This is a genomic window from Bradyrhizobium sp. MI1.11, assembly GCF_055811255.1.
Genome location: NZ_JBVVPM010000005.1, coordinates 1 through 53,917, shown reverse-complemented (window position 1 = coordinate 53,917; position 53,917 = coordinate 1). Strand labels below are relative to the sequence as shown.

Annotated in this window: 47 protein-coding genes; 28 read left to right on the top strand and 19 right to left on the bottom strand. The window is 64.0% G+C overall.

Annotated elements, in window-relative coordinates:
- Window positions 1-3,489: FecR domain-containing protein (locus AC0L30_RS06925; RefSeq protein WP_473404081.1), on the bottom strand; the 3,489-nt coding region annotated here is incomplete at its 3' end.
- Between the two features lie 619 nt (window positions 3,490-4,108).
- Here AC0L30_RS06925 and AC0L30_RS06920 point away from each other — a divergent pair.
- Window positions 4,109-4,840 (top strand): transglutaminase-like cysteine peptidase, encoded by a 732-nt coding sequence (locus tag AC0L30_RS06920; protein ID WP_473404080.1) that lies wholly within the window; start codon window positions 4,109-4,111, stop codon window positions 4,838-4,840.
- Window positions 4,841-5,052: 212 nt separating this feature from the next.
- Window positions 5,053-6,177, top strand: a complete 1,125-nt coding sequence (locus AC0L30_RS06915; RefSeq protein ID WP_473404079.1) for a lysozyme inhibitor LprI family protein — start codon at window positions 5,053-5,055, stop codon at window positions 6,175-6,177.
- Between the two features lie 158 nt (window positions 6,178-6,335).
- Here the strand turns inward: AC0L30_RS06915 and AC0L30_RS06910 are convergent, their stop codons facing one another.
- The 6 genes from AC0L30_RS06910 to AC0L30_RS06885 form a co-directional block, all read right to left on the bottom strand.
- Window positions 6,336-7,535, bottom strand: a complete 1,200-nt coding sequence (locus AC0L30_RS06910; protein ID WP_354200501.1) for an ABC transporter substrate-binding protein — start codon at window positions 7,533-7,535, stop codon at window positions 6,336-6,338.
- Between the two features lie 79 nt (window positions 7,536-7,614).
- On the bottom strand, window positions 7,615-9,453 hold the full coding sequence (locus tag AC0L30_RS06905; protein ID WP_473404078.1) for an AMP-dependent synthetase/ligase: 1,839 nt from the start codon (window positions 9,451-9,453) through the stop codon (window positions 7,615-7,617).
- 89 nt (window positions 9,454-9,542) lie between these two features.
- The gene (locus AC0L30_RS06900) at window positions 9,543-10,331 is read right to left on the bottom strand and encodes an ABC transporter ATP-binding protein (RefSeq protein WP_007599536.1); all 789 of its coding nucleotides are present in this window, start codon (window positions 10,329-10,331) and stop codon (window positions 9,543-9,545) included.
- Between the two features lie 4 nt (window positions 10,332-10,335).
- Window positions 10,336-11,094 carry an ABC transporter ATP-binding protein gene (locus tag AC0L30_RS06895; protein WP_007599535.1) on the bottom strand — a complete coding sequence of 253 codons (759 nt, stop codon included), beginning with the start codon at window positions 11,092-11,094 and terminating at the stop codon, window positions 10,336-10,338.
- Window positions 11,091-12,242, bottom strand: a complete 1,152-nt coding sequence (locus AC0L30_RS06890) for a branched-chain amino acid ABC transporter permease (RefSeq protein ID WP_473404077.1) — start codon at window positions 12,240-12,242, stop codon at window positions 11,091-11,093. The genes AC0L30_RS06895 and AC0L30_RS06890 overlap by 4 nt, the downstream gene beginning before the upstream one ends.
- A 4-nt stretch (window positions 12,243-12,246) precedes the next feature.
- Window positions 12,247-13,122, bottom strand: a complete 876-nt coding sequence (locus AC0L30_RS06885) for a branched-chain amino acid ABC transporter permease (RefSeq protein WP_007599531.1) — start codon at window positions 13,120-13,122, stop codon at window positions 12,247-12,249.
- Window positions 13,123-13,385: 263 nt separating this feature from the next.
- Between AC0L30_RS06885 and AC0L30_RS06880 the strand changes: the two genes are divergently transcribed.
- The 8 genes from AC0L30_RS06880 to AC0L30_RS06845 all read left to right on the top strand — a co-directional run bounded on the left by AC0L30_RS06880 (window position 13,386) and on the right by AC0L30_RS06845 (window position 20,022).
- On the top strand, window positions 13,386-14,135 hold the full coding sequence (locus AC0L30_RS06880; protein ID WP_219681133.1) for an ABC transporter ATP-binding protein: 750 nt from the start codon (window positions 13,386-13,388) through the stop codon (window positions 14,133-14,135).
- A complete protein-coding gene (locus AC0L30_RS06875) occupies window positions 14,132-15,658 on the top strand; it encodes a permease (protein ID WP_219681131.1) in 1,527 nt (508 codons plus the stop codon). The genes AC0L30_RS06880 and AC0L30_RS06875 overlap by 4 nt, the downstream gene beginning before the upstream one ends.
- Before the next feature lie 68 nt (window positions 15,659-15,726).
- On the top strand, window positions 15,727-15,981 hold the full coding sequence (locus tag AC0L30_RS06870) for an AbrB/MazE/SpoVT family DNA-binding domain-containing protein (protein WP_007599523.1): 255 nt from the start codon (window positions 15,727-15,729) through the stop codon (window positions 15,979-15,981).
- Window positions 15,978-16,382 (top strand): type II toxin-antitoxin system VapC family toxin, encoded by a 405-nt coding sequence (locus AC0L30_RS06865; RefSeq protein ID WP_354159646.1) that lies wholly within the window; start codon window positions 15,978-15,980, stop codon window positions 16,380-16,382. Before AC0L30_RS06870 ends, AC0L30_RS06865 begins: the two co-directional genes overlap by 4 nt.
- Window positions 16,383-16,441: 59 nt before the next feature.
- Window positions 16,442-17,257 carry an MBL fold metallo-hydrolase gene (locus AC0L30_RS06860; protein WP_007599521.1) on the top strand — a complete coding sequence of 272 codons (816 nt, stop codon included), beginning with the start codon at window positions 16,442-16,444 and terminating at the stop codon, window positions 17,255-17,257.
- A 70-nt stretch (window positions 17,258-17,327) separates the two neighbouring features.
- Window positions 17,328-18,272 (top strand): EamA family transporter, encoded by a 945-nt coding sequence (locus AC0L30_RS06855; RefSeq protein WP_473404076.1) that lies wholly within the window; start codon window positions 17,328-17,330, stop codon window positions 18,270-18,272.
- A 76-nt stretch (window positions 18,273-18,348) separates the two neighbouring features.
- A complete protein-coding gene (locus AC0L30_RS06850) occupies window positions 18,349-18,870 on the top strand; it encodes a hypothetical protein (protein ID WP_473404075.1) in 522 nt (173 codons plus the stop codon).
- A gap of 117 nt (window positions 18,871-18,987) precedes the next feature.
- The gene (locus AC0L30_RS06845; protein ID WP_473404074.1) at window positions 18,988-20,022 is read left to right on the top strand and encodes an amidohydrolase family protein; all 1,035 of its coding nucleotides are present in this window, start codon (window positions 18,988-18,990) and stop codon (window positions 20,020-20,022) included.
- Window positions 20,023-20,120: 98 nt separating this feature from the next.
- Here the strand turns inward: AC0L30_RS06845 and AC0L30_RS06840 are convergent, their stop codons facing one another.
- Window positions 20,121-20,576, bottom strand: coding sequence for a cupin domain-containing protein (locus AC0L30_RS06840; protein WP_007599517.1), 456 nt, complete (start codon window positions 20,574-20,576; stop codon window positions 20,121-20,123).
- 235 nt (window positions 20,577-20,811) lie between these two features.
- Here AC0L30_RS06840 and AC0L30_RS06835 point away from each other — a divergent pair, with 235 nt between their 5' ends.
- Window positions 20,812-21,366 carry a hypothetical protein gene (locus tag AC0L30_RS06835; protein WP_007599516.1) on the top strand — a complete coding sequence of 185 codons (555 nt, stop codon included), beginning with the start codon at window positions 20,812-20,814 and terminating at the stop codon, window positions 21,364-21,366.
- Here AC0L30_RS06835 and AC0L30_RS06830 read toward each other — a convergent pair whose 3' ends face one another.
- Window positions 21,367-22,623, bottom strand: coding sequence for an aminopeptidase (locus tag AC0L30_RS06830; protein WP_063994582.1), 1,257 nt, complete (start codon window positions 22,621-22,623; stop codon window positions 21,367-21,369).
- A gap of 113 nt (window positions 22,624-22,736) precedes the next feature.
- Window positions 22,737-24,098 carry a class-II fumarase/aspartase family protein gene (locus AC0L30_RS06825; RefSeq protein WP_473404073.1) on the bottom strand — a complete coding sequence of 454 codons (1,362 nt, stop codon included), beginning with the start codon at window positions 24,096-24,098 and terminating at the stop codon, window positions 22,737-22,739.
- A 431-nt stretch (window positions 24,099-24,529) separates the two neighbouring features.
- Here AC0L30_RS06825 and AC0L30_RS06820 point away from each other — a divergent pair, with 431 nt between their 5' ends.
- Window positions 24,530-26,089, top strand: a complete 1,560-nt coding sequence (locus tag AC0L30_RS06820; protein ID WP_473404072.1) for a winged helix-turn-helix domain-containing tetratricopeptide repeat protein — start codon at window positions 24,530-24,532, stop codon at window positions 26,087-26,089.
- Between the two features lie 48 nt (window positions 26,090-26,137).
- On the opposite strand, the gene AC0L30_RS06815 is transcribed toward AC0L30_RS06820, so the two are convergent.
- Both AC0L30_RS06815 and mddA read right to left on the bottom strand, forming a co-directional pair.
- A complete protein-coding gene (locus AC0L30_RS06815; RefSeq protein WP_473404071.1) occupies window positions 26,138-26,560 on the bottom strand; it encodes a GFA family protein in 423 nt (140 codons plus the stop codon).
- 229 nt (window positions 26,561-26,789) lie between these two features.
- On the bottom strand, window positions 26,790-27,575 hold the full coding sequence (gene mddA / locus AC0L30_RS06810; RefSeq protein ID WP_473404070.1) for a methanethiol S-methyltransferase: 786 nt from the start codon (window positions 27,573-27,575) through the stop codon (window positions 26,790-26,792).
- Window positions 27,576-27,709: 134 nt separating this feature from the next.
- On the opposite strand from mddA, the gene AC0L30_RS06805 reads away from it, so the two are divergent.
- A complete protein-coding gene (locus AC0L30_RS06805; protein WP_473404069.1) occupies window positions 27,710-29,260 on the top strand; it encodes a winged helix-turn-helix domain-containing protein in 1,551 nt (516 codons plus the stop codon).
- A gap of 7 nt (window positions 29,261-29,267) precedes the next feature.
- Here the strand turns inward: AC0L30_RS06805 and irr are convergent, their stop codons facing one another.
- A complete protein-coding gene (gene irr, locus AC0L30_RS06800) occupies window positions 29,268-29,663 on the bottom strand; it encodes a Fur family transcriptional regulator Irr (RefSeq protein WP_473404068.1) in 396 nt (131 codons plus the stop codon).
- Window positions 29,664-29,928: 265 nt separating this feature from the next.
- Here irr and AC0L30_RS06795 point away from each other — a divergent pair, with 265 nt between their 5' ends.
- The 5 genes from AC0L30_RS06795 (at window position 29,929) to AC0L30_RS06775 (ending at window position 35,642) form a co-directional block, all read left to right on the top strand.
- Window positions 29,929-30,240 carry a hypothetical protein gene (locus tag AC0L30_RS06795; RefSeq protein WP_007599501.1) on the top strand — a complete coding sequence of 104 codons (312 nt, stop codon included), beginning with the start codon at window positions 29,929-29,931 and terminating at the stop codon, window positions 30,238-30,240.
- 218 nt (window positions 30,241-30,458) lie between these two features.
- Window positions 30,459-32,009 carry an ABC transporter substrate-binding protein gene (locus AC0L30_RS06790; RefSeq protein ID WP_473404067.1) on the top strand — a complete coding sequence of 517 codons (1,551 nt, stop codon included), beginning with the start codon at window positions 30,459-30,461 and terminating at the stop codon, window positions 32,007-32,009.
- Between the two features lie 203 nt (window positions 32,010-32,212).
- Window positions 32,213-33,184, top strand: a complete 972-nt coding sequence (locus AC0L30_RS06785; RefSeq protein WP_473255477.1) for an ABC transporter permease — start codon at window positions 32,213-32,215, stop codon at window positions 33,182-33,184.
- Window positions 33,181-34,020 (top strand): ABC transporter permease, encoded by an 840-nt coding sequence (locus AC0L30_RS06780; protein ID WP_473404066.1) that lies wholly within the window; start codon window positions 33,181-33,183, stop codon window positions 34,018-34,020. The genes AC0L30_RS06785 and AC0L30_RS06780 overlap by 4 nt, the downstream gene beginning before the upstream one ends.
- Window positions 34,021-34,022: 2 nt before the next feature.
- Window positions 34,023-35,642 (top strand): ABC transporter ATP-binding protein, encoded by a 1,620-nt coding sequence (locus AC0L30_RS06775; RefSeq protein ID WP_473404065.1) that lies wholly within the window; start codon window positions 34,023-34,025, stop codon window positions 35,640-35,642.
- 18 nt (window positions 35,643-35,660) lie between these two features.
- On the opposite strand, the gene AC0L30_RS06770 is transcribed toward AC0L30_RS06775, so the two are convergent.
- Window positions 35,661-35,930, bottom strand: a complete 270-nt coding sequence (locus AC0L30_RS06770; protein ID WP_246648674.1) for a hypothetical protein — start codon at window positions 35,928-35,930, stop codon at window positions 35,661-35,663.
- Window positions 35,931-36,276: 346 nt separating this feature from the next.
- Here AC0L30_RS06770 and AC0L30_RS06765 point away from each other — a divergent pair, with 346 nt between their 5' ends.
- Together AC0L30_RS06765 and AC0L30_RS06760 are read left to right on the top strand one after the other, a co-directional pair.
- Window positions 36,277-36,441 (top strand): hypothetical protein, encoded by a 165-nt coding sequence (locus AC0L30_RS06765; protein ID WP_007599491.1) that lies wholly within the window; start codon window positions 36,277-36,279, stop codon window positions 36,439-36,441.
- Window positions 36,438-36,647 carry a hypothetical protein gene (locus AC0L30_RS06760; protein WP_007599488.1) on the top strand — a complete coding sequence of 70 codons (210 nt, stop codon included), beginning with the start codon at window positions 36,438-36,440 and terminating at the stop codon, window positions 36,645-36,647. Before AC0L30_RS06765 ends, AC0L30_RS06760 begins: the two co-directional genes overlap by 4 nt.
- A gap of 91 nt (window positions 36,648-36,738) precedes the next feature.
- Here AC0L30_RS06760 and AC0L30_RS06755 read toward each other — a convergent pair whose 3' ends face one another.
- Together AC0L30_RS06755 and AC0L30_RS06750 are read right to left on the bottom strand one after the other, a co-directional pair.
- Window positions 36,739-37,032, bottom strand: coding sequence for a hypothetical protein (locus AC0L30_RS06755; RefSeq protein WP_007599485.1), 294 nt, complete (start codon window positions 37,030-37,032; stop codon window positions 36,739-36,741).
- A gap of 124 nt (window positions 37,033-37,156) precedes the next feature.
- Complete coding sequence (locus AC0L30_RS06750; RefSeq protein WP_007599478.1) at window positions 37,157-37,504, bottom strand: hypothetical protein; 348 nt, start codon at window positions 37,502-37,504, stop codon at window positions 37,157-37,159.
- Between the two features lie 236 nt (window positions 37,505-37,740).
- On the opposite strand from AC0L30_RS06750, the gene AC0L30_RS06745 reads away from it, so the two are divergent.
- The 7 genes from AC0L30_RS06745 (at window position 37,741) to AC0L30_RS06715 (ending at window position 48,440) form a co-directional block, all read left to right on the top strand.
- Window positions 37,741-38,061 carry a hypothetical protein gene (locus AC0L30_RS06745; protein WP_007599476.1) on the top strand — a complete coding sequence of 107 codons (321 nt, stop codon included), beginning with the start codon at window positions 37,741-37,743 and terminating at the stop codon, window positions 38,059-38,061.
- Between the two features lie 223 nt (window positions 38,062-38,284).
- The gene (locus AC0L30_RS06740) at window positions 38,285-39,010 is read left to right on the top strand and encodes an outer membrane protein (RefSeq protein ID WP_007599475.1); all 726 of its coding nucleotides are present in this window, start codon (window positions 38,285-38,287) and stop codon (window positions 39,008-39,010) included.
- A 164-nt stretch (window positions 39,011-39,174) separates the two neighbouring features.
- Entirely contained in the window at window positions 39,175-41,328 is a 2,154-nt protein-coding gene (locus AC0L30_RS06735) for a methyl-accepting chemotaxis protein (RefSeq protein WP_473404064.1), read from the top strand.
- Window positions 41,329-41,422: 94 nt separating this feature from the next.
- Entirely contained in the window at window positions 41,423-42,484 is a 1,062-nt protein-coding gene (locus tag AC0L30_RS06730; protein ID WP_473404063.1) for an MBL fold metallo-hydrolase, read from the top strand.
- A gap of 15 nt (window positions 42,485-42,499) precedes the next feature.
- A complete protein-coding gene (locus AC0L30_RS06725; protein ID WP_473404062.1) occupies window positions 42,500-43,117 on the top strand; it encodes a HEAT repeat domain-containing protein in 618 nt (205 codons plus the stop codon).
- Window positions 43,118-43,307: 190 nt separating this feature from the next.
- Entirely contained in the window at window positions 43,308-44,537 is a 1,230-nt protein-coding gene (gene hemA / locus AC0L30_RS06720; protein ID WP_473404061.1) for a 5-aminolevulinate synthase, read from the top strand.
- A gap of 393 nt (window positions 44,538-44,930) precedes the next feature.
- Window positions 44,931-48,440 carry a PAS domain-containing hybrid sensor histidine kinase/response regulator gene (locus tag AC0L30_RS06715; protein WP_354200517.1) on the top strand — a complete coding sequence of 1,170 codons (3,510 nt, stop codon included), beginning with the start codon at window positions 44,931-44,933 and terminating at the stop codon, window positions 48,438-48,440.
- A 10-nt stretch (window positions 48,441-48,450) separates the two neighbouring features.
- Here AC0L30_RS06715 and AC0L30_RS06710 read toward each other — a convergent pair whose 3' ends face one another.
- From AC0L30_RS06710 to AC0L30_RS06700, 3 genes are all read right to left on the bottom strand, one after another.
- Window positions 48,451-48,954, bottom strand: coding sequence for a cytochrome P460 family protein (locus AC0L30_RS06710; RefSeq protein ID WP_219681159.1), 504 nt, complete (start codon window positions 48,952-48,954; stop codon window positions 48,451-48,453).
- A gap of 121 nt (window positions 48,955-49,075) precedes the next feature.
- Window positions 49,076-50,107, bottom strand: coding sequence for an alpha/beta fold hydrolase (locus AC0L30_RS06705; protein WP_473404060.1), 1,032 nt, complete (start codon window positions 50,105-50,107; stop codon window positions 49,076-49,078).
- Between the two features lie 37 nt (window positions 50,108-50,144).
- Window positions 50,145-50,564, bottom strand: a complete 420-nt coding sequence (locus AC0L30_RS06700) for an organic hydroperoxide resistance protein (protein WP_473366199.1) — start codon at window positions 50,562-50,564, stop codon at window positions 50,145-50,147.
- A 197-nt stretch (window positions 50,565-50,761) separates the two neighbouring features.
- On the opposite strand from AC0L30_RS06700, the gene AC0L30_RS06695 reads away from it, so the two are divergent.
- Window positions 50,762-53,602, top strand: coding sequence for an ATP-binding protein (locus tag AC0L30_RS06695; protein WP_473404059.1), 2,841 nt, complete (start codon window positions 50,762-50,764; stop codon window positions 53,600-53,602).
- The last annotated feature ends 315 nt before the right edge of the window (window positions 53,603-53,917 follow it).

The following is a 53,917-nucleotide window of genomic DNA, read 5'->3' as shown; positions in this document are numbered from 1 at the left end:
CGTCACCGTGCCGGTGTTGGTCACGACGTCATTGAGCAGCGTTGCAGCGCCGGCGATCTTCAGCGTGCCGATATTGGCGACCGCGCCACCCTGGATGCTGGCGCCGTCCTGAAGCTTGACGGTGTTGTCAAGCTCGATGCCTGCATTGTCCGTGATCGTCGAGCCCGAAACCGTGATGCCGTCCAGCGTCAGCTTGGCATCGGCGGTAACTGCAGCCGTGCTCAGTGTGGCGCCGCCATCGAACGTGCTGGCGCCAGTGACGTCGATGGTGCCGGGGCCGTCGATCGTGCCGCCTGTGATCTCGGCGCCGGACAGCGTCAGGGTCTTGCCGCCGTCGACATGGACGGTGTGCCCAGTGTTGGTGAGGACATCGTTGAGCAGCGTCGCCGCGCCGGCGATCTCCAGCGTGCCGATGTTGGTGATCGGGCCATTCTGGATCTTGGCGTTGCCTTCCAACAGCACGGTGCCCTTCAGCACCACGCTGCCGCCGCCGCTGATGGTCGAGCCCGACACCGTCATGCCATCGAGCGTCAGCGCGATGCCGTTCTCGACAGTGACCGTGCTCGTGCTCAGCGTCGCACCGCCGTCGATCGTACTGGCGCCGGCAACGTCGATCGTGCCGAGACCGTTGATCGTGCCGCCGCTGATGGTGGCGCCGTACACTGTCAGCTTGCCAGCGGCATCGATCGTGACGTTGCCAGTATTGGTAACGATCGAGCCCTGGTCGATCGTCAGCCAGCCATTCGCCAGCACCTTGATCGTGCCGCCGGAGGCGTTGGAGACGGTCTCGTGGGCGAAATCCGCCGTGCCCTTGACGTTGACCGCTCCTGAATTGTTCAGCGTGCCGTTCTTGAGGACGCTGCTGCCATCGAGTTCCAACGTGCCGGCGATGGTGACCGTGCCGCCGCTGATGGTGGCAGTGTCGACGATCAGCGTCGTGCCGGCATCGGCCTTGAGCGTGCCGCCGGCATTGTTAATTGCGGCGAGCGTCTTCAGCGTGCCGCCGGACAGCTCAATCGTGCCGGAATTGGCGATCGTGGTACCGCCAGCGAAATCGCCACCGGCCGCAAGCGTCAGATAGCCGGCATTGGTGAGCACGCTACTGTCCAGGAACTCGGCCTTGCCACCAACCGAGATCGTGCTTGCCGCGAAATTGGTGAGCTTCGAATCGGCCTTGAGGCTGATCTCGCCCGCAATCGTCAGCGCACTCTTGTTGATGACTTCCGGTGCCTTGTGGCCGACCGCGGTGTCGTAGTCGTTCATCGTGATCGACTTGGCGTAGGCTGCCGTGTCGATTGTCACCGGATAGGACGGCGTCAGCCCATGCAGCTGGTCGGTGATGACGATGACGTCGTCATTGATGGTCGGGACCGTGCCGGTTGCCCAATTGGCCGCATCCTTCCAGAAGCCGCCGGAGGGAGCACCGGGCTTGTCGGTCGCGATCCACACCACGGCGGGAGCGTCGGTGCCGGTGATCGTGACGGTGATGGTCTGCTGCGAGGTGGCGCCTTGCGCGTCCTTGAGCGTCACGGTGTAGGCCAGCGTCAGCACCTCACCCTTGGGGATGAAGTCGGCGAGGTAGACCGGCAGGTCGGCCAGCGACCAGCTGATGGTGCCGGTGCCGCTGCCCTTGCTGTCGGCGCCCGCCGCGATCGCGACCGACATCGCGCTCTGGAACGCCGCGAGTGGGCCGGGCGGAACGCTACCATCAGGCAGGGTCGCACTGGTCAGCTTGACCGCGACCGTGTGGGCGTCGGTGAGGTCGACATCCGTGAAGGTCAGCGTGCCCGAAGTCGGCACCTCGCTGGTGAGCGGGCCACCGGGTTTGCTGGTGCCGCCCTCGAAGATGATGACGGGAACGCTGGTGGTGATCACCGGCTTGTCGTTGGTGCCGGTGATCGTGATGGTGATGTCGATGGGCGACGTTTCGGGATTGACCGAGAAATTATTGTTGACGCGAACCTTGTAAGTCAGCGTCAACGTTTCACCGGCCGCTAGGAAGTCGAAGACGTGGTCGGGAATCGTGTAGGTCCAGACCGCCGAGCCGTTGTTGTTGTTACCGCCGGCTGCGGCGACGCTGATCTGGGTTTGCGTTGCCGCGATGTCCTGCTTCTGGAGTGCAGAGAGCGCGCTGGTGACATCCTGCTGGCCGGCATTTTTGTAGAGATAGTTCGGCGCGTCGCCGAGGTCTATGCTCACCGTCGGCCGGTCGCCCAGGTTCTGGTCGACGAAGGTGATCAGGCCGGAGATGGTGTCGGAATGCGTCGTGTCGCCGGTCGTATCCGCACGCTCAGTCAGCGCGAACGCCTTCTGCACATTCCCATTGAGATCAAGGCTGCGTGCATCGGGCGGGCCGGGAATGCGGGTGCTGCTCGACGGATCATGGCCGGAATCCTGCGCTCCCGGCTGAGTGAGATTCGTGAAGGTCGCGGTCGCGGTGGCACCGGTGTCCGTCTTGATCACGACAATGTTGCCGGTCTGCGTGATCGAGTCGGTGAAGTTCTGGGTCAGCTTGGTGTTGCTGTTGTTGTCCGTGAACTTCAGCGTGAACACGTCCGTGATCAGCTTCTGGATGTCCGGCGACATCAGCGCATTGGAGATCGAGACGTTGCCGCCGCTGATCTGGATCATCTGGCCGGCCTGGTTGACCGTCGCGATCGGCAGCAGCGTGACCTTGTCGAACAGGATGTAGGAGCCCGTCGTGCCGTTCGGCTCGACCAGCACCTGGAAGCTCGCCTGCGGCTGCGGATCGCCGCCGCCAGCGGGAACGACGAAGTTGATCTGGCTCAGCACCGCCGTGCCGCGGATACCCATGGTGGCGACTGGCGTGTCGACCTTCATGTCTCCGTGCTTGGCGGTCTCGCCGGCAACGAAGGTGATGGTGCCCGCGACCAGACTGAGCAGAGAGGAATTGTTCGACCCGTTGGGGTCGTAGACCATCTCGTTCAGCACCATCCGCGCATTGGAGGACAGGCCGAACACCGTGCCGTCGATGAACGTGATGCCGAGCGTCGAGTCGCCACCGGTCGAGACCACGTCGCCCTTCTCGACGTTGTCGCCGTTGTTCAGGATGACGGAGACGCCGTTACGAACCGCGGTCGCGCTGCCGGAGAGCTTGGTGACGTGGCCGATGACCTGGGCGGCGGCAATGCCGGAGGCGGCCTGCGCATATTGCACATGGCCGGTGAGTGCGTTGACGACGTCGCCGGTGAGGTGCGCGCCGTCGGGCGAGGCGATCGCCGCGCGCTTGTCGCCCCTGAAATAGTCGTGAACGACGAAGTCGTGGCCGTCATGGGACAGCACGAGGTCGAGACCGGCGCGCTTGAAATCGCCGTTGAAGATCAGGTTCGGGTCGGGAACGACGAATGCGCCGTCAGGCACATGACCATGTGCCTTTGCGGTAAAGGAATCGACGTGGCCATCGGCGGGCGATCGGGAACCCAAGCCGTCCAAGGAAATCGCGGCGTCAAATTTGCCAGCGTAATTCAATCCGGGCACCAAAAAAGGAGTTAAAATCTAAGTAAGTATCGCTCGCCTAAACTTGCATATCATTACCAAGTCCTTAGCGAAACCACCTATTGCTTGTGTGATTTCGCATCACCAAGCGGTCGATGCTCTCAGGCGGCTGGGCACCTGCAGAGAAGTCAAAGTAATCTTTCAAATACTCATACGTAAAGCAGCGCTTATTTTCGCTCATTCCAAGTAACCTCATGTATTCTATTGCAGAAATCCCACAATAGATACTTATGTCATCTTTTGTTCGTGGTGCCCCGCACCACCCTGCGGCAAATACGGGGCCAAATCTGTGATCCAACTAACAGAAGCCGTGAAATAGCGAGCCGTTAGCCATAAGGCGCAGAATCAGTTCCACCACAACTTGTGCCTGCAATTGGTCCTTCTTCGCGGCAACTGCCGCTCTCCTAGCCGCGAATCGTAAAATTTTACGCAATATGAGCAGGCCCGTTTCAGCCTGTTGCCCGGTTTTGGGACCCCAGCCGGGCGCGTTAAGCAGAACAAAACCGCCTGCCTCGCACTATCTCCGCGAAAGCAACAAAGCCCAGCACGTGCAGGTCGAGGGGGACCTGGCGAAGCCGGAAGGGGATGTCAGATGGAGACCGCTGCTCGTTCGCGCGCCTGGCGCGCAATCCTAGTGCTGTGCGGATTGATCCTGCTTGGATCGGCCGCCGAGCTTCGCGCTGGCACGCTGTTGTCGCCGGGAGCCGGCGTCCTCGTGCGCAAATCCGCCGAGCCGTTCGGCGTGTTCGCCTTCGCCATCTCCGCCGGCAGCCTGCAACAAAAATGGCTCGCGCTGAGGTCCAGGCTCGACGATGACATGGTGCAGCTCGCGCTGTGCGACGGCGACCGGGACAATTGCGCTTCGCCGGCTGCGCTGAAACTGCTCGCCATCGTCGACCAGGCCCGCAGCCGTGACGGCCGCGCTCTGCTGGGCGAGACCAATCGCGCCATCAACCTCGCCATCCGTGCCGCCGCTGACGGTTCTGAGGACGTCTGGAGCTCACCTCTCGCGACCTTCGCGCGCGGCGCCGGGGATTGCGAGGATTACGCCATTGCCAAGCTCGCCGCCCTGCGGCTCGCGGGCGTTGCCGCCGAAGATCTCCGTATCGTCGTGGTGCGCGACGTCAGGGCCGGCGAAGAGCATGCGGTTGTCGCTGCACGGCTCGACGGCCACTGGCTGATGCTCGACAACCGCCGCATGGCGATGGTCGAGGACGACGCCGCACGGAGCTACCAGCCGTTGTTCGTGCTCTACCAGTCGGCCGTGATGAAGTATGTCGACGAACCCGTGCGGTTCTCGATGATCGCCGCCGAGGCGCGTTGACTTTCTTGTAGCCCGGATGGAGCCACCGGGTCGGCGCACAGCGCCGCCCGATGACGGGCTCCGCGAAATCCGGGGCCGCCGCCTGTCGCACGAATCCCGGATTGCGCTGCGCTCCATCCGGGCTACCAGGATCAAGTAGCTTACCCCACAAAGCCATTTCGCCGCGCGATTCGGGACGCTAGCATGGCCGCGGCTATGTGGGGGCGACCGGAATGCGGTTCATCGTGCTGACTATGCTTGCACTGCTGGCCTTGCCGGCGGCGCCAGGCTTCGCGCAATCCAGCCCGTCCGACCGCTCGGTCGCCGAAAGGCTGCCGTTGTTCGCCAGGAACAACTGCCAGCAGATCCGCGATCCCGGCAATCAATTGTTCTGCGGTGATGCCGAGCTTGCCGCCGCCGCCGAGAAGCTGAGCACGGGGATCGAGGCACGGCTTGCCCGTCTGCCCGATCGCCTGCCTGGGATCGAGGAGAACGCGATCTGGATTCGCCAGCGCAACCTCGGTTGCGGCATCGTCGGCCAGACCGCGATCCGCACCGACGATTTCGACCGGGTGAAGGCATGTCTTCTCAAGGTGACCGATGAGCGCGCCGCGATCGTGCGCGATCCGGATTTCGACTGTCTCGCGGCCAACACCGCCGCGGGCGCGCTGATCTGTGCGGACCCGTCGATGGCGCTTGCCGAGACCGAGTTGAACAGTCAGGTTCTCGGCCTGATCGGCAAGCTCGATCCGACCGCGGCGCGCTTTGCCTTCGCCGAATACGGCCGGTGGACGCGGGAGCGCGATCGCAAATGCAATCTGGTCGGCAAGGAGAACGTGCCGCTCGGGGAGCTCGAGTCCGCGGAGGACTGTCTCGCCGGCTATCTGAAGCACAAGGCCGACGAGATTGGCGCGGCGAAAGGCGATCCGAAGAAGGTGTTCGGCCGGCAGGTCGCAGCCCGCGCGCCCGACACCGATGCCGTCGACTTCTGTGCCGCGCGAATCCACGCGGCCAATTCCTGCGGCAACTTCCTCCGCATCAACCGCGTCTATGCGCTCGACAGCCAGGTGGGCGAGCAGGAGGCGCAGGTCACGGGCGAAATCGAGATGGCCGTGCTGGCACCCTTCGCCACCTGCAGCAAGGTCGCCACGACGTGCACGGGCACCTGCTGGGACCCCAGGACGGGCCGTCCGCAGCCTGGCGTCGGCAACAAGGAGCGCTCCGCAGACGCCTTCAACGTCACGCGCCGCCTGCGGATCCAGCGCACGTTTGCGTTTGTCAAAGCCGCCGATGGCTGGCGCTGCCGGGAAGACGAGCTGGCCCCGGTGAATTCAGGCACCGCGGGTGGGGGATCGTAGGGCTGTCCTCTCCCTCGCCCCGTTCTTACGGGGAGAAGGTTGGGGTGAGGGGCTGCTTCAGCGAATCCGGTGACAGGTCGACTCGCGGAGAGCCCCCTCACCCGGAATTTGCTGCGCAAATCCCGGCCTCTCCCCGCATGCGGGGAGAGGCGAAGAAATCAAAACATCAGATTGTCCTTCACCAGAACCCAGCGGCCGCCCTTGACCTGCTGCACCTGGGTGATGGTGTTGGCGAGGTGGTCGGTCTTGGAGAATTTGGTCGGCGGCGAGTTGAAGATGTCGAGGAACTTGTCGCCCGATTCCAGCGCGTCCAGCATCTTCTGGCCGGTGAGATCCTTGCCCGCCTTATTGGCGTAGAACGCAAACGTCGTCACCGCATTGTAGCCGATGATCGCCTGCGTGTTGGCATCGGTGTTGAACATCTTCTTGTAGTTGATGAGCCAGTCGTGGACCTTGCCCTTGGCGGTGTCCTCATAGGGGATCTCGAAGCCGCTCGCCGCATAAAGGCCCTCGACGGCGTCCTTGCCGAGTGCCGGCACTTCCAGCACGTTGGTCGGCGTCGCCCCCAGGAAAGTAACGTCCCAACCAAGTTTCTTCGCCTCCGTCATCGCGCCGATGGTCTCGCGGATCACGGTGCCGAGCACGACGAGATCGCAGCCGTCGGACTTCATCTTGGCGATCTGCGCGCTGAAATCGGAGGCGCCGCGCTTGTAGCTCGTCACCGACGCCGGCTGCAGCTTCATGACCGTCAATTGCTGGGTGAAGCCGTCGAGCACGTTCTTTCCGTACTCGTCGTCCTGGTGCATGATGCAGGGCTTCTGGAAGTTCTTCCACTCCACCATGTATTTCAGCGCGGCGCGCGTGCTCTCAACATAGGGCAAGAGGTTGTTGAACTTCAGCCGCTCCTGCGGCTTGGCCGGGTCGAACTTGAAGGTGAACTCGGCGGCGGTCAGCGGGAAGAGCTGGAGCACGCCGGCATCGAACAGGATGTCCTGCGCGGCGAGCGTCGGCGCCGATCCCATCGAGCCGATCATTGCAAATATCTTGTCGCGCTCGACCATCTTCTGGGACGCCAGCACGCCCTTCTTCGGATCGTAGCCGTTGTCCTCGAGGATCATCCTGATCTTGCGGCCATTGATGCCACCGGCCGCATTGATTTCCTCGACCGCCATCTTCATGCCGTTGGAGACCGGCACGCCCCAGACCTTGATCGGCCCCGACAGATCCTGATGGGTGCCGATGACGATCTCGGACGCCGAGATGCCTTCATTGGTGACCTTGGTTTGCGCGACGGCGGGCAGACAGGTGAGCACCACCGCGCCTGCCGCAAGGCCGAACGTTCTCAACGATCTCGACATTGACGTCTCCTCTCCTTGGGGCCCTTATGGTGCGAAGGGTGGGGCCATCACTCCTTCGCTGTTATTTAAACAAGATTGTTCAAGCCACCGCCCGCGCCGGATACATCGCGTCGATTTCGGCGGCATAACGCTTGTTCACGAAGCCGCGCTTCAGCTTCATGGTCGGCGTCAGCTCCTCGTCCTCCGGAGTGAGCTGGCGTTCGATCAGATAGAATCTCTTGATGGTCTCGACGCGGGCGAAATTGGCATTGACCGCTTCGATCTCGCGCCAGATCAGATCCTGGATCTCCGCCGCGCGGCACAGGCTGGCATAATTGGTAAAGGGGATGTCGTGGTCCTGCGCGAACTTCTCGACATTCTCCTGGTCGATCATCACGAGGCAGGTGAGGTATGGCCGCTTGTCGCCGATCACCACGGAATCCGAGATGTAGGGCGAGAATTTCAGCTGATTCTCGATCTCGGACGGCGTGATGTTCTTGCCGCCCGAGGTGATGATGATGTCCTTCATCCGGTCGGTGATGCGGACGAAGCCCTCATTGTCGATGGTGCCGACGTCGCCGGTATGCAGCCAGCCGCGATGGTCGATCGCCTCAGCTGTCCTCTCCGGCTGATTCAGATAGCCCATGAACAGGAAGTCGCCCCTGATCAGGATCTCGCCGTCGGGCGACAGCGCCACTTCCCCCCACGACACCGCCTTGCCCACCGAGCCAAGCTTGATGCCTTCCGCCGGCATCATGGTGGCGACCCCGCAATTCTCGGTCTGGCCGTAGAGTTCGTGGATGTCGATGCCGAGCGCGAGATACCAGCGGATCAGCTCCGGCGCGATCGGCGCCGCGCCGGTGAAGGCGATGCGGCATCGGTCGAGCCCGATCATGCGTCGGATGTTGCGAAAAGCGAGCCGGTAAGCGATGCCGTTGGCGATGCGCAACGACAGCGGCGGCGGCTTCCCTTCGATCCTGCAATCGACCATGCGATAACCAATGTCGATGGCGCGGCGGTACACCCATTGCTGCAACGGCGTCGCATCCTTCAGCGCGATGGTGATCGCGGAATAGAACTTCTCCCAAATCCGCGGCACCGCGAGGAAGATGGTCGGCTGCACCTCGCGCAGATTGTCCGGCACAGTCTCGGGACTCTCGGCAAAATTCATCACCGAGCCGAGCGCGACCGAGATGTAATAGCCGCCGATCCGCTCGGCGACGTGGCAGAGCGGCAGGAAAATCAGCCGCTCCTCGTTCTCGCGCGCTGGAATGAAATCATCGGCGTGCCGCATCTGGTGCGTGACGCTGCGATTGGCGTGCATGGCGCCCTTGGGCGGGCCCGTGGTGCCGGATGTATAGACGAGGACCGCGAGATCGCTCGCGCTGCGACTGTCGACCATCTCCTGCCACAGCGCCTCGCGGCCGGCCATGTGGTTGCGCCCGAGCGCGCGGAACTCGTCGAGCGACATCACCATGTCGTCGGAGAAGCCGCTAAGGCCCTCCATGTCGAACACGATGATCTTTCGCAGGGACGGACAGCGTGCGCGGGAGGCCAGGATCTTGTCGAGCTGCTCCTCGTCCTCGGCGAAGATCACTTTCGTCCGGGAATCGTTGACGAGATATTCGACCTGGGATGAGGCATCGGTCGGATAGATCCCGGAAGAGACGCCGCCGGCGCACAGAATGCCCATGTCGACATGGACCCATTCCGGCACGGCGTTGGCGATGATGGAAGCAACGTCGTCGGGCCTGAAGCCGATGGCGTGCAGCGCGTAGGCGATCTCCTTCGAGATCTCCAGCCATTCGCGCCAGCTGGTCGGCTGCCAGATCCCGAATTTCTTCTCGCGTATAGCCGGCCTGTCGCCCCGCGTCTCCGCGGCGCGCAAAAAGCTTTTCGCGATCGTGTCAGCGACCGTCAGCACCGCCGGTCGGGCCATGCACGTCTCCTCCTTGTCGCGCTCCCCTCCACTGCCTGCCTTGCCGGCGGTCTATATTAGCGGATGGACTTTGGTATTTAAGGCTTCCTCTAACGCCAAGTCTTCTTCTTTTTCCAGCGCCGCTCGCCTCGTGCGCCGGCTTCCTTGGCGCCCAGGTAGAATTCCTGGATGTCCTTCGAATGCATCAAGCGGTCGCAGCTGTCGTTCATCACGATCCGGCCGATTTCCAGCACATAGCCATAGTGCGCCGTCTCCAGCGCCACCTTGGCGTTCTGCTCGACCAGCAGGATCGACATGCCCTGCTCCTCGTTGACCCGACGGATGATGGCGAAGATCTCCTTCACCAGCAGCGGCGACAGCCCAAGCGAGGGCTCGTCGAGCAGCAACAGCGTCGGCCGGTTCATCAGCGCGCGGCCGATTGCGAGCATCTGCTGCTCGCCGCCGGAGAGCTGTCCGGCCGGCTGGTTGATGCGCTCCTTCAGCCGCGGGAAATAGCCGTAGACGCGCTCCAGATCGTCCGCGACGCCGTCGCGATCCTTGCGCGGATAGGCCCCCATCATCAGGTTCTCGCGCACGGAGAGGAACGGGAACACCTCGCGGCCCTCCGGCACATGGCTGAGGCCCAGCCGCACGATCCTGTCCGCCTCCATGCGCTGGATCGACTTGCCCATGAACTCGATGGCGCCCTTCTGCGGGTCGAGAATGCCCGAGATCGTCTTCAGCACCGTGGTCTTGCCGGCGCCGTTGGCGCCCAGCAGCGTGACGATGCGGCCGCGCGGCACTTCGAGCGAGATGCCGCGGATCGCCATGATCGGCCCGTAATAGCTCTCGATGTTGGAGAGTTTCAGGATGATATCTGGTGTCGCCACGGCATCCATCGCGTCAGGCTCCCAGATAGGCGGCGACGACATCGGGGTGCTCTTGCACTTCGGCCGGCGAGCCCATCGCCAGCACCCTGCCGTAGTTCAGCGCGATGACGCGGTCGGAGACGCGGTTGACCAGCGACATGTCGTGCTCGACCATCAGCACGGTGACGCCGAGCTCGCTCTTCAGGTCGCGGATCCAGAACGACATGTCGTCAGTCTCCTCCACGTTGAGGCCCGAGGACGGCTCGTCGAGCAGGATCAGCTTCGGCTCCGAGCATAGCGCGCGCGCCAGCTCGATCACCTTGCGCACGCCGTAAGGCAGACCCGAGATCAGCTTGTCGCGGTAGGGCTCGAGATCGAGGAATTCGATGACCTGCTCGACCCTGCGGCGATGCACCTTCTCGTCGGCGCGTACGCCTGGCAGGAACAACAGCTCCTGCCAAAGCTGCGTGGTCGAATGCCGGTGGCGGCCGACCAGCAGGTTCGACAACACCGTCGCATTCTCGAACAGCTCGATGTTCTGGAACGTGCGGGCGATGCCAAGCCTTGCGATGTCATGGGGCGGCTGCTCCGTGATGTCCTGATCCTCGAAAAAGATGCGACCCGAGGTCGGCCGGTAGATCCGCGAAATCAGGTTGAAAATCGAGCTCTTGCCGGCGCCGTTCGGCCCGATGATCGAGAGGATCTCGCCCTTTTCGACCGCGAACGACACCGCATCGACGGCCTTCAGCCCGCCGAAATGCAGCGACAAACTCTCGGCGCGAAAATAGCTCATCGGTTACGCTCCGACTTCACGTAGATCTTCTGCCGCTTGAAGGTGGCGCGCTTGTAAAGCGGGAACAGCTGGAAGAAGAGCTTTATCTTGAGCCAGCGGCCGTAAAGCCCGAGCGGTTCGAACAGCACGAACAATACGATGATGATGCCGTAGATGGCGCCTTTCAAGCCGTTGAGCGAGGCAAAGGCCGCGACCTTGGACTGGACATTGGCCGCGGCTTGCGTGCCCGCTCCGAACGTCGCTGCAATGCCGGCGATGATGCCGGGCATGTCGTCCTTGAGGTAGGTCAGGAACGGATCGATCATCACGATGAAGATCGCTCCCAGCACTGCGCCGTGCAGGCTGAAGGTGCCGCCGATCAGGATCACGATGATGAACTCGATCGAGAGCTGGAGCGTGAACATCTCCGGCGAGATGAAGGAGAGCTTGTGCGCGAACAACACGCCGGCGAAGCCGGTGATTGCCGCGGAGATCGCAAAGGACTTCACCTTGTACAGCGCGACATTGACGCCCATGCAGCGCGCCGCCGTCTCGCTGTCGCGGATCGCGACGAAGGCGCGCCCCGTGGGCGAGCGCAGCAAATTGAGCGTGCCGACGATGGTCAGCACCAGCACGGCGAGGCAGAGAAAATAGAAGGTGGGGCTGTCGCGCGAGACTGCGACCCCAAACAGCGACACCGCCTTGATCCGCATGCCCTCGTTGCCGTTGGTGACGCTCTCCCATCGCGCCAGAATCTCCTCGACGATGAAGGCGAAGGAGATGGTGGCGATGACGAGATAAATGCCTTGCAGCCGCAGCGCGGGGAATCCGACCAGCGCACCGATCAGCCCGGTCAGGAGCCCGGCTGCGAGAAAGTAGACCGGGAACGGCACACCATACTTCTGCAAATAGGCCGCCGTATACGCACCGATCGCGAGAAACGCCGCGTGCCCGAGCGAGGCCTGCCCGGTGAAACCCGTCAGAATCAGCAGCGCCACGCCGACGGTCGCATAGATGCAGACGAAGACGAGCTGACTCATCAGATAACTGGAGAGCACATAGGGCGCGATCAGCAGCACGGCCAGCAGGAGACCGTAGGAGACGTAATAGCCAGAATGCGGAAACAGCCTGATGTCGTCCTCGTAGTCGGTCTTGAACAGGAAGCGCATGCGTTCAGACTTTCTTGCGGACATGAAGGCCGAACAGGCCTTCGGGCTTGAGCAAGAGCACGGCGAGCAGCACGACGTAGGGCGCGACGTCCTTCCAGCCCTCGGCCAGATAGAAGCCGGCCATGCTCTCGATGACGCCGATCAGGACGCCGCCGACGACGGCGCCGGGGATCGAGCCGAAGCCGCCGAGCACGGCGGCCGGAAACGCTTTCAGGCCCAGCACTAGACCGACATTGGAATGGATGAAGGTGATCGGCGCCAGCAGCACGCCGGCACAGGTCGCAACCGCCGCGCTGATCGCCCAGACGATCGACACCACGCGCTTGACCGGGATGCCCATGTAATAGGCCGCCAGCATGTTCTCGGAACTGGCGCGCATCGCGGTGCCGAGCATGGTCTTGTTGAAGAACAGCCAGAGCAGCGCGCAGAGGATGACCGTCGCCGCGATCACCGAGAGCTTGTCATGGGCGAGCACCAGCGAACCGATCCGCAGCACGCCCTGACTGAACGGCGTGTCGATCTTGAAATCGTCGGTGCCCCAGATCATGCCGGAGACCGAGCGCAGGAAATAGCCGAGCCCGATGGTGGCCATGATGATGGAGAATTGCGGATAGCCGAGGATCGGCCGCACCACCACGCGCTCGGCGAGCATGCCGAACAGCGCCATTGCCGCCACCGCGCCGGCAAAGCCGACCCAGTAGTTCAGCCCCATCATGCCAATGAAGGTGAAGGCAAAGAATCCGCCCAGCATCATCAAATCGCCCTGCGCGAAATTGACGACCTCGGTGGCCTTGTAGACAAGCACGAAGCCGAGCGCGATCAGGCCGTAGACGCAGCCGAGCGCAACACCGCTGACCAGCTGCTGAACGAAATCCAGCATCGTCGCGCATCCTCCCGATACAACCGGCGGTTCTTCCTGACCGCCTTGCCGCATCTTGTGTTCAGTCGCTACGCAGTCGTTTCGCTGCGTTAGCGCCATTCGTCCCTTTGCCAATTCAGCCTGAACCGCCAAGCGCTGTCAACAAACGGTGACTTGCCATTAGTCCAATCCGGATGACGGAATTTGCGGCAGCGCGATTCACGGTGCCGAAACATCTTCGGGGCATGGTCGCGAGCGATGCAAAACCGCAAGGTGTGGCCGCCATGAAGACGGACGACTCGGCGCTCGAAGTCATGGGGTTAACGAAGTGTTTTGACCGTCTGGCGGTCGATAACCTCGATCTCACCATCCATGCCGGCGAATTCTATGCGCTGGTCGGCCCCAACGGCGCCGGCAAGACCACCACTTTGCGCATGGTTGCAGGCCTTTTGCGGCCCGATGCCGGCGCGGTCTCCATCTTCGGCATCGATGCGCTCCAGAACCCCGTCGCCGCCAAGCAGGTGATGGCGTGGGTCTCCGACGAGCCCATGATCTACGACAAGCTCACGCCGCTCGAATATCTCGAATTCGTGGCCGGTCTGTGGGGCATCGCACCATCGGCCTCGGAACCGGTCGCTGCGGGTCTCCTGAACTCGCTCGGGCTCGAGCCGCACCGGCACGAACGCTGCGAGGGTTTTTCCAAGGGCATGCGCCAGAAGGTCGCCCTCGCCGGCGCCCTGGTGCACGATCCCCGCCTCATCATCCTCGACGAGCCGCTGACGGGACTGGATGCCGTCTCCGCCCGCCATGTCAAGGGACTCCTGAGCGAGCGCGTCCGCGCCGGTTGCACCGTCATCATGACCACGCATATCCTCGAGGTCGCCGAACGCATGGCTGACCGTATCGGTGTGATCGCAGCCGGCCGCCTGGTTGCCGAGGGCACGCTGACCGAGCTCCGGCAGCAAAACGGGCACGCCGACACCAGCCTGGAAGATCTCTTCATCGCGCTGGTGACGCTTCCGGAAGCCGCATGAGCTCGGCCACCGCGCTGTCCTGGTTCGCCCGCCACGAGCTCCGGCTCGCCTGGCGCGAATGGCTCGCCATGATGACCGGCGGGCGGCGCAAACGAACACGTGCCGCGGTAATCGGCCTGCTGTTCTTCGCGGCGCTGCTGCACGTACCGGCCTGGGCGGTGATCGGCCGCTTCGCCGACCTGCAATTGCCACTCGACAAATCCTCGCTGATCGTGATCTCGGCGACGATTTTTCTCGCCTGGACGCTGATGCTGTCGCAGGCAATCGAATCGGTGACCCGGGTGTTTTACGCACGCGCCGATCTCGACCTCATCATGTCCTCACCCGCGACGCTGGCCAATCTGTTCTCGGTGCGCATCGCCGCGATCGCGCTCGCCATCACGGTGATGGCGCTGCTGTTCTCGACGCCCTTCATCGACGTGCTGGTATTCGGGGGCGGCGCGCGCTGGCTTGCTGCGTTCGGCGTCGTTGTCGCCATGGGCCTGTCGGCCGCAGCGATCGCGATCGCCGTCACCATCCTGCTGTTTCGCCTGATCGGTCCGGCGCGGACACGGTTCGTCGCCCAGATCCTCGCCGCCATCATCGGCGCCGGCTTCGTGATCGCGCTTCAGGTGGCGGCGATCATGTCCTACGGCACGCTGTCGCGCTTCACCATCCTGACCTCGGGTAGCTTGGCCGCTTACGCGCCCGATGCCGACAGCATCTGGTGGTGGCCGGCGCGGGCGGCGATGGGAGACGCCGAAGCGCTGCTGCTGCTCCTAGCGCTCGGGCTCGTGCTGCTCGGAAGCGTCATGGCGATCTTCTCGGGCCGCTTCGCCGACACGGCGATCGATGCCGCCGCCTATGGCGCGTCCGGCCGTCGCAGCGCGAAGGAGCGCCCGTTCCGCGGCGGATCGCGTCAGCATGCCCTGCGGCGCAAGGAATTTTCGCTGCTCTGGCGCGATCCCTGGCTGATCTCGCAGACGCTGATGCAGCTGCTCTATCTGGTGCCGCCGGCGCTGCTGCTCTGGCGCAACTTTGCCGACAGCTCCGCGGCGCTGACGCTGATCACGCCCGTCATCGTCATGGCGGCCGGCCAACTCGCCGGCGGGCTTGCCTGGCTGACGATCTCGGGCGAGGACGCGCCCGACCTGGTTGCGACCGCGCCGCTGACGCCGTCCAGCGTCATCCGCGCCAAGATCGAGGTGGTGCTGATCGCGATCGCCATCGTCTTCTGCCCGCTGATCGCGGCGCTCGCTTTCGCCTCGGCGTTCCAGGCCGCGGTCAGCGCCGGTGCGGTCATCGTCAGCGCGGCCTCCGCCACCGCAATCCAGCTCTGGTTCCGGGTGCAGGCCCGGCGCAGCCAATTTCGCCGTCGCCAGACCTCGTCGCGACTTGCGACCTTTGCCGAGGCGTTCTCCTCGATCGGCTGGGCTGCCAGCGCCGCGCTGGTGCTCACGCTGCCCATCGTCGGTCTCGTCAGCGGCCTGATCACCGCGGGCCTCGTCGCAATCACCTGGAAGTTCAGCCCGCGGCGGGAGTAAAGGCTGCCTGCCTTGAAAGTAAGGATAAATTGCCTTACCTATCAAGGTCTCAGTATTGAGGGATCCCCATGAGCACGCTCACGGTCACGGCAAAGGGGCAGGTTACGCTACGGAAAGACCTCCTGGAGCACCTCGGTGTACATCCGGGCGACAAGATTTCGATAGAAAAGCTTCCTGGCGGGCGAGTTGAGGTGAGAGCAGTTCGGCCCACCGGAGAGATTTCGGATGCCTTCGGCTTTCTGAAGGGAAAGACGAACGGTCGATCGCTCTCGATCGAGGAGATGAATGCGGTCATTGCTGACGGCTGGGCCAGCAAGCGATGAAGATAACACCCGACACCAACGTCCTGGTACGGGTGCTGGTCGAAGATGATGCCGAACAGAGCAAGGTGGCCGAAGCCCTTCTCGAGAACGCGGACCTCATAGCCATCTCGATCCCCGCATTATGTGAGTTAGCTTGGGTCCTCTCACGAGGCTACAAAACCTCTGCTGGAAATATCGCGGCTTCGATCCGGCACTTGATCAATGCATCCAATGTCGTCGTCAACCGGCCCATAGCTGAGGCTGGATTAGCGCTCCTCGAGGCCGGGGGTGACTTTGCCGATGGCGTCATCGCCCACGAAGGCAACTGGCTTGGGGCCGATACTTTCGTGTCGTTCGACAAAGCGGCCGTGAAACTGATCAAAGCAAGCGGTGGAATGGCGCGGCTCGCCGGCACCACATGACGCGAGGATAATTCGTAGATACACTCATCAGATCGTCGATAAGCGCCGGACGGTTCCTGATGTCTCGATTGTTGCTGACGGTCTGTGCGCTTCTCGGTTGGCTGGTAACATCTGCCTTCGCGCAGCAATCACCTCAGCGCAGCGAATGCCTGGCGATGGCGAATGCGGCACCCCGCGTGACGCCGGTCGCGTTCCGGCAGGCCGCAGCCTCCGCTGAAGTCCAGATTACCTATGCAGGCCATTCCACCTATTTCATCGACACGCCCGGCGGCTTGCGCATCGCGACCGACTATAGCGGGGCCTATCAAGTGGGCCGGCTGCCCGATGTCGTCACCATGAACCGGGCCCACAGCACGCATTATTCTTTATATCCCGACAAGCGCATTCCTCATGTGCTGCATGGCTGGGGCGAGGACGGCAAGCCGGCCATCGTGTCGGAGCGCATCGGCGACACCTTCATCCGCAACGTCACCACCGACATCCGTCGCTATTTCGGCGACGATTCCGGCGCCGACATGATCCGCGACGGCAATTCGATCTTCATCTTCGAGGTCGCGGGCCTCTGCATCGGCCATCTCGGCCATCTTCACCACAAGCTCGACGACAGCCATTTTGCCCAGATCGGGCGGCTCGACATCGTCATGGTGCCGATCGACGGCACCTACACCATGTCGCTCGACGGCGTCTCCGAGATCACCAAGCGGCTGCGCGCCTCGGTCGTGCTGCCGATGCACCGCTTCGCCACCCCGCTCGACGATTTCATGCAACGTATCGGCCAGCAGTTCGAGATCGACCGGCGCATGGAACGAAGTTTCCGGATGTCTCGGGATGCGTTGCCGTCGAAGCCGACGGTGATCATCCTCGACGGGGTGTGACGCGCCGAGCCGGAACGCATGAGCCTCCTCCGACTTGGTTGCTTCGAAATCAGTTACGATCGGAGCAGTCATGAGCAGAAGGTTGCTGGTCATAGGCTCATTTGCGGCCATTTACCTGCTGTGGGGTTCCACCTACTTCGCCATCACTTTGGGCCTGAAATCGATTCCGCCATTTCTGCTGATGACGCTGCGTTCGCTCTGTGGCGGCATCTTGTTGCTGGCCATGAGTGCCGGTGAGGTCGCGAACCTATCCGCGCAGGCGTGGATAAGGGCGAGCCTGTGCGGGCTCCTGTTCTTTGTCGGTTGCCATGGCGTACTCGCCTTCGCGCAGCAATCGGTTCCTTCGGGCGTGGCGGCCATCGTGCTGGCCACGATCCCGTTCTGGATCCTGCTGATCGATGTCTTGTTCCCCGGCGATCAGCGACCGAAGCCCTTCGCCCTGCTCGCTCTCGTGCCGGGCTTCTTCGGCGTCGGACTCGTGGCGTGGCAAAACGTCGAGCAGGCCGGCATCAGTATCCTTCCCGTCGTCTGGCTGCTGGCTGCGGCCTTGTCATGGTCGGCCGGGACTATCTTGTCCCGGAGCATGTCGAGCCAGGCATCCGCTATCCTGCTTTCGGGCATCCAGCTTTCGATAGGCGGTACCGTGTTGTTCACGATCAGTTGGCTGACAGGCGAGATCGGAAACTTCAGGCCGAGCGAGGTTTCGCTGACTTCGCTTGCAGCGGTGCTTTGGCTGATCATCGCTGGCAGCGTGATCGGATTCGTTGCCTACAACTGGCTTCTGGAAAACGTCTCGACCTCGTTGGTGTCGACCTACACTTTCGTCAACCCGGTGATCGCTGTACTGCTCGGCACCCTCGTGCTGAGCGAGCCATTTTCGCGCCTGATGTTGCTTGGTGCGGGTCTCGTGATTGTCTCCGTCATCGTCATTTGGCTCGCGGAACGCGCGACGAGCCGACGAACGAACGATAGGCCCAATCCTGGCATAGGGCATCTGTCGCCCAACAAGACTTGACGGCGGGCGCCGCGCAATTTTCTCCAAGTCGGCTGCCGCCCGGTCGTGCTGATCTCCCCGCAAACAGGAGATCGACATGAGCGACTTTGCGAGATTATTGCACGCGGACGGACCGAACCCCGAGCACGCGGCGGCGCTCCAGCTTTATGGCCGCTTCGTCGGCGATTGGGACGCCGAGATCACCGCCCATGGACCCGATGGAACGAAACACACCGCGCCCGGCGAAATCCATTTCGGCTGGGTGCTGGAGGGCCGCGCCGTGCAAGACGTCTGGATCATTCCGCGCCCGGCTGGCAGCCCGGCCTTGCCGATCGCCGGCAATTGGTACGGCACGACGCTGCGGGTCTACGATCCGACCATCGATGCCTGGCGGATCTCCTGGTTCGATCCCGGCCGCGGCATATTCCGCCAGCAGATCGGCCGTCCACGCGATGCCGACATCGTTCAGGAAGGCACGACCGAAGCCGGCGACCTGACGCGCTGGAGTTTTACGGAAATCACCGAGGATTTCTTCCATTGGCTCGGCGAGGTCAAGCCGGCCACCGCAACCGATTGGCGGCTTTCGGTCGATGTGAGGGCGAAGCGGCGCAAGGATTGACGACGGCGCCGCTGTGCCCGCGATGACGGGTGCGGTTGCGAAACGCGCGCTGCTGCACGCGAGAACGAGGTGTTAGGCTCCCAGAACAAGAAGCATACATCAAGGGAGCGAACGCCGATGGCCGCAAGCGGTTTGCCCGCCAACACGAGCGGGCTATTCGTCGAGCCGCGCGAGGACTGGCTCGCGCTGCATCGGGAGGAGATCATCGATCCCTCGCGGCCGATCGTCGATCCCCATCACCATCTCTGGAATCGCGGGCACCGCTATTTGATCGAGGAGATGGCGGCGGATATCGCCTCCGGCCACAACATCACCGCCACCGTCTATGTCGATTGCCGCTCGATGTATCGTGCGCACGGGCCCGAAGCATTCCGGCCGGTCGGCGAGGTCGAGTTCGCCAATGGCGTCGCCGCGATGAGCGCCAGCGGCGGCTATGGCAAGGCGGCGATCTGCGCCGGCATCGTCAGCCACGTCAACCTGCTGCTCGGCGATGCCGCACAACCGGTGTTGGAGGCCGAGATCGCGGCGGGCAACGGTCGCTTCCGCGGCATCCGGCATTCCTCGGCCTGGGACGCAGATCCCGCAGTCGCCGGCATGTATGCGAGCCGGCCGCAGGGATTGTTGCAGGACCCGACCTTCCGGAAGGGCTTTGCCTGTCTCGCGCCGCTGAACCTGAGCTTCGACGCCTGGCTGTTCCATCCGCAAATCGGCGAGCTGACCGAGCTCGCCCGCGCATTTCCCGACACCAGGATCGTGCTCGACCATTGCGGCGGCCCGGCCGGAATCGGCCGCTTTGCCGGGCGACGCGAGGAGGTGTTTGCGCAATGGCGCGCCTCGATCCGGGAGATCGCGAAATGCGAGAACGTCGTGGTGAAGCTCGGCGGGCTCGCGATGTGCCTGCTCGGCTACGACTTCCATTTGCGCGAGAGGCCGCCGTTATCCGAGGAGCTTGCCGCGGCGTGGCGGCCTTACATTGAAACCTGCATCGAGGCGTTTGGACCCACGCGCGCGATCCCGCCGGACAAGGGCCAGTGCAGCTATCAGGTAATCTTCAACGCCTTCAAGCGTATCGCGGCGCCCTTGAGCGAGACCGAGAAGACGGCGTTGTTCTCGCAGACCGCGAGTGATTTCTACCGGCTCGATCTGCCTTAAAGTGATTGGCGCCATGACGAGAACAGGGGCCGGGATGTTGATCCCGGCCCCCTGTTCCGTCGTGACCGCTGGGAAGCGTCCTTGAAACTGATTGAACTCTAACCGGCGCCCATCAGCGAGGCAGGACGGCGCTCGCCGGTGGAGACGAAGATCTTCTTGAGCTTGTTGAGGACGCGGATCAGGAAGCCGATCATCACGGGATTGGTCTTGCGGCAGAAGGCGATCTTCTTGACGTGGCCCTCGACATGCCATTTGGCATGCGCGCCGTTGCGGAAGAAAATGACGTCGCCCGGGCCGTAGCGCTTCGGCGGCATGCCGTCGCTTTCGAGCACGATCGACCCTTCCATGATCATGATCGTCTCATCGATGTCGTAATACCAGTTGAAGCGGCCTTCGGTGCAGGCCCAGATGATGGTCGAAGCGGTGCCGTCGGCGCTGGTGGACAGGATGTGCGAGCGCGACACCGGATTGCCTTCGATGATCCAGGACGGTTCGATCGGCCGCAGCTCGAGATCTACATTGCAACTACTGATTTCAATCAATGCGCGCGACATCTGTTCCCCCAGGGGATAAAATATGATCCGCCGGGTCTCGGCCCGGATTGTTCAAAGATGGCGGGAACGCTAGTAGCCGGTTTTTAATTCTTTCTTACGCAGGGTCCGACAATCAGCCGCAAGTTGCAGACGCGAAACGGTTAACGTCCCAATTTCCCTGCAATTTCGTACACATGAACCCTTCTTTTCCGGGGTGCGACAAAGTGCGCGAAGCTATCTGAAAGGAGCCATGCCGATGCCCCTCACCCCGGAGGTTCTCGCAACTCAAGGCGAGGTCGTGGCCTGGCTCGGCAGCCTCGATGTCTCCTTCGCAACCGACGAGGAGCCCTGGTTCACCGTCGATGGCATCGAAAGCCCCCGGCAGATCGGCAGTGACGGCTCCGGCGGCGCGTTCGTTCTGCTGCCGTCCCAGAATGTGCTCTACGTCTCGTCGGAAGGCCGCGCGGGAATCATCGCGGAGAGTTTCGAGGCTTTCGTCAAGCTCGTCGTGGCGCACCCCTATTGGCTCGACATCCTCAAATTTTCCGCCGGCGGTGATCTCCATGAGATGCGGCGGGCGGCGGATGCGCTGGAGGCCACACTCGACGACGAGGACGACGTCAACGAGGCCCGCGAGCAAATCCGCGGGGGTCTCGACCTGCCCGAGGCGAATGATCCGGTCGGTGCGCTCTACGACGCGGTGGCGGCCTCCGACGCCGTCGTGCGGGCCACCGACGGCAGCCCGTTCACGACGCTGTTCAACCGCTTCAGCATCGACAACAGCCCGATGCTACGCAACGCGGCGGCGTAGTTACTTCGCCCATTCGCCCTTGCGAAACACCGGCACTTTGCTGCCGTCGGCCAGAATGCCGTCGATGTCGGTCTCGGCCGAGCCGATCATCCAGTCGATATGGATCAGGCTCTGGTTGCCGCCTTGCGCGGCGATCTGCTGCGGCGTGAGCTGGGCGCCGTTGACGAAGCACTTCGAGTAGCACTGGCCGAGCGCGATGTGCGAGGCCGCGTTCTCGTCGAACAGCGTATTGTAGAACAACAATCCGCTCTGCGAGATCGGCGAGGAATGCGGCACCAGCGCCACTTCGCCGAGACGCCGCGCGCCCTCGTCGGTGTCCAGCACCTTGTTCAGCACCTCCTCGCCGCGCGAAGCCTTGGCGTCGACGATCCTGCCGTCCTCGAAACGCACTGCGATGTTGTCGATCAGCGTGCCCTGGTAGGACAGCGGCTTCGAGCTCACGACATGGCCGTAGACGCGCCGGCAATGCGGCGTGGTGAAGACCTCTTCGGTCGGGATATTGGCGTTGCAGCTGATGCCGTTCTTGGAGAGCGAGGCGCCGCCCTCCCATTCATGGCCGTCGGCGAGCCCGATGGTGAGGTCGGTGCCCGGTCCCGAATACTGGAGCGCGCGGAAACGCTGGCCGTTGAGCCAGTTGGTGCGCTCCCGCAGCACCGCATTGTGGCTCGCCCAATTGGCCGGCGCATCGTCGCGATCGACGCGGGACGCTGCGAAGATCGCGTCCGCGAGCTTGCCGATCGCGACCTCTTCAGGATCGTTCGGAAAGACTTGCTTCGCCCAGGACGGGCTCGGGTAGGCAATGATGTTCCAGTTGGTGTCGAAATTGACGATCTTTTCCAGAGCCGGCTGATAGGCCATGGAATTGGCCTTGCTGGCGCGCGCGACCTTGGAAGCATCTTCGCCCGAGAGCAGCATCGGATTGTCGCCGACGATGGCGAGACGCGCGGTGTTGTTCGAGAACGCCTTGGCCATGCCCTCGTAGAGCCAGTTGGCGGCGCGATCGAAGCTGTCGTCGTGGCCGTGGCGATAGCGCGCCAGCGTCATCTCTTCGTCGGAGAGAATGGGCGTCACGATGCCGGCGCCGGCCTTGTAGGCATGCACCGCGATCCGCCGCACCAGCGGCAACGCGATCGCAGGTGCCGTCAAGAGCAGATCCTGGCCCGGCCGCAAGCCCAGGCCCACCTTCACCGCCACCTCGGCCAGCCGGTCGAGCTTCACGGGATCGATGGGAGTGGAGGTGATGCGTTGATCAGTCATGCCGGATCCTCTGCCGAACGTCTCTCGTCCAATCTAAGTCTAGCATCGCGAGACACAAGTGCGCGAGTGCCTTGCGACCCCCCAAAGATACGCAGTTTCGCGCATTTTGGTTTTCAACGCGTTGCCGATTTCAGCACCCGGTCGACCATGGCGGGAGCAAGGCCGAGGTAATTTTTCGGTGATGTCAGCGCCTCGATCGTGGCACGGTCGATTCTGACAGAGACGCGGGAATCGGACGAGAGCGCGTCCGCCAGCGTAAGACCTTTCTCATTGGCGAGCCGGCAGGCGTCATAGACCACGTCATGGGCCTCCTGCCGCCCGATCTGCGGCGCGAGCCCCATCATGACGGCTTCGGCCACGATCAGACCGCGGCTGACGGCGAGATTTTCGTTCATCTTGCTTTCATCCACGATGAGGTCGGCGAGCGCGAACTTCGCCTGGTGCAAGGCGCCGGCGGTCAGTACGAAGCTCTCGGGGATCGCCATCCATTCGGCGTGCCAGGGCCCGGTGGCGCGCTCGAAATCCTGCACCATGGCATCCAGCATGAGGCCGGCGTGCTGGCGCACCGCCTTCGACGCCGCGAGCATCAGTTCCGAGGAGATCGGGTTGCGCTTCTGAGGCATGGTCGAGGAAGCACCGCGTCCCTTGACGAAGGGCTCGTAGACCTCGGCGAATTCGGTCGAGGCCATGATCATGATGTCGAGCGCGATCTTGCCGAGCGAGCCGGTGACGAGCGCCAGGAAGTTGACGGCCTCGGCAAAACCGTCGCGTGCGACGTGCCAGGTCGAAGCGGGGACGCCAAGCCTCAGTTCGGCGCAGAGCGCTTCCTGCACCTCGAACCCCTTGTCGCCGAGCGAGGCCAGCGTGCCGGCGGCGCCGGCGAACTGGCCGACCAGGACGCGCGGCTTCAATTCACTGAGGCGCTCGGCGTGGCGGTCGAACATCGCGAGCCAGATCGCGGTCTTGTAGCCGAAGGTGACCGGCAGCGCCTGCTGGAGATGGGTGCGGCCCGCCATCGGCGTGTCGCGGTAGCGCTTCGAGAGGTCGGCAAGGATTGTGCGCAGCGCGGCGATGTCCTGCTCGACGAGCTCGAGCCCGGCGCGCAATTGCAGCACCACGGCGGTGTCCATGATGTCCTGCGTGGTCGCGCCCCAATGCACATAGCGGCCGGCATCGCCGCATTGCTTCACCATCTGATGCACGAGCGGCAGGATCGGATAGCCGACGACATCGGTCTCCTGCCGCAACAGGTCGAAATCGAGCGCGGCAACATCGGTCCGCGCCGCGATCTGGTCGGCGGCATCGTGCGGAATCACCCCGCACTTCGCTTCCGCTTTCGCCAGTGCCACCTCGACCTCGGCATAGCGCGCGACCGTCGCGATATCGGAAAACACCTCCCGCATCTGCGGCGTGCCGAAGGCATCGCGGAACAGCACGGAATCGAGCACGGTGGTCGAGGCATGAAAAGCGGGCATGGGCGTTTCTTCGTGGTTGGTGTTTTGTGTGGGCGGCAGCTTACGCACGCGGAACTGTTCGGCAATGGACATTCACCGTTCGTCACACATTCGATGCCGTCGCGAAGGCCAGGACAACATGGGAAGCTGCCGCACGCCATTGCCTCAACACCGACATTGCGAGGAGCCCTTGCGACGAAGCACTCCACGCTGTCCGCGCGGCGACAGGCTGGATTGCTTCGCTACGCTCGCAATGACGTGATGAAATCGCGACAATCCGGCCGAACCGGCCACGTTCTAACCAAGGCTGCATTCCTCCCCGTAAACTGCATGGCTGCCATCACGCGATCGTGGTGAACCGGGCAGGCCCCTCGGTGGACTCACAGACATCAGCCGAAATCCGTTTTGCTTTCATCATTGCCCGATGTTGCCTTGAGGTCTGAGTTTTCGACGTGCAGTTTCTGTTCCGGGATCACCTGCTCGATACCGACTTGCGCGAGCTGAGCCGCGAGCAGGTTCCCGTTGCCGTGGAGCCGCAGGTCTTCGATCTCGTTGTCCACCTCATGGAGAACCGCGACCGGGTGGTCAGCAAGGACGAGCTGATCGACAAGATCTGGCACGGGCGCAGCGTGTCCGAATCCACGCTGACCAGCAGGATCAATGCGGCACGCAAGGCGGTCGGCGACACCGGCGCGAGCCAGGCGGTGATCCGTACCATCTCGCGCAAGGGTTTTCGTTTCGTCGGCGACGTCGAGACCAAGCGTGGAGCAACCGCGCCGGACTCCGATTTCGGAGCGAAGCTTCTGCAGGCCCCGCTGGCGCTACCGGACCGGCCGGCGATCGCGGTGCTGCCCTTCACCAACATGAGCGGCGACCTCGATCAGGATTATTTCTCCGACGGGATCAGCGAGGACATCATCACCGCGCTGTCGAAGCTGCGCTGGTTCTTCGTCATCGCGCGCAACTCCTCCTTCGTCTACAAGGGCCGCGCGGTGCACATGAACGAGGTCGCGCGCGAGCTCGGCGTGCGCTACGTGCTCGAAGGCAGCGTGCGGCGGAGCGGCGATCGCGTGCGCATCTCCGCGCAGCTCAACGACGTCTCGACCGGCAGCCATCTCTGGGCCGAACGCTACGACCGCGAGCTTGCCGACATCTTCGCCGTGCAGGACGAGATCACCGAGGCGATCGTCGCCGCGATCGAGCCGCAGCTCTATACCGCCGAGAGTTTTCGCGCCCAGCAGAAGCCGCCGGGAAGCCTGGATGCCTGGGACCTCGTGATGCGCGCATTGTCGCATTACTGGCGCATCACCCGCGAGGACAATGCCGCCGCGCAAGGATTGCTCGAAAAGGCCGTCGCGCTCGATCCCGCCTATGGCAAGGCGCTCGGCCTGCTCGCGACCAGCCACATCTTCGGCGCGCATATGGGCTGGTCCGACATGGCCGCGACCGTGCCGGTCGCCGAGCACGCCGCGCTCGCGGCGGTGGAGGCCGATCGTGAGGATGCCTGGGCCCATCACGGCCTGGCATACACTTATTTATTCCGCCGCCGCTTCGACGACGCACTGGCGGAATTCGAGCTGGCGCTGAACCTCAATCCGAACTTTGCGATGGCGCACGCCTTCTACGGCGTGACGCTGTGCTACGCCGGACGATGGCAGAACGGCGATGTCGCCGCGCGCCGCGCGCTGCGGCTGAGCCCGCGCGACCCGCTCGCGGCGATCTATTGCGGCGTCGCGGCCTATGCCCGGTTCATCGGCCGCGATTACGAAGGCGCCGCACAGATGGCGCGCGAGTCGATGCGGCAGCGCGCCGATTTCGTCGGCGCGCATCGCGTGCTGACGGCCGCCACCGGAATGTCGGGAGATCCCGCGCGCGCGGCTTCCGCCCTGGAAGGCTTGCGCCGCGCCCAACCGGGCATCTCGCTCGCCTGGATCACGCGCGAGCTACCGATGCTGCGGGACGAGGATCGCGAGCATTACCTCGAGGGATTGCGGCGCGCGGGGATGACATAGCGAATCTCTCCTCTCCCCGCTTGCGGGGAGAGGAGAGAAGAAAGCGCATCACTCCTGCATCATCTCGCCGCTGCCGCCGAATTCGGCCGGGAAATCCTTGAGCTTGGGCAGGCCGTCGCGCATTGGCAGCACCGTCTCGGCGTAATTGACGTGGACGCCGGGCGCGAAGGCGAGGGTGGGAATGGTGGCGGTGAAGACGTCGATCAGGCCGAGCGGCGGATGGTTGGTCATGAGATGGCCGCCGCACTTCTTGCAATTTTTGCGCTGGCTGAGCGGCGTCTTCGCAAAGGTCTCGACATTCTCTGCACCTTCTGTGATGCGCACGGCTTCGGGCTTCCACAGGCTGAAGGCGTTCACCGGACCGCCCGACCACGAGCGGCACGAGCTGCAATGGCAATAGCCCATCGCCTCCGGCGCGCCTGTGACCTCGATCGTGACCGCGCCACAGAAGCAGTTTCCAACATGTTTCATTAGGTCGTCTCCGTTGATGATTGTTCAGATTCCTCTCCCCGCTGCTGTTTGCCGATAAGTCGGCAAAAAGGAATGCGGGGGTCGCGACGAGCTTCGCTCGCACTAATAGCGTCGGGGTGAGGGGGATTCACCCCGAGAAACGTGGAAGGCCGGGTCGGCAAGCTCCGTTACGCGCCTCGGCGCCGCCGCGCGTCCTCCTTTCGGCGGACGCGGCCGAACGACGCGCAAGCTATACTGACTTGCGCCAGGGAATAAGCATCGACACCCGTTGTTTGTAGTGCCGGTACTCGTCGCCGAAGAGATCGATGAGGTCGTGCTCCTCCAGCGCGATGCCGACGAAGATGTAGGCCGTCGTCACGGCGGCGAACAGCAGATGGCCCGCGGTCATGACCGGCGCCGCCCAGAACGCGATGATGAAGCCGAGATAGATCGGATGACGGACGAACTTGTAGAGCAGCGGCGTCTTGAAGCGCGGCGGCGACGCCTCCTTGCCGACGAGATGATTGGTCACCTGATGCAATCCGAACAACTCGAAGTGATTGATGATGAAGGTCGAGGTAAACACCAGGACCCAGCCCACCAGCGACAGCGTGACGATCGTCACAGCAAGATCCGGGTTCGCGACGTCCCATATGACCGTGGGCAGCGGACGCCACTGCCAGAACAGGAGAAGCAATGACAGGCTGGCAAACAGCACATAGGTGCTGCGCTCGACCGGCTTGGGGACGTACTGCGTCCACCAGGCCTTGAATTGCCGGCGCGCCATGACGCTGTGCTGGATCGCAAACAGGGCCATCAGGAGCAGATTGATGATGACGGCCTCGGCCACGGGCGTATCCGTCCCGGTGTCGATGGTCTTCGGCACCACCAGCCCCATGACGAAGCCGATGGCGTAGAGAATGGTGACGAAAAACACGAGATACGCCGCAATTCCGTACAGAAAGGCGATGAACTTGAAAATGCGTGAGCCCGCAACCGGGCCGATAGGATGAACCTGATGATCAATTTGGGTCATAAACAGCTCCGTTGTGCCAAAACGCCGGCACTTCATTGGTCGCTGCACCATGCCGCACCGGAGGTCCCAAGACTTTCGCGGACGGTTGATTTTCGCCTGAGACGACTTTGATTTTTGCTTGAGACGACAGAAACGTGCGATTTCGCTTTGAAAACAACGTGCTCGACGGCGACCTGCGGGAACTCACCTGCAGCGGCGCCGCCGTGCCGTTGCAGCCGCAGGTGTTCGATCTCCTGCTCTATCTGGTGGCGCAGCGCACCCGTGTGGTCAGCAAGGATGACCTGATCAGCCAGATCTGGAGCGATCGGATCATCTCGGATTCCGCCCTGAACAGCCGGATCAACGCCGCGCGCAAGGCGCTCGGCGACGACGGTGCGAGCCAGCGGCTGATCAAGACCATTCCGCGCAAGGGCTTTCGTTTCGTCGGGGAAGTCCGGGAAGAACTGGCATCCGCGCCCGCCCCCACGCAACCCGTCGCTGCCCTGCCGCGCGCCCTGGCGGACCGTCCGGCGGTCGCGGTGCTCGCTTTCGAGAACATGAGCGGCGATTCCGCACAGGACTATTTCGGCGACGGCATCAGCGAGGACATCCTCACCGCGCTGTCGAAGCAGCGCTGGTTCATGGTGATCGCCCGCAACTCGTCCTTTACCTACAAGGGACGCGCGGTTCACATCCGGCAGATCGCCGAGGAACTCGGCGTCCGCTACATCGTCGAAGGCAGCGTGCGCAAGTCGGACAACCGGGTGCGCATCACCGCGCAGCTCAACGACGCCACGACGGGCAGCCATCTCTGGGCCGAGCGCTACGACCGCGAGTTGGTCGACGTGTTCGCCGTGCAGGACGAAATCACCAACGCGATCGCCGCGGCGATCGAGCCGCAGATTCATGCGGCGGAAAGTTTTCGCGCCCATCGCAAGCCCCCCGCGAGCCTGGATGCCTGGGATCTCCTGATGCGGGCGCTGTCGCATTACTGGCGCGTGACGCGGCGGGATCACGAGACCGCGCGGGCGCTGCTGGAACGCGCGGTCGGCATCGACCCGAACTACGGCCAGGCGCTGTCGGTGCTCGCGGCGAACCACATGTTCGGCGTGCATCTCGGCTGGGCCGAGCTTGCCGTGGTGGCGCCGGTGGCCGAAGCCGCCGCGCTCGCCGCGGTGCGCTGCGACCACGAGGATGCCTGGGCGCACGCCGCGCTCGGAAGCGTCTACTTCTCGACGCGAAGGCTTGCGGACGCGCTGTCCGAGTTCGAACAGGCGCTCGCGCTCAATCCCAACTTCTCGCTGGCACAGGGCTATTACGCACTGGCGCTGTCCTATGCCGGACGACCGAAGGATTCATTCGAGGCAGCGCAGAGGGCCATGCGGCTCTCGCCGCGCGATCCATCCCTGGCGATCTATCACGGCATCGCCGGCTATGCCCGCTTCATCGAGCGGCGCTATGGCGAGGCCATCACGCTCGCGCGCGAGGCGATCCGCCACCGCGGCGACCTCACCGGCGCTTACCGCGTGCTCGCGGTTTCTGCCGGCATGACCGGCGACGGCGTGCTTGCGGAGATGGCGCTGGGCGAGCTCCGCCGCACGCAGCCCAACATCTCGCTGCGCTGGATCGCGACGCAATTGCCATGGGCGAACGACGCCGACCGCGAACACTATCTGGAAGGGTTTCGGCGGGCGGGCTTGCGCTAGACGATCGTCATGCCGGGTCTACGTCACGCTTCCGGCGCAGATGGACGACGACGTCGAGCCGCGCGATCTCGTGGCCCGGAAGCGCCTCGGGCATCCTGGTGAAGGTCAGGCCGTCGGCGACGTCGACCAGCACATCCTCGCCTTCGAGGTAGAAATGCGGATGCACGGACGTATCGGTGTCGAAGAACGACTTGATGCCGTCGGCCGCGATCCGCCGCAACAGGCCGGCTTCGGTGAACTGGTTCAGCGTGTTGTAGACGGTCGCAAGCGACAGCCGCAGATTGGCGGCGGTGGCTTCTTCATAAAGCCTCTCCGCTGTCACATGACGATGAGGGCAGAGGAACAGCATTTGGCCGAGCGCCAGGCGGTGGCGCGTCAGCCTGAGGCCGGCGTCCCCGAGCAATCGCGCGCAACGTGCCGACGCCTCGTCTGCGAAAGAGATGGCGATATCGTCTGAATCCGCTTCGGATGGGGGTGGAATGGACGTTCATCGCCGATGGACTCGCAGTTGACCGGGCACGCGGGGCTTCACCCGTCCTGCCATCAGATCGCAGAAGCGGCAGCCCGGCTTTGATCCGAATCAAATCCGGAACGAGCCCGCCTCTGACCTATCGCAAGGCGGCCGAGTTTATTCCCGGCCAGAATAGCCTGACATCAATGAGGCTCACATGTCCAAGCCGGTTCCCGACAAGGCAGAGATCGCGCTCGAATATCCCGACAAGTTCTATGTCGGCACCTTCGGGCATTCATCGCGGTTCGAGGCACGTCTCGACGGAAGCGGCGTTGCGCTGGTGCTGCAGCATCCGGGCACGGCGGACGAGCGCAAATCGGTGCACCTGCACCTCAATTTCGGCCTGCTCGCCGGAATCCTGCGCGAACTCGCGGGCAGTGTCGCGGCCATCCCCAAGGACGACATCGCGCACCGGGAGCAACTCGCGGACGCGCTTGCCGAGTTGCAACGGGTGCTGCGGCCCTCCTGAAGCAGGGCGGCGCGGCGGCGCCGGCTTGGCCGTCAAATGCCATAACAGGACGCGCTGTACATTTTTTGGGCGAACACTGTCGAGACTTTCATCTTGCGGCGCCGAATGAGACTGTGTGAGCCTCGATCCCGGATGGGGACTGGGATGGGCCTGCCGTAGCTTTGCGCGCCATGACGTGCGAAGCGTTTGCGGCTGGTCTCGCTTGAGAAAGATACGACATGTCAAAACGAGTGTTGCTTGGTGTCCTCCTGGCTTGCGGCCTCGCGGCCCCGGCGCTGGCGCAAGAGCCGAAAGCGGGTGGAGCGATCAATGCCGTGATTCAGCCCGAGCCGCCCGGCCTGATGCTGGCGATGGTCCAGAACGGCCCGGTGCAGATGGTGTCGGGCAACATTTTCGAAGGCCTGCTGCGCTACAGCCCCAAGCTCGAACCGCAGCCGGAGCTCGCCGAGAGCTGGAGCGTCAGCGAGGACGCCAAAACCTACACGTTCAAGCTCAGGAAGGGCGTGACCTGGCACGACGGCAAGCCCTTCACCGCCGCCGACGTGCTGTTCTCAATCGAGATGCTGAAGCAGACCCACGCGCGTGCCCGCAACAATCTGGCGCAGGTCGACAAGGTCGAGGCTCCCGACGACTACACTGTCGTCTTCACGCTGAAGCAGCCGTTCGGTCCGTTCCTCGGCATCTTCGAGGTCGGCTCGATGCCGATCGTGCCGAAACATCTCTATGAAGGCACCGACTGGAAGACCAATCCCTACAACAACGCCCCTGTCGGCACCGGCCCCTTCATGTTCAAGGAATGGCAGAAGGGCTCTTTCATCCGCCTGGTCAAGAACCCGAACTATTACGAGAAGGGCAAGCCCTATCTCGACGAGATCTACTGGCAGATCATTCCCGATGCCGCGGCGCGCTCGGTGGCGTATGAGACCGGCAAGGTCGACGTGCTGCCCGGCGGCTCGGTCGAGAATTTCGACGTGCCGCGGCTGTCCAAGCTGAAGGACACCTGCGTCACCGGCGCCGGCTGGGAGTTCTTCTCGCCGCTGGCCTGGCTGTGGCTCAACAATCGCCAGGGTCCGCTCGCCGACAAGCGGGTGCGGCAGGCGGTCATGTTTGCGATCGACCGCGACTTCGCCAAGGACGTGATCTGGAACGGGCTCGGCAAGGTCGCGACCGGCCCGTCGGCCTCGACCATCAAATACTACACCGACGACGTGCCGAAATACCCTTACGATCCCGCCAAAGCCAAGGCGCTGCTGAAGGAAGCCGGCTACAAGGGCGAGAAGATCCGTCTTCTGCCGCTCGCCTATGGCGAGACCTGGCAGCGCTGGGGTGAAGCCGTGAAGCAGAACCTCCAGGACGTCGGCATGAACATCGAGACCATCGCCACCGACGTTGCCGGCGGCAACCAGAAGATCGGCGACTGGGACTACGACATCGCTTTCACCTATCTCTACCAGTACGGTGATCCCGCACTCGGCGTCGGCCGCAACTACGTCTCCAGCGCCATCGCCAAGGGCCAGGTGTTCAACAACGTCGAGGGTTACTCCAACCCGGAGATCGACAAGCTGTTCGCCGACGGCGCGGTTGCTACGCCGGACTCCAAGCGCAAGGAGATCTACGAGAAGGCGCAGAAGATCCTGGTCGAGGACGTGCCGGTGGCCTGGATGCTCGAGCTGCAATTCCCGACCATCATGCGTTGCAAGGTCAAGAACCTGATCACCACCGGGATCGGGGTCAATGACGGCTTCAAGGACGCATGGCTCGACAAGTGAGGGCGTGCCTTCCTTCACCTCTCCCCGCTTGCGGGGAGAGGTCGACGCGCTCGCAGAGCGCGGCGGGTGAGGGGGTACAGATCCATCGGCATTCTCGCCCGTGGAGAGAGGCCCCTCGCCCCAACCCTCTCCCCGCAAGAGCGGGGCGAGGGAGCACAATGCCCCCGTGGCTTCAGGTCACGCAACAAGACATGACCCTCTAGATGCTCTCCTTCGTCGCTCAGCGTGTCGTGAAGGGCGTGATCGTCCTGCTTGCGATCGTCGTCCTCAATTTCTTCCTGATCCGGCTTGCGCCCGGCGATCCCGCCGTCGTGATGGCGGGCGAGGCCGGGGCGAGCGACCAGATCTTCGTCCAGCAGCTCAGGGAGAAGTTCGGCCTGGACAAGCCGCTGCCCGAGCAGCTCTTCATCTACGTCAAGGGCATTGCTACCCTCGACCTCGGCTTCTCCTTCCGCCAGCAGGCACCAGTCGCGAAGCTGATCGGCGAGCGGCTGCCCGCGACATTGCTGCTGACGCTGACGGCGTTTGGGATCTCGCTCGTGCTCGGCGTTCTCTTCGGCACCTTCGCCGCGCGCTTTGCCGGAACCTTTCTCGACACCGCGATCACCGTCTTTGCGCTGATCTTTTACGCCATGCCGATCTTCTGGGTGGCGCTGATGGGCATCCTGCTGTTCTCGGTCACCATGGATTGGCTGCCGAGCTTCGGCTACGAGACGGTCGGCGCCAACCTCACTGGCTTCGCTCATGCCGTCGATGTCGCGAAGCACCTGATCATGCCGGCGATGACGCTGGGCCTGTTCTTCATGGCGACCTACACCCGCATGACGCGCGCCTCGATGCTGGAGGTGAAGCGGCTCGACTTCGTCAAGACCGCGCGCGCCAAAGGCCTCTCCGATGCCGTGATCCAGCGTCGCCACGTCCTGCGCAACGCGCTGCTCCCCGTCGTGACGCTCGCCGGCGTCCACTCCGGCACCCTGATCGGCGGCGCCGTCATCACCGAGACCGTGTTCGCCTGGCCCGGCATCGGACGCCTGATGTACGACGCCCTGCTCCAGCGCGACTACAATCTGCTGCTCGGCGTCTTCGTGATCTGTTCCGCCATGGTCCTGATCTTCAACCTCATCACCGACCTGGTCTATCGCCTGGTCGACCCGCGCATCGAATTCACCACATGAAACAGTTCTGGAAATCGATGCTGAGGAGCCCGAGCGGCGTCATCGGGCTCATCATCCTGCTGCTTGCGATCTCGGTCGCCTTGTTCGGTCCGATGCTGTTCCCGAACTCGCCCTGGCGCATGGTGCAGCGGCCGTTCCTGCCGCCGTTCACGCTCGCGACCGTGCCGCTCGGCACCGACGCGCTCGGCCGCGACGTGTTCGCCGGCATGATCTTTGGCGCACGCGTCTCGCTGCTCGTCGGCATGGTCTCCACCCTGGTGGCGCTCGTCGTCGGCGTTCCCATTGGCGCCATGGCCGGTTATTTCGGCGGCAGGGTCGACGACGCCCTGATGCGCTTCACGGAGTTCTTCCAGACCATTCCGAGCTTTGCGCTCGCGATCGTGCTCGTCGCGATCCTGCAGCCCTCGATCTATTCGATCGTCGCCTCGATCGCAGTGGTGAGCTGGCCGCCGGTCGCGCGGCTCGTCCGCGGCGAGGTGCTGTCGTTGCGCACGCGGGAGTACGTCCAGGCCGCCGTGGTCACGGGCCAGAGCAACACCTGGATCATCCTGCGCGAAATCCTGCCGAATACGCTGTCGCCGGTGATCGTGCTGGCCTCGCTGATGGTGGCGACCGCGATCCTGCTGGAATCCTCGCTGGCGTTCCTCGGCCTCGGCGATCCCAACCTGATCTCCTGGGGCTACATGGTCGGTGCCGGCCGCACCGTGATCCGCCAGGCGTGGTGGATCACCGTGTTTCCCGGCGTCGCCATCCTGATCTCGGTGCTCGGCCTCAATTTGATCGGCGAAGGCCTCAACGACGCGCTCAATCCGCGGCTGTCGCGGGAGGGCCGCTGATCATGACCGCTCCGCCCGCCGTCTCCATCAAGAACTTGCGGATCGCGTTGCCCAAGGGCGCCGAGCGTCCGTTCGCGGTCGACGGCGTCTCGCTCGATCTGCGGCCCGGCAAGATCGTCTGCGTCGTCGGCGAATCCGGCTCCGGCAAATCGATGTGCGCGCATGCGCTGATGGGACTGTTGCCTGACACGGTCACCGTCACCTCCGGCGAGATCCAGTTCGAAGGCCGCGACCTGCTCAAACTCGACGACGACGGCTGGCGAGATCTGCGCGGCCGCCGGCTCGCGATGATCTTCCAGGAGCCGATGACCGCGCTCAATCCGTTGATGCGGATCGGCGATCAGATGGCGGAGATGTTCGAGGCGCACGGGCTGCTCACGCCGAGGGAGCGGCGCGCCAAGGCGCTGTCGCTGGCGCGCGAGGTCGGCCTCCCCGACCCCGAGCGCATCGTGCGCGCCTATCCGCACCAGCTCTCCGGCGGCCAGCGCCAACGCGCCATGATCGCGATGGCGCTCGCGCTCGAACCGGCGGTGCTGGTTGCGGACGAGCCGACCACCGCGCTCGACGTCACCACGCAAGCGCAGATCCTGAAACTGATCCGCAACCTCCAGCGCAATCGCAACATGGCGGTGATGTTCATCACCCATGATTTCGGCGTGGTCGCCGACATCGCCGACCAGGTCATCGTGTTGCGCCACGGCAAGGTGGTCGAGGAAGGCCCCGCCTCGGCCGTCTTCAACGCGCCGCAGCACGACTACACCAAGGCGCTGCTCGCCGCCGTGCCCACGATGGACCCGCCCGCCCGCAACCCTCTCGACGACCAGGCCAAAGCGGTCGAGGTGATCGGACTGGACAAGACCTACGTCACCTCGGGCGGCTGGTTTCGCGAGGACCGTCGCGTCGATGCCGCACGCGAAGTCAATTTCACGATTCTCAAGGGCGAGACGCTCGGCCTGGTCGGCGAATCCGGTTCCGGCAAATCGTCGGTGGCCCGTCTTGTGATGCGGCTGGTCGAAGCCGATCGCGGCACCGTGCGGATCGGCGAGACCGATCTCACAAAGCTCGCGGGCAAGGCGCTGCGCGCCGAGCGCCACCGCATCCAGATGATCTTTCAGGATCCGTTCGCCTCGCTCAATCCGCGGCGCAAGGTCGGCCACATCATCGCCGACGGCCCGATTGCGGCCGGCACCGATCCGAAGGTGGCGTTCGACCGCGCCCGCGATCTCCTCAAGATGGTCGGCCTCGATGCCGGCGCACTCGAACGCTATCCGCACGAATTCTCCGGCGGCCAACGCCAGCGCATCGGCATCGCGCGCGCGCTCGCGCTCGAACCCGAAATCATCGTCGCCGACGAAGCCGTCTCCGCGCTCGACGTGTCGGTGCAGGCGCAAGTGCTGAGACTGCTTGAAGACCTCAAGGCGCGTCTTGGCCTGTCGATGCTGTTCATCACCCACGATCTGCGCGTCGCTGCTCAAATCTGCGATCGCATTGCGGTGATGCAGCGCGGCGCCATTGTCGAACTGAAGCCGACCGCGCAGCTGTTCGCCGCGCCCGAACATGCCTATACGCGCGAGCTGCTCGCGGCAGTGCCGGGGCGCAAGGATCGCGCGCCGGCGGCGTAAGTCAGCCGATCGCGATTTCTACTTCGGTCGGGGATTCGTGTTGTTCCAGGTGGGGACCGAGTTTGTTACGCCGACGGAGGGCTGGTTGGACGTTCCGACCGATGGCGCTGTCACGGTCCCGACGGTCTGCCCGGAACTTCCAATAGTCCCTTGCTGTACTGGTGCTCCGGAGCGTCCGCTCGTGCTGCTTGGTGTCCCCGTCCCCGACGTTTGTGCGTTGACGGCGAGTGGCGCTGCAGCCAATCCGAGAGCGATAAGTGCAGCAATGGAGCGTTTCGTTCTTGTCATGGCTGATCCTTTCGGGCGCGGTCTCTCAATCGCGATGCCGTTCGTCGAGGCACCCGTGCACTGAGTGACCTTACAACTCCACGCGCGACAAAATGTGCCGCAGTGCCATCATCCCGCGTGGCTCAACTCTTCATCACGATGCTGCGAAGCGGTCCCCGCCGAACAGATGCGCCGTGAGATCGGCGCATCGCTGAAGGTACCCCGCTCCCCCTCAGGAGCGGAATCCTCACGGGCTTTTTATCCCTCGTGACCGCCCGCACGGCTGCAAAGCCGAAGGCGACACCCCACATCCGGATGAAATGATTTCCATCATGTGATGATGGATTGAGAATCTATTGGAGACGACATGGGCCAGGTTATTGAGTTTGTCTCGAAATCCGAGCGCGAGCGCATTCGCCTCATCCAGGAAGCGCGCGCGATCTACGACAGCATCTTCCCGCCGGCTGATCCGGTGAGCGAACCATCAAGCGGAGCCTCCGCGCGTCGCAGCGACGGAGGCAACCTCGCGTGATCAAGATCATCGCCGTGCTCTGCAACCTCGCCTCTCCAGCGAACTGTCATGAGCAGACCGTCACCACATCCGATTTCGCCGACGTCTCGATGCAATCGTGCCTGATGGGTGCGCCGCAGCTTGCCGAATGGATGAACCAGCATCCGGCCGAGCGCCTCGCGGGATGGCGCTGCGTGATCGGCCAACAGGCCGGCCGGGGCGCCTGAGGGCGCATGCTCCCCTCTGGGGGCGTTGCGATCTTCACCTTGCGACCGGCCGCGCTGATCGACATCGGCTCTCGCCCAGAGCGTTCGCGTGCTATCGAACCGGCGGGTTGGTATTGCTCCAGGTCGGAACCGAGTTGGTGACGCCGACGGAAGGCCAATTATACGTGCCGATCGACGGCGCCGTGACCGTCCCCACCGTCTGTCCTGAGCTGCCGTAAGCCCTCGACGGCACGGCCATCGACCCTCCAACGCTGCCATAACTCGGGGCCGCCATAACGGAGCTGTAGTGTCTGGCGGACCTGTGCTTCTTCGCCTCGACAACGGAGGGAGCCGTAGCTAGGCCAACCGTGATAAGTGCGGCAATCGCGAATTTGATGCCTGTCATCGCTGATCCTTTCGTCGCCGTAGACCCCGTACGCCAAGTGTTCATTGTTCGGAAGAATTCCATAGCACTCCGTTCATAACTCCGTGCGCACACGAAGGTGCCGGAGCGCGGTCGCACGGCATGATCAGCGCCGCCGCGGACGACAGGCCTTGCGGTTGTGGCGCTCCTTGACGGTCGCGACCGAGTGCATCAGTTCCTTGAAGGCCGCGATTGCCTTGTCATCGCCGAATGCGCTGTCACCGAGCGCTTCCAGATGCTCAATGACCACGAGCAGCGCATCCGCGACCTGGCCGATCTGCTTGCCGTAACTGCCGACATCCGACAGTAGGTCCTTCTCGACATCGGGCGCCGAGGATTGGCCCACCGTGATGTTCACGAGACCGAACTGGCCGCCGGCCGGGCTGAAGAACGACGTGATCGGGTTGATGGACTGCACGACGTCCCCCGACAGAGGCAGCTTGAACACGGGCATGCGACTATTCTTTCCTTTGCTGAGCCCGGCGGGCGCGAGACTAGCACGCCCGCCCGCTACCGCGCCTCGCCTTCGGATGGACCCGAATCAGCGCTAAAGCGTTTTCGAGCGAAGTGGATGCCGGTTCGCGTGAAGAAAACGCGTCGAAACAAGGATCTAGAGCTTCGGTTCTGATTCAATCAGAACCGATAATGCTCTAGTGCATTCACCTCATCGACTTCGCGTATTGAGGCGATATGACCGGTCCCGAACTGAAGCAACTCCGCAACGATCTCTCGGACGTCCTCGAACGCAAGCTCACCGCGGCCGACATGGCCCGGCTTTGCGGATTGCCGGAGAAGGGCGGCGCCGACACCATCCGGCGCTGGGAAGTCAGCGGCCCGACACCGTCCGCGACCAAGGTGCTGCGCGTGCTCGCGATGGCGAGCGAGCGCTACCCGATCCTGGAGAAGTTCGACGTCTTCGATCGTCATGACGTGCGCGAGGAAGACCGGCCCGCAAAGCGCGCTGCATTCCGCGAACAGATGCGCGATGAGGCGCGGCGCCGTCTTGGTTAATGAGATGCGCGCGCAAGTTACACTGACAGCGCCGAGTTAAGCCTTCCTTCACCACTTCTTAAGCCGACATTAAGCACGAAAATCATTTACGGCCCAATACGTTAGGTTGGCTGCCGCTGTGCCACGGATGTGACAGCATTTTCGTCAAAAGCGAGCTATCTGCAAAATCAACGACGGCGCGGAAAGCGCGCCTGCCGGGGACCTAAGTGTTGGAGTTTGGACGATGAAGAAGATTCTGTTTGCGACCGTTGCGCTGCTCGTGCTGGGCGCTGCTGCGCCGGCAGTCGGTGCCGATCTCGGTAACCGCAATTACTATAAGGCGCCCGCGCCCGCTTATGCCGCGCCGATCTACAACTGGACCGGCTTCTACATCGGTGGCCATGTCGGCGGCGCGTTCTCCAGCGACAACAATTTCAGCGGCCTCTCCACCGGCAATAACGGCAACGGCCGTTTCCTCGGCGGCGTGCAGGCTGGTGCGGACTGGCAGTTCAACCCGAACTTCGTCGTCGGCGTCGAAGGCCAGTATTCCTGGCTCTCCGGCAGCGTCGGCGCGGTGTTCCCGGGCGGCGTCGCCTACACCAACGACCAGCGCGGTCTCGGCTCGATCACCGGCCGCGTCGGCTACACCTGGGGTCCGGGCCTGCTCTATGTGAAGGGCGGCTACGCCTACTCCGACAACAACGAGAAGGTCACTGTCGGCGGCGTGCCGGCGGCCTTCGTCATCACGGGCGATCACCGCAACGGCTACACCGTCGGCGCCGGCCTCGAATACATGTTCGCCCCGAACTGGTCGGCCAAGGCCGAGTACCAGTACTACAATTTCGGCGACGCGCACTTCACCGGTGGTCCGCTGGCGGGCACCGGCAACTTCACCACCGACGACCACACCATCAAGGCGGGCGTCAACTACCGCTTCAACTGGGCCAACTCGGCGGTCGCGCGCTACTGAACGGTTATCAAAACCTTATCATGATGAAGGGCCGGCATCGTTGCCGGCCCTTCTTTTTTCGCTGTGCGGAACGTGCGCAACCAATTGAGCGACTTGCGATTTTTTAACCTGGCCCGAGGATACTCCGCGGCGAAAACATAAAGATCACGCGTGGGGGAATTTCGATGGCGATCCGTCTGGGCCTTGGCCGTTTGCTTGGTCGTATCCGGCCCCGTTTCAAAATGCCGACATGGGGCGTGCGCGGCAGCCTGTTCACGGCCTTCGCGGTGATCGCGGGCATGGGCCTCGTGATTGCAGCCGGCGCCGGCTTCGTCTTCCACCATCTCGGCAGCACCATGATGGACCTGAGCGGCCGCGACATCCCGCGCCTTTCCGCCAGCCTTCAACTCGCATCGCAAAGCGCAACGCTCGCGGCGCAGGGGCCGGGCCTCCTGGCGTCGCCGTCCGACGAGGCGCTGAACGAACGCACCAAGAAGGTGCAGGAGATCCAGCAGCTTGCCATGGCCAAGCTTGGCGAGATCATCGAACTCGGCGCCGACAAGCAGATCGCAACCGCATTGCGCGACACCGCCAAGAGCATCGACGAGGCGACCCAGAGCCTGGTGTCGGCCGCGCGCGAGCGGCTCGATGCCGGCGCGCTGCATGACAAGCAATATGAAGCGCTCCGCAAGGCGCAGCTCACCTTCGTCGGTGCGGCCGGTCCTGCCATGCTGGATGCGCAAACGCGCCTGAACGCGATCCTCGGCGCGGCGGAAGTTTCCGCCGACGATGCCACCGAAGCCGCCCGCACTGTCTCCCAGGTCGCGACCATCTCCGCCAACGGCAATCTGATGGCCGCCGACATGATGGCGGCGCTGTCGGCCAACAACAGCGATACGCTGGAGGCGATCGAGAAAGAGTTCAAGGCGACGCGCGACCGCGTCAAGTCGAACCTCGAGGACCTGCCGAACATTGCCTCGATGCAAGCGGTGCGCGATACCGTGCAAAAGCTGTTCGCCTTCGGCGAAGGCAAGTCCGGCGTGTTCAAGATCCGCCAGAAGGAGCTCGACGCGATCGACTACGGCCAGACCATCCTGGACGAGACCCGCAAGCTCAATGTCGGCCTCGGCATCAGCGTGCAGCAGCTGGTCGAGGGTGTGCAGAAGGAGACCAACGCGTCGACCTTCCAGGCGCGGCAGGAGATCTCGCTCGCGACGACCGCGATGCTGGCACTCGGCGCTCTGACGCTGGTCGGCTCGGCGCTGTTCGTCTGGCTCTATGTCGGCCGCAACATCCTGCGCCGTATTCGCGAGCTTCAACGCGCCATGCAGTTGCTCTCTGCCGGCGACCTCGACACCGAGATCGTCCGCTCCCGGCAGAACGACGAGATCGGCGCGATGAAGGAAACGCTGACGGTGTTCCGCGACAGCATGATCGAAGCCCGGGCGCTTGCGAGCGAGCAGGACAGGGATCGCGTCGCCAAGGCCGAGCGTGCGGCGCAGATGGAGGCGAAGATTGCAGAATTCGAGGGCACGGTCCGCTCCGCGCTCGACAATCTCGCGCAATCGGCCAATTCGATGCAATCGACCGCGCAGAGCATGTCGAACACGGCAGACCAGTCCAATGCGCTGGTGAACGCGGTTGCCTCCGCAGCCGAAGAGACCTCGGTCAACGTGCAGACCGTATCGTCAGGCACGGAGCAGCTGTCGTCGTCGATCGAGGAGATCAGCAAGCAGGTCGTCACCTCGGCCGCGATCGCCAGGAAGGCGGTCGACGAAGCCGGCGCGACCGACGCCACGGTGCAGAGCCTCGCCGACAGCGCGAGCCGCATCAGCGTGGTGGTCGACCTGATCCAGACGATTGCCTCGCAGACCAATCTGCTGGCGCTCAACGCCACCATCGAGGCGGCGCGCGCGGGCGAAGCCGGCCGCGGCTTCGCGGTGGTCGCCTCCGAGGTGAAGAGCCTCGCGAGCCAGACCGCCAAGGCAACGGAGGAGATCCGCAGCCAGATCGCCAGCATGCAGTCGGTGACGACTTCGGCAGTCGGCGCCATCCAGGGCATCGGCCGGATCATCGGCGAGATCAACGACGTCACCACGACGATCGCCGCCGCGGTCGAGGAACAGGGCGCGGCGACACGCGAGATCGCCCGCAACATCCAGCATGCGGCCGGTGGCACCAGCGAGGTCTCCAGCAACATCGTCGGCGTCTCCACGGCTTCGGCGGAAGCCGGCGCAGCGGCGAACGAAGTGCTCGGTGCCTCCGACGCGCTCCGCCGCGAGGCCGACATGCTGCGCGGAGAGATCGACGCGTTTCTCAACAACATGCGGGCGGCGTAGGCGCCGTTCCGTAACCCGGAATGACCGCTATGCGAGCCCCGCCAGCGCCCTTTTTCGGCTGGCGCGCCGCAGCGAGCGGGTTTAAGCCGGTAGCATGAACGCAAAGACCGACACCGTGCAGTCCTCCGCCGACGCCCTGCGCTATCCCTGGGAACAGCATCCCGGCCCCGAAGAGGTCGTCGAGGTGAAGCCCGGCGTATTGTGGGTGCGGCTGAAGCTGCCGTTCCGCCTCAACCATGTGAACATCTATCTGCTCGCCGATGGCGACGGCTACGCCATGATCGATGCCGGCTTCGGCAATGAGGAGACGATCGAAGCCTGGACGAAGCTATTCGACGGACCACTGAAGGGCGTCAACATCACGCGCCTGATCGTGACCCATTCCCATCCCGATCATGTCGGTCTCGCCGGGTGGATCGTCGAGCGATTCAACTGCCCGCTGGTGATGTCGCAGGTCGAATATCTGCAATCGGTCTATCACCAGAACCGCGGCACCGAGGAGCGGAAGGAGGCGCAGCGGCTGTTCTTCCGCCGCCACGGCATGGACGAGTCGCTCACGGAAAAGCTGCTCGGCCGCGGCCAGGACTATCTCAAGCGCGTCTCGGTGTTGCCGCCGTCCTACCGCCGCATCTCGCATGGCGAGGACGTCGTGATCGGCACGCGCCGCTTCAAGGTGATCACCGGCGGCGGTCACGCGCTCGACCAGGTGATGCTGTATTGCGCCGACGACAAGCTATTCCTCTCGGCCGACCAGGTGCTGAGCAAGATCTCGCCGAACGTCAGTGTGTGGGCGGTCGAACCCGACCAGAACTCGCTCGGCGAATATCTGGCCTCGCTCGCCAGCCTCACCACGACTCTCCCCTATGACGTGCTGGTACTGCCCGGCCACGGCGTGCCGTTCTACGGGCTGAAGACCCGCATCAAGCAGCTCGCCGATCACCACGAGGAGCGCTGCCGCCTGATCGCGGAAGCCTGCCGCGAGGTGCCGCAGACCTCGCGCGCCCTGGTGCCCGTGGTGTTCAACAAGCACGTGCTGGACGAACACCAGATGGGTTTCGCCGCCGGCGAACTGGTCGCCCACGTCAACTACATGATCGTGGAAGGCCGGCTGACGGCCGAGACGAAGGACGGCGTGCTTCAGTTCAGGACGACCTGAGTTGCAGGGCCGCCGATGACCCATGAGGCCATCCGCAATCTGCTAGCACGGGACGACGACGAAGCCCTGGGCGAGCTTCGGACACTGTCAACGGCGAGCGATGCCTTTGTGCGGCGAACCGCAATCGAAGTCATCGGACAACACAAGCGGGGGCATGAACTCCGCACAATTATTGCCGCTGCGTTTTCCGACACGTCAGATTACGTCAGGCGCACCGCCTGCGGCATCGTCGAGCAATGGAAGCTTGCCGAAGCTCATGATCTCGTGCTGCCCCTTCTGAGGGCGCCCGAAGCATCGACGCGAGAGTGCGCGCTTCGCGCCCTTGCGGAAATCTGGCATGAGGCGGATTTCCATTCGACCTTTGATCTCTACAGGCGCGATCCGGAAATCGGAGTTCGGAAGGAAGCCGCGCGGACCTTACGGCGAGGCGCCGCCGCGGGCAATTGGCGGCTGCTGTTCGATGCTTTTTCCAGGGATGAGCTTGCCCGGCATCGATTGTGGGCCTGCGAGATCGCCGAGACTTTCGGCGATCCGGACGTCCTACCCGCGCTGACCCTGCTGCTGAACGATGACGACGGACATGTGCGCAAGTCCGCCGCGCACGCCCATCAGGCGATCGGGGCGCGCAATTAGCCTGGGCACAATGGTGCAGAGCAACATTGCATCTCGCGCGAACTTGATCCGGATCAAGTTTCAAATCGCACGATAGGGCATTTTGCCCAAATGCCCCGCAGGTCCAAATGTGGGATAGCGCATAGACATTGGAGCTGGAAAAGCTCTAAGGATATGCGGGTCTTTGGTCGGTTCCGCTGCAGGTTTGACGATGGATTACGCCCAGTTCTTCAATTCCGCCCTTGATCGTCTCCACACCGAGCGGCGCTACCGCGTGTTCGCCGATCTCGAACGCATCGCCGGCCGGTTCCCGCATGCGCTCTGGCACTCGCCCAAGGGCAAGCGCGACGTCGTGATCTGGTGCTCCAACGATTATCTCGGCATGGGCCAGCACCCGAAGGTGGTGGGCGCGATGGTCGAGACCGCGACCCGCGTCGGCACCGGCGCCGGCGGCACCCGCAACATCGCCGGCACGCATCATCCGCTGGTGCAGCTCGAGGCCGAGCTCGCCGATCTCCACGGCAAGGAAGCCTCGCTGCTCTTCACGTCCGGCTACGTCTCGAACCAGACCGGCATCGCGACCATCGCAAAGCTCATTCCGAACTGCCTGATCCTGTCCGACGAGCTCAACCACAATTCGATGATCGAGGGCATCCGCCAGTCCGGCTGCGAGCGGGTCGTGTTCCGCCACAACGACCTCGCCGATCTCGAAGCGCTGTTGCAGGCTGCGGGCCCGAGCCGGCCCAAGCTGATCGCCTGCGAGAGCCTTTATTCGATGGACGGCGACATCGCCCCGCTCACCAAGATCTGCGACCTTGCCGAGAAGTACGGCGCGATGACCTATGTCGACGAGGTCCATGCGGTGGGCATGTACGGCCCGCGCGGCGGCGGCATCGCCGAGCGCGACGGCGTGATGCATCGCATCGACATTCTCGAAGGCACGCTCGCCAAGGCGTTCGGCTGCCTCGGCGGCTACATCGCCGCCAACGGTCAGATCATCGACGCGGTGCGCTCCTATGCGCCGGGCTTCATTTTCACCACCGCTCTGCCGCCGGCGATCTGCTCGGCCGCGACCGCGGCGATCAAGCACCTGAAGACGTCGAGCTGGGAGCGCGAGCGTCACCAGGATCGCGCCGCCCGGGTCAAGGCGATCCTCAACGCCGCCGGCCTGCCGGTGATGTCGAGCGACACCCACATCGTCCCGCTGTTCATCGGCGATGCCGAGAAGTGCAAGCAGGCTTCCGACCTCTTGCTCGAACAGCACGGCATCTACATCCAGCCGATCAACTATCCGACGGTCGCCAAGGGCTCCGAACGCCTGCGCATCACGCCCTCGCCCTATCACGACGACGGCCTGATCGATCAGCTCGCCGAAGCCCTGCTGCAAGTGTGGGACCGCCTGGGTCTGCCGCTTCGCGAGAAGTCGCTGGCGGCGGAGTAGGCTTCTTCGCCTTCTCTTCGATCTAAGTTTCACCGTCCCCGGAGCTACCCCCCTCCCCACCCTCCCCCACAAGGGGGGAGGGAGCGAGAGAGTTGCGGCTCCTTACATCGGGTAGCCGCACAGCGTGACGGTCGGTCTCGAATTCTTGCGACGCGGACGCTCTCTCCGTTCCCTCCCCCCTTGTGGGGGAGGGTCAGGGAGGGGGGTACCGCGCGGGGACTCTCTCGGTGAGCCCGAGGCAGCGCAGCTTTGGGGCAGCGCACCTTAACGACACCCCCGGTTCCCGCGCCCGCGCGGCATTTCGCTGTCGCCTCCACCCGCCCAACGCGCTAGATTTACAGGGAAAATGAGATCGGGCGCGGCCAGCGCGCCCCCGGGAGAAGCACGCTCGCCATGCTGCACGATTGGGGCGTGATCGCCGCCGCCTTCGGCTATATCGGCTTTCTGTTCCTGGTGGCGAGCCATGGCGACCGCCGCTCGCGGGCCGGGCGGGGCCGCGCCTCGGGGCTGATCTATCCGCTGTCGCTGGCGATCTACTGCACCTCCTGGACCTTCTTCGGCTCGGTCGGCTTCGCCACCCGCACCTCCACCGACTTCCTCGCGATCTATGTCGGCCCGGTCCTGATGATCGGGCTCGGCGCCGGTGTCCTCCGCCGTGTGATCCAGCTCGCGAAGGCCCACAACATCACCTCGATCGCCGACTTCATCGGCGCGCGCTATGGCAAGAGCCAGGCAGTGGCGGCAACTGTCGCACTGATCGCGATCATCGGCTCGGTGCCCTACATCGCGCTGCAGCTCAAGGCGGTCGCCTCCTCGCTCGAAACCATCCTGAGCGAAGACCAGGCCTTCTCCCACATCCCGATCGTCGGCGACGTGGCGCTGATGGTGACGTTGGCGATGGCGGCCTTCGCGGTGCTGTTCGGCACGCGGCAGACGGACGCCACCGAGCACCAGCACGGCCTGATGCTGGCGGTCGCAACCGAATCCATCATCAAGCTGGTCGCCTTCCTCGCCGCGGGCATCTTCGTCACGTTCTGGATGTTCTCGCCGCACGAACTGATCGAGCGCGCGATGAAGACACCGGAGGCGGTGCGCGTCATCAACTATTCGCCGTCGATCGGCAACTTCCTGACCATGACGCTGCTGTCGCTCTGCGCGATCATGCTACTGCCGCGCCAGTTCCACGTCAGCGTCGTCGAGAATTCCTCGGATGCCGAGGTCGGCCGCGCGCGTTGGCTGTTTCCGCTCTATCTTATCGCCATCAATCTGTTCGTGATCCCGATCGCGTTCGCCGGCCTCGTCAGCTTCCCGTTCGGCGCCGCCGATCCTGATATGTACGTGCTGGCACTGCCGATGGAGGGCGGTGCGGATCTGCTCAGCGTCGCCGTCTTCGTCGGCGGGCTGTCGGCGGCGACCGCGATGGTGATCGTCGAATGCGTCGCGCTCTCCATCATGGTTTCGAACGACCTCGTGGTGCCCCTGGTGCTGCAACGACGACCCGAGGGGCGCACCGGCGGCGCCGATTTCAGCGACTTCCTGTTGCGTTCGCGCCGGCTCGCGATCTTCGCCATCATGGTGATGGCCTATTTCTACTACCGCGCGCTCGGCAACACTCAGCTCGCGGCGATCGGCCTGCTGTCTTTTGCCGCCATCGCCCAGCTTGCACCAAGCTTCTTCGGCGGGCTGCTGTGGCGGCGCGCGACCGCGCGCGGCGCGATCGGCGGCATGCTGGTCGGCTTCGCGGTGTGGCTCTACACGCTGTTCATCCCGAGCTTCATGGATACTTCGACGGCGGGCATCCTGCTGCTCCAGCACGGCCCGTTCGGGATCGAGGCGCTGCGGCCGCAGGCGCTGTTCGGCGCCGATTTGCCGCCGCTGATGCACGGCGTCGTCTGGTCGCTGTCGCTCAACATTCTCACCTATGTGCTGCTGTCGCTGGCGCGCCGGCCGTCATCGATCGAGCTGGTGCAGGCCGATCTGTTCGTCCCCAACACGCTCGCGCCGATTTCCCCGAATTTCCGCCGCTGGCGCACCACCGTCACGGTGCAGGACATCCAGACCACGGTGGCGCAATATCTCGGGCCTGACCGCGCGCGGCATTCGTTCGAGGCATTCTCCGCGCGGCGCAATGTGCGGCTGGAGTCCGGGGCGCCCGCCGATTTCGAGCTGCTGCAGCACGCCGAGCACCTGATCGCCTCCTCGATCGGCGCGGCCTCCTCGCGTCTGGTGATGTCGCTGCTGTTGCGCAAGCGGACGGTCTCCGCCAAGGCTGCGCTGAAACTGCTCGACGATTCCCATGCGGCGCTGCATTTCAACCGCGAGATCCTCCAGACCGCGCTCAACCATGTGCGCCAGGGCATCGCGGTGTTCGATGCCGATCTGCAACTGATCTGCTCCAACCGGCAGTTCGGCGATCTCCTCAACGTTCCCCCGCATTTCATCCAGTTCGGCACGCCCTTGCGTGAAATCCTGGAATTCATGGGCGTGAGCGAGCCGACCGATCCGATCGAGCGCGAGGCCATGCTGGAGCGCCGGCTGCTGGCTTACACCACCGACGGCGAGCCTTATCTCGAGCGCCTGCCCGACCGCCACATGGTGATCGAGATCTTGACCAACCGCATGCCCGGCGGCGGCTTCGTCATTACCTTCACCGACGTCACGCCCACGTTCGAGGCGGCCGAAGCGCTGGAGCGGGCCAATGCGACGCTGGAGAAGCGGGTGCGCGACCGCACCGAGGAGCTGACCCGGCTGAATTCCGAGCTGGCGCTGGCCAAGAGCGCGGCCGAAGACGCCAGCATCTCCAAGACGCGCTTTCTCGCCGCCGCCAGCCACGACATTCTCCAGCCGCTGAACGCGGCGCGGCTCTATGTCACGAGCCTGGTCGAGCGTCAGCACAGCGGCGAGGAGACGCGGCTGGTCGAGAACATTGACGAATCGCTCCAGGCGATCGAGGAGATCCTCGGCGCGCTGCTCGACATCTCCAGGCTCGACGCCGGCGCGATGACGACCTCGATCTCGAGCTTCAAGATGGCCGACCTGATGCGCTCGCTGGAGATCGAGTTCGCGCCGATCGCGCGCGCCAAGAATCTGGCGCTCGTCTTCGTGCCGTGCTCGCTGCCGGTGGAGTCGGATCGTCTCCTGCTGCGGCGGCTGCTGCAGAACCTGATCTCCAACGCCATCAAATATACCCCGCGCGGGCGCGTGCTGGTCGGCTGCCGCCGCCGCGGCGCCACGCTGAAGATCTGCGTCTACGACACCGGCGTCGGCATCCCGGCGGTCAAGCGCGGCGAGATCTTCAAGGAATTCCACCGCCTCGAGCAGGGCGCGCGAATTGCCCGCGGCCTCGGCCTGGGCCTGTCGATCGTCGAGCGGTTGGCACGCGTGCTCAAGCACGACATCGCCATCGATTCCAATGTCGGCGGCGGCTCGGTATTTTCCGTGACGGTGCCGACGGCAAAGGCGATCACCCACACCGCGGCCGTGACCAGTGCGACGCCGCTCGCACGCACCTCGATCTCGGGGACCCTGATCGTCTGCATCGAGAACGACGCCGCGATCCTCGACGGCATGCGCACGCTGCTGAAGGCCTGGGACGCCGAAGTGATCGCGGTCGCCGATCCCGAGGGCGCGATCGCCGCGATCGAAACTGCCGGCCGCCGCGTGACCGGCCTGCTGGTCGATTACCACCTCGACCGCGGCAACGGCATCGCGGCGATCCGCGACATCCGCCGCCGCTTCGGTGACGGCATCCCCGCGATCCTGATCACCGCCGATCGCAGCCCCGCCGTGCAAATGGCTGCGCGCGACGAAAAGGTCGCGGTGCTCAACAAGCCGGTCAAGCCGGCTTCGCTGCGCGCCCTGCTCGGCCAGTGGCGCACGCAGCAGATGGTGGCGGCGGAGTGAACTTCCGCACTCAAGGTGCAAGCCTCGTAAACACGTAGTCGCGGCTCTTCACACGAGCTTCGTGGCAGGCGAAGCAGGTGCGATGCTGGGCCTCGTCGACCGGCTTGCCGTTGACGAAGCGACCAAATCCCCAGCCGCCGGTCGAGGCATATTTTCTGGAATCCTTCACCATCACCTGGACGGTGGTGGCCTCACCGGGAATCGTCGCGGACGCAAATTCGGGCGATTGCTTCCGCTTCCAGGCCCGCTTGACCAGAATTGTGCCGTCCGGGAACGGAAGCTTGTTGTCTTGATAAGCATCGATCGCGGTCCTGTTGCCGACGACGGCACGCAGCTCGTCCAGGGGAGCCGCCTCCTCGGCCGGCGCGATCAGCTCCCACTGCTTGTAGCCTTCCGGGACAGTGACGCCGAAGATCGGCGAGGCATCGGCCTGCCCGTGCGCGAACGCGATCGTGACCAGATACGGCACGCAGGTCAGGACAACGACGAGGAGGAGCACGGCCAGCACGATCATCGCCGTAGAGGATTGAAATTTTGCCTTTTCAGGTTTCATTGTCGTCATGACGCTTTGTTGAACTGCGATCGCAAGTCAGGCCTCGGTCCAGCATTGCCGGACCGAGGTGCTGTCAAACTCCTCAGGCACCGCCGTCGGCGTCGATGACGGCTTTGGCAAAGGCTTCCGGAGCCTCCTGGGGCAGATTGTGCCCGATGCCGCCGGTGATCAGGCGATAGTCGTACCGGCCGGAGAACTTCTTGGCATAGGCGCTTGGATCTGGATGCGGCGCGCCGTTGGCGTCGCCTTCCATCGTGATCGTCGGCACGCTGATCACCGGAGCTGCCGCGAGCTTCTTTTCGAGCTCCTCGTATTTCGCTTCACCCTGAGCGAGCCCGAGCCGCCAACGGTAATTGTGGATCGTGATCGCGACGTGATCCTTGTTGTCCAGCGCCGCCGCGCTGCGGTCGAAGGTGGCGTCGTCGAACTTCCACCGCGGCGAAGCCAGCTTCCAGATCAGTTTTGCGAAATCATGCGTGTACTTCGCGTATCCTGCGCGGCCGCGCTCGGTCGAGAAATAGAACTGGTACCACCACAGCAGCTCGGCCGACGGCGGCAGCGGCGCATTGCCCGCGGCCTGGCTGGAGATCAGATAGCCGCTGACCGACACCAGCGCGCGGCAGCGCTCCGGCCACAGCGCGGCGATAATGTCGGCGGTGCGCGCGCCCCAATCGAAACCGGCGACCACCGCTTTCTTGATGTCGAGCTTGTCCATCAGCGCGATGATGTCGGCGGCCATTGCCGCCGGCTCGCCGTTGCGCGGCGTCTCGGCGGAGAGGAAGTGGGTCGAGCCGTAACCACGGAGATAGGGGATGATGACACGATAGCCTGCCCTTGCCAGGATCGGCGCGACGTCGACAAACGCGTGAATGTCGTAGGGCCAGCCGTGCAGCAGGATCGCGACGGGGCCGTTCGCAGGACCGGCCTCCGCGTAGCCGACGTTGAGGACGCCGGCATCGATCTGCTTGATCGCGCCGAACGACGCGTTCGTCGCGGAAGAGCGCGGCGCTTGCGATTCGGCGTGGGCGAGGCCGATCACGCCGAGGCCGGTGGCGACGGTTCCGGCGGCGATGCCGACAAACTGGCGGCGGTGCTGATCGATGATCTGTTTCATGATGGTGCTACCTTGTTGATGGTTGGAGGTGGTGCCGTCAGATCAGCGCGACCGTGACGTCGATGTTGCCGCGGACGGCCTTGGAATAGGGACAGGTCTGAAGCGCCTCATCGACGATCCCGCGCGCGATCTCGCGATCGAGGCCGGGCAGGCTGACATCGAGGCGTGCCCTGAGGGAATAAGCGCCCTCGTCGAGCACCAGGTCGATCTCCGCATCGATCGCGCATTTCCTGGGGAGCTCGATCTTCCGCTTGCGGGCCGCGATCTCCATCGCGCCCTCGAAGCAGGCCGACCAGCCGGCCGCGAACAATTGCTCGGGATTGGTACCGATGCCGGTGCCGCCCGGCGGCGACAGCTTGACATCCAGGCGGCCGTCGGAACTGCGCGATATCCCGTCCTGTCGCCCGCCGCTGGTGTGGGTCCGGGACGTGTAAAGCAACTTTGCCGCCTGGGTCATGAAGGTCTCCTTGCCGTCGCACAACTGACTAGCAGCGGCTGCCGCGACACACCCGTTGGGACTTGTGAGAAGTTGTGAGGTCCCGGTTCGCGCTCCTCAAAGGGCCTGCATTCGCGGTCTGATCGCGGCGGCGGACGGCCTTGCCGGATTGCGATCATCTGGCTATCCGATCCGCTCGAAGGGATCAGGATTCCGCCATGACCGAGCCGGCCGGCACCGCAACGGGAACCCTCTCGTTTGGGCCATTCACCGTGACGCCAAATGAAAGACTTGTGACGCGCGACGGCGTCGCGCTGCCGCTCGGCGCAAAGGCCTTCGACACGCTGCTCGCACTGATGTCGCGGCCGAACCAGGTCGTCAGCAAGTATGATCTGATGGCGCTGGTGTGGCCCGGCATGACGGTCGAGGACGCCAATCTCCGCTTTCACGTCGCGGCGCTTCGTAAGGCCCTTGGCGACGGCAAGGACGGTGCCCGCTACATCACCACACTCTCCGGCCGCGGCTATTGCTTCGTGGCGCCAATCTCGCAGGTGAATATCCCGGCAGAGCGGCGCACCGCCGCGCAAACGGAATTGCCGCCCGTCAAACTGCCGAACCGGCTGCAACGGATGGTCGGGCGCGACGATGCGGTCGCCGCCGTCTCCGACAGGCTCGTCGGCTCGCGCTTCGTCACGATCGCCGGCCCGGGCGGTGTCGGCAAGACCGCCGTTGCGGTTGCGATTGCTCACGATCTGCTCGCGACATTTTCCGACGCCGCACATTTCGTCGATCTTGCCGCGCTGAGCGATCCCGATCTCGTGATCACCTCGATCCTGCTGATGCTGGGCTTGCCGGCGCAAACCGACGATCCTCTGCCTGCGCTGCTCGCGCATCTCAGGGACAAGCGGATGCTGCTGATCCTCGACAATTGCGAGCACGTCATCGCCACGGCGGCGCCGCTGGCCGCCGACATCTTCCACGCCGCACCGCATGTCCATATCCTGGCGACGAGCCGCGAAGCCCTGCGGGTCGAGGGCGAGCAGGTCTATCGCTTGGCGCCGCTCGCCGTTCCGCCCGACAATCCTGGGCTGACGGCGGCCGCGGCGCAGACTTATCCCGCGCTTCAACTCTTCCTCGAACGTGCCACGGCCGGCGGCGCGCAGATCGCGCTCGACGATGTCAATGCCGCGATCGTCGCCAGGATCTGCCGCAAGCTCGACGGCATGGCGCTGGCGATCGAACTCGCCGCCGGCCGCGTCGAAGCCTACGGCCTGGAGCAGACCGCAGCACTGCTCGACGAGCGCCTCAATCTGCTCTGGCAGGGCCAGCGCACGGCGCCGCCGCGACAGAAGACGTTGCAGGCGACGCTGGCATGGAGCTACGGGCTCTTGTCCGACATCGAACGCCTCGTGCTGCGCAGGCTCGCGGTTTTCGCCGGTCACTTCACCATCGACGCCGCACTCGAGATCGTGCCGGACGAACGTGTCGACCGCTCCCGCCTGTTCGACGCCATCGACGGCCTGGTGGCCAAGTCGATGGTCGCGGCGCGGCCGGTCGGCGCCATGATGCGTTACCGTCTGCTCGACACGACGCGCGCCTATCTGCTCGAGATCGAGCCTGATGACGCGGCGCTCGCCGCCCGGCACGCGACCTATTACCGGCAATGGCTGGAGCAGGCCGGCACGACGTGGGCCATGGTGCCGAGCGCCGACGAGCGCGCGATCCACTTTTCCGCGCTTCACAACGTGCGCGCCGCACTGGACTGGTGTTTTGGCACGGACGGCGATGCCAATATCGGCGTTGCACTCGCCGCTGCAGCCGCTCCCATCTTTCTGGCCATGTCCCTGCTGGTCGAGTGCCGGCGCTGGTCTGAACGGGCGCTGCTTGCGATCGATCCGTCCTCGCGCGGCAGCGCCGAGGAAATGCATATCCAGGCCGCGCTCGGACTGACCCTGATGTTCACGCGCGGCGGCAGCGAGGCGGCGCGTGCCGCCTTGAGCCGGAGCCTTGCGATCGCCGAGACGCGCGGCGACGCGCCGAACCAGCTCCAGCTGCTCGGGCGCATGCATATCTTCCACGAGCGGATGGGACAGTTCGACGCCGCGCTCGGCTATGCGCAGCAAAGCCTCACGGTCGCCGGGACACTCGGCGATGCCGCCTCCCTCGCCCTCGCCCATTCGCTCCTCGGTGTCTCCTTGCATCTTGCCGGCGAGCACCGCGACGCGCTGACGATGCTGGAGGCCGCCTGGCATGGGCCGGGCACGGAACGGATCAGCACCGTCTATGGCTTCGATCACCGCAACCGGGCCGGCATCTCGCTCGCGCGCGAGTTCTGGTTGCAGGGCCGCCCCGCGGATGCGCTGCAACTGGCCCGACAGACGGTCGTCGAGGCCGCGCAGATGGACCATCCGATCACGCTCTGCATTGCGTTGATCTGGGCGGTCTCGATCGATCTCTGGAGCGGAGACCTCGATGCCGCGGAAGAGAACATCGACCGCTTCATCGCCCATGCCGAATCGCGCTCCATGGGCCCCTATCTTGCGGTCGGCCGCGGCGTCAAAGGCGAACTGGCGATCCGGCGCGGCCATGCCGCCGAAGGCGTCGAGACGATCGGGACGTGTCTGCGTGAGCTCCACGATGCCGGCTACGAGCTGCTCACCACGACGTTCAACATCGCGCTTGTTCAGGGCTTGATGGCGCTTGGGCAGATCGAGCGGAGTGCGGGCCTGATCGACGATGCGATCCGCCTCGTCGAGCAAAGCGGCGATCATCTGTACATGCCCGAGCTGCTGCGCATGAAGGGAAGGGTTCTCTTGGCGAGGCCCCAGCCCGACGCTGATCAGGCAGAAGCCCACTTCGTCCAATCACTGGAATTGAGTCGTCGCAAAGGCGCCAAAGCCTGGGAGCTGCGGGCCGCGATCGATCTCGCGGGGCTCCTTGCCGAACGCGGCCGGCGCGAGGAAGCGAAGCGATGGCTTCAATTGGCGTATGAAGGCTTCGCCCAGGGCTCAGAGACAGCCGATATCCGGGCCGCCGACAAGTTGTTGCAAACATTGTGACGCGGACTCGGTGCAGCTCGTGTCCTGGGCGCGCTGCAACGCTCTTGCGTTGCTGCGCAGAACCGGGACCCAGCAGTGACATGATACAGTGCGGCGAGATGGGCCCCGGCTCTGCAGCGCATCGTCGAAGGGACGCTGCGCTGCGTCCGGGGCACGAGAGCGGAGTATGTCGCACGTTCTCTCCACATCGTCATTGCGAGCGCAGCGAAGCAGTCCAGAATCCCTCTGCGGAAAGACACTGAGCCTCCCCTAAATCGGTGGACACCTATAGCTTAGACAGCAAGAGGTGTCAGATGACGAAACGGCAGCGACGTT

What these genes read in the sequence shown, in the direction of transcription:
- AC0L30_RS06920 (WP_473404080.1), top strand. Translation starts at nt 4,109, where the DNA reads ATGGAGACCGCTGCTCGTTCGCGCGCCTGGCGCGCAATCCTAGTGCTG.
- AC0L30_RS06915 (WP_473404079.1), top strand. Translation starts at nt 5,053, where the DNA reads ATGCGGTTCATCGTGCTGACTATGCTTGCACTGCTGGCCTTGCCGGCG.
- AC0L30_RS06910 (WP_354200501.1), bottom strand. Translation starts at nt 7,535, where the DNA reads ATGTCGAGATCGTTGAGAACGTTCGGCCTTGCGGCAGGCGCGGTGGTG.
- AC0L30_RS06905 (WP_473404078.1), bottom strand. Translation starts at nt 9,453, where the DNA reads ATGGCCCGACCGGCGGTGCTGACGGTCGCTGACACGATCGCGAAAAGC.
- AC0L30_RS06900 (WP_007599536.1), bottom strand. Translation starts at nt 10,331, where the DNA reads ATGGATGCCGTGGCGACACCAGATATCATCCTGAAACTCTCCAACATC.
- AC0L30_RS06895 (WP_007599535.1), bottom strand. Translation starts at nt 11,094, where the DNA reads ATGAGCTATTTTCGCGCCGAGAGTTTGTCGCTGCATTTCGGCGGGCTG.
- AC0L30_RS06890 (WP_473404077.1), bottom strand. Translation starts at nt 12,242, where the DNA reads ATGCGCTTCCTGTTCAAGACCGACTACGAGGACGACATCAGGCTGTTT.
- AC0L30_RS06885 (WP_007599531.1), bottom strand. Translation starts at nt 13,122, where the DNA reads ATGCTGGATTTCGTTCAGCAGCTGGTCAGCGGTGTTGCGCTCGGCTGC.
- AC0L30_RS06880 (WP_219681133.1), top strand. Translation starts at nt 13,386, where the DNA reads ATGAAGACGGACGACTCGGCGCTCGAAGTCATGGGGTTAACGAAGTGT.
- AC0L30_RS06875 (WP_219681131.1), top strand. Translation starts at nt 14,132, where the DNA reads ATGAGCTCGGCCACCGCGCTGTCCTGGTTCGCCCGCCACGAGCTCCGG.
- AC0L30_RS06870 (WP_007599523.1), top strand. Translation starts at nt 15,727, where the DNA reads ATGAGCACGCTCACGGTCACGGCAAAGGGGCAGGTTACGCTACGGAAA.
- AC0L30_RS06865 (WP_354159646.1), top strand. Translation starts at nt 15,978, where the DNA reads ATGAAGATAACACCCGACACCAACGTCCTGGTACGGGTGCTGGTCGAA.
- AC0L30_RS06860 (WP_007599521.1), top strand. Translation starts at nt 16,442, where the DNA reads ATGTCTCGATTGTTGCTGACGGTCTGTGCGCTTCTCGGTTGGCTGGTA.
- AC0L30_RS06855 (WP_473404076.1), top strand. Translation starts at nt 17,328, where the DNA reads ATGAGCAGAAGGTTGCTGGTCATAGGCTCATTTGCGGCCATTTACCTG.
- AC0L30_RS06850 (WP_473404075.1), top strand. Translation starts at nt 18,349, where the DNA reads ATGAGCGACTTTGCGAGATTATTGCACGCGGACGGACCGAACCCCGAG.
- AC0L30_RS06845 (WP_473404074.1), top strand. Translation starts at nt 18,988, where the DNA reads ATGGCCGCAAGCGGTTTGCCCGCCAACACGAGCGGGCTATTCGTCGAG.
- AC0L30_RS06840 (WP_007599517.1), bottom strand. Translation starts at nt 20,576, where the DNA reads ATGTCGCGCGCATTGATTGAAATCAGTAGTTGCAATGTAGATCTCGAG.
- AC0L30_RS06835 (WP_007599516.1), top strand. Translation starts at nt 20,812, where the DNA reads ATGCCCCTCACCCCGGAGGTTCTCGCAACTCAAGGCGAGGTCGTGGCC.
- AC0L30_RS06830 (WP_063994582.1), bottom strand. Translation starts at nt 22,623, where the DNA reads ATGACTGATCAACGCATCACCTCCACTCCCATCGATCCCGTGAAGCTC.
- AC0L30_RS06825 (WP_473404073.1), bottom strand. Translation starts at nt 24,098, where the DNA reads ATGCCCGCTTTTCATGCCTCGACCACCGTGCTCGATTCCGTGCTGTTC.
- AC0L30_RS06815 (WP_473404071.1), bottom strand. Translation starts at nt 26,560, where the DNA reads ATGAAACATGTTGGAAACTGCTTCTGTGGCGCGGTCACGATCGAGGTC.
- mddA (WP_473404070.1), bottom strand. Translation starts at nt 27,575, where the DNA reads ATGACCCAAATTGATCATCAGGTTCATCCTATCGGCCCGGTTGCGGGC.
- AC0L30_RS06795 (WP_007599501.1), top strand. Translation starts at nt 29,929, where the DNA reads ATGTCCAAGCCGGTTCCCGACAAGGCAGAGATCGCGCTCGAATATCCC.
- AC0L30_RS06790 (WP_473404067.1), top strand. Translation starts at nt 30,459, where the DNA reads ATGTCAAAACGAGTGTTGCTTGGTGTCCTCCTGGCTTGCGGCCTCGCG.
- AC0L30_RS06785 (WP_473255477.1), top strand. Translation starts at nt 32,213, where the DNA reads ATGCTCTCCTTCGTCGCTCAGCGTGTCGTGAAGGGCGTGATCGTCCTG.
- AC0L30_RS06780 (WP_473404066.1), top strand. Translation starts at nt 33,181, where the DNA reads ATGAAACAGTTCTGGAAATCGATGCTGAGGAGCCCGAGCGGCGTCATC.
- AC0L30_RS06775 (WP_473404065.1), top strand. Translation starts at nt 34,023, where the DNA reads ATGACCGCTCCGCCCGCCGTCTCCATCAAGAACTTGCGGATCGCGTTG.
- AC0L30_RS06770 (WP_246648674.1), bottom strand. Translation starts at nt 35,930, where the DNA reads ATGACAAGAACGAAACGCTCCATTGCTGCACTTATCGCTCTCGGATTG.
- AC0L30_RS06765 (WP_007599491.1), top strand. Translation starts at nt 36,277, where the DNA reads ATGGGCCAGGTTATTGAGTTTGTCTCGAAATCCGAGCGCGAGCGCATT.
- AC0L30_RS06755 (WP_007599485.1), bottom strand. Translation starts at nt 37,032, where the DNA reads ATGACAGGCATCAAATTCGCGATTGCCGCACTTATCACGGTTGGCCTA.
- AC0L30_RS06750 (WP_007599478.1), bottom strand. Translation starts at nt 37,504, where the DNA reads ATGCCCGTGTTCAAGCTGCCTCTGTCGGGGGACGTCGTGCAGTCCATC.
- AC0L30_RS06745 (WP_007599476.1), top strand. Translation starts at nt 37,741, where the DNA reads ATGACCGGTCCCGAACTGAAGCAACTCCGCAACGATCTCTCGGACGTC.
- AC0L30_RS06740 (WP_007599475.1), top strand. Translation starts at nt 38,285, where the DNA reads ATGAAGAAGATTCTGTTTGCGACCGTTGCGCTGCTCGTGCTGGGCGCT.
- AC0L30_RS06735 (WP_473404064.1), top strand. Translation starts at nt 39,175, where the DNA reads ATGGCGATCCGTCTGGGCCTTGGCCGTTTGCTTGGTCGTATCCGGCCC.
- AC0L30_RS06730 (WP_473404063.1), top strand. Translation starts at nt 41,423, where the DNA reads ATGAACGCAAAGACCGACACCGTGCAGTCCTCCGCCGACGCCCTGCGC.
- AC0L30_RS06725 (WP_473404062.1), top strand. Translation starts at nt 42,500, where the DNA reads ATGACCCATGAGGCCATCCGCAATCTGCTAGCACGGGACGACGACGAA.
- hemA (WP_473404061.1), top strand. Translation starts at nt 43,308, where the DNA reads ATGGATTACGCCCAGTTCTTCAATTCCGCCCTTGATCGTCTCCACACC.
- AC0L30_RS06715 (WP_354200517.1), top strand. Translation starts at nt 44,931, where the DNA reads ATGCTGCACGATTGGGGCGTGATCGCCGCCGCCTTCGGCTATATCGGC.
- AC0L30_RS06710 (WP_219681159.1), bottom strand. Translation starts at nt 48,954, where the DNA reads ATGATCGTGCTGGCCGTGCTCCTCCTCGTCGTTGTCCTGACCTGCGTG.
- AC0L30_RS06705 (WP_473404060.1), bottom strand. Translation starts at nt 50,107, where the DNA reads ATGAAACAGATCATCGATCAGCACCGCCGCCAGTTTGTCGGCATCGCC.
- AC0L30_RS06700 (WP_473366199.1), bottom strand. Translation starts at nt 50,564, where the DNA reads ATGACCCAGGCGGCAAAGTTGCTTTACACGTCCCGGACCCACACCAGC.
- AC0L30_RS06695 (WP_473404059.1), top strand. Translation starts at nt 50,762, where the DNA reads ATGACCGAGCCGGCCGGCACCGCAACGGGAACCCTCTCGTTTGGGCCA.